The sequence below is a fragment of the Streptomyces sp. NPDC054866 genome, from assembly GCF_053610745.1.
In genome coordinates, this window is sequence record NZ_JBSGZA010000003.1 from 616,016 (window position 1) to 672,457 (window position 56,442).

Below are 56,442 nucleotides of genomic sequence, written 5' to 3' on the forward strand. Positions count from 1 at the left end.
CGCCGGTGCGGGCGAGCGCGGTGCGTGCCGCCTTGTCGTCGCCGAGGGGGATCTCGTACTGGCGCGTTTCGTTGTCGGCGGCCGCCGTGCTCCGTGAGGTGCGGTCGGCGGGGTCCGGTGAGGCGTTGGCGGTGATGGGTGCCGCCACGGCGAGGGCGAGAAGTACCGCTAGGGCAGCGGATCTTCTGCCGCGTATGCGAAGTCGCATGAAGTCTCCTGGAGGGGTGGGGGTGGTTCACTGCGACGCGTGCGGTGCGGTTGCGAGGTGCGAGATGCGGGTTGCGCGGGCCCATCGTGGGGGCCTGGCATGCTCCGGTCAACGCTGTCTTCGGCCAACCCCTTGTGCCACACGCCGCCATGCGGTTTCTTGATCGGCATGGCTGATACGACAGGCAGTGGCACGGCCACGGGAGATGCGGCTCCCCAGCCCCGCAAGTCCAGCTGGAAATACATCGGACCCGGCATCGTCGTCGCCGCGACCGGCGTCGGCGCGGGCGACCTGGTCGCCACGCTCATCGCGGGCAGCAACTTCGGCTACACCCTGCTCTGGGCCGCCGTCATCGGCTGCGTCGTCAAGATCTCGCTCGCCGAGGCCGCCGGACGCTGGCACCTGGCGACCGGACGCACCCTCTTCGACGGCTGGGCCAGCCTCGGCCGCTGGACGACGTGGTTCTTCGTCGTCTACGTCGTGATCTGGGGGTACGTCTACGGGGCCGCGGCCATGTCGTCGTCGGGACTGCCGCTCCAGGCGCTGTTCCCGGACGTCATGGAGCTCAAGTGGTGGGGGATCCTCACCGGCATCGTCGGCCTGGTCTTCGTCTGGTTCAACAAGTACGCCGTCTTCGAGAAGGTCATGACGGTGCTCGTCGGCATCATGTTCGTCGTCACCGTCTACCTCGCCATCCGCGTCACCCCGCACCTCGGCGACGCCTTCGCGGGCCTGCTGCCCGTCCTGCCCGACGAGAAGGACTCCATCCTCAACACGCTCGGCCTGATCGGCGGAGTCGGCGGCACCATCACCCTTGCCGCGTACGGCTACTGGGTCAACGCCAAGGGCTGGACGAACACCGGCTGGATGAAGGTGATGCGGCTCGACAACCGCGTCGCGTACATCACCACCGGCATCTTCGTCGTCGCCATGCTCTTCGTCGGCGCCGAGCTGCTGCACTCCGCGAACGTCGCCATCGCCAGCGGCGACAAGGGCCTCGTGCAGCTCTCGGGCATCCTGGAGAAGGAGTACGGAGACGCCACCGCCAAGCTCTTCCTGATCGGCTTCTTCGCCACGTCCTTCACCTCGCTGATCGGCGTCTGGCACGGCGTGAGCCTGATGTTCGCCGACTTCGTGGAGCGCTACCGCAAGCAGCGGGCGGGCGCCGACCAGAAGGCCCTCACCGGCGAGGAGGTGGCGTCCGGAGCCCGCGAGAAGTCGGTGCCGTTCCGCGCCTACCTGCTGTGGCTGACCTTCCCGCCGATGATCCTGCTCTTCCAGGGGCAGCCGTTCCGCCTCATCATCCTCTACGGCGTGCTCGGCGCGGCCTTCATGCCGTTCCTCGCCCTCACCCTGGTCTGGCTCCTCAACTCATCGCGCACGCCCAGTGAATGGCGCAACGGCTGGCTCAGCAACGGCATGCTGGCGATCGCCGGCCTGCTGTTCCTGGTCCTGTGCGTCAAGCAGATCACGGACCAGGACTGGAGCAGCTTCTTCTAGCGCGTACGAGGACGAAGAGGACGGCAGCGCCGCCGGGGGAGCGGCGGCGCTGCGGTTCTGTGTGGGGCGGTTACGGCAGACCGTGGACGTGCGGTCCGACCGCCTTGGACCAGGAACTGCCGTCGGCGGCGTCCCAGTTGGTCGACCAGGTCATCGCGCCCCGGATGTCGGGGTAGGTCTTGGACGGCTTGAAGGAACCGCAGCTGGTGCCCTTCGCCAGGCAGTCCAGGGCCTGGTTCACGACGGACGGCGAGACGTAACCGCCCCCGGCAGCCTTCGCGGATGCCGGGACGCCTATGCCGACCTGCGACGGGGCGAGGCCGCCCTCCAGCTGGATGCAGGCGAGCGAGGTGAGGAAGTCGACCGATCCCTGGCTGTAGACCTTGCCGTCACAGCCCAGCATCGAACCGCTGTTGTAGTACTGCATGTTGACGACCGTGAGGATGTCCTTCACCGCGAGCGCCGTCTTGAAGTACTCGTTCGACGTCGACTGCATGTCGATCGTCTGCGGCGCCATGGTCAGGACGAACCCGGAACCGGCCTTCCCGGAAAGGGACTTCAGGGCCTGCGACATGTACGTCGAGTTGAGCCCGTTCTCCAGGTCGATGTCGACGCCGTCGAAGCCGTACTCCTGCATGAGCTTGTACGCGGAGTCGGCGAAGGCGGTCGCCGACGCGCCGTCGTTGACGGTCACGGCTCCCTTCTCGCCGCCGACCGAGAGGATCACGGACTTCCCGGCCGCCTGCTTGGCCTTGATGTCGGCCTTGAACTGGTCGACGGTGTACCCGCCGAGCCCGGCCGAGTCGAGGTTGAAGGCCAGCTCGCCCGGCGTGGAGGTCGCGTCCGCGAACGAGACCGCGATGATGTCGTACTCGTCCTGTACGTCGCTCAGCTTCTGGACCGTGGCGCCGTTGTTGAAGTTCTGCCAGTAGCCGGTCACCGCGTGCTTCGGTACGGCGCGGGCGTCGTCGGCGTCGGCGTTGTCGGCGCCGCCGGTGAGCAGGCCGGTGAGCGCGAGGGCGAGTGCCGTTGTCAGACCGATGACGGACCCTGCCTTCCTGCGTGTCCTGCCGCGTGCGTGGTCCACTTCTGCCTCCGGTGGGGGGAGTTGGGGCGTTCGGAGAGCTCTCGCCGGGCTGGGGTGGGGGGGATGGTGGGGGGCTGCCCGGCGCCTTGCTTGGTCGTACACAAGCTGGTCCAGACCAATCAGGTTGTCAATACCTCTGGCGCCACCTGGACCCCACGAGTCCGGCCAACCTCTGCGTGAACAGTGGGAAGTTGGGTGTTGAGGTGACGCTGACCTCTATAAGGTGCTGAGGCAGAAGTGCACGAAGACCGGGGGGTGTGCGTATGCCGACCGCCATAGCCGTCACCGGCCCTGACCTGGTGCTGCCACCGCCCGACCGGCACACCCCGTCGGCGGCCGTCCTGCAGAGCGCCGTCCAGTCACCGCGGACGTACTCCCTGGACCAAGCGCTCACCGAGATGCACACGCTCATCGAGCACCACGGCTATGTGATCGTCCTGTGCCCCGCGTCGGCGCCGCCCGCCCTCGTCCAGCGCATGCACGCGATCCGCTCCGTCCTGGAGAGCGACCGCATCGCCATCCTCCGCCCCGACCTGCCGCCGCTGGGCCTCGCGGTCCTCGCGCTCCAGCTCCGCCAGCTCTCCATCTGCGACTTCAGCCCCGGCGTCCTCGCGTCGGCGGCCCGCCTCCTCTCCCACTACATCTACGCGGGCGCGCTGCTCGGCTCGGTGGCGAAGCTGGACCGGGTCCCGGTCACGCTGCAGTCCCACGCCAAGTCATGGGTGCCGGGCGCCCAGTTCGCCGTCCTGGCGACCCCGCGCCCCGAGCTGATCAAGGTGACGGGGGACGCGACGCTCCCCGGCCCCGGCTTCGGCACGAAGATGCTGTACGCCACCGGGCAGCTGGGGTCCGGCTGGGTCACCGAGACGCTCGCCCCTGCCTGGCGGACTCAGGGGGTTTCGGAGACGCGGCTTCCGGGGGAGTCCGCGCGGTGGTGGGCGACGGGCAAGCTCGTCGAGTTCGCCGCGGCGATCCCCGACATCTCCGTGCTCTACCAACTGGTGTCGTCCGTCCGCCGTGACGACTGCCACTGGTGCGGCCTCGAACTCATCGGCGACCGCTGCGGCTTCTGCGCGGCGCCGTTGCTGCCGCCGCCGGAACGTGCGGCGCCGGCAGCCGCCTCCGTATCCGCCTCCGTCTCTGTCTCCGCCGTACGGGCGCTGCCGCGAGGCGCGACGTAAGAGCCGCAGGTCCCTCATGTGCACGAGCCCGAACTGAACGCGCGCCACCCCGCTCACTGTCCGTAGCCGCCCGCACTCGATCGAGGTAGTCCGGTTCATGAACTCACGCCAGCGCCGCGGCGTCATCCTGCTGGTCCTTTCGGTCCTGGCCGCGTTCGGCGCGTTCGCGGGCGTCCTCTCGGTGATCCGGGACGTGAACTCGAAGGTGGGGCCTGAGGTGGCCGCGTACAAGCTGAAGGGGGACATCGCCCCCTACAAGGAGCTGAGCGCGGACCAGTTCGAGAAGGTCGAGATGCCGGAGCGGTGGCTCTCGAAGAACGCGGTCACCGATCTGCGCCAGGTCCGCGGCAAGATCGCGGTGACCGAGCTGCGCAAGGGCTCGCTGCTCCAGACGGACATGATCGTCGACCGTCCCGAACTCGATCCCGGCCAGCAGGAGATCGCCATCATGATCGACGCGGCGACGGGCGTCGCGGGCAAGATCACGCCGGGGGCGACGGTCAACATCTACGCCACGTTCAAGGCCGAGACCGACAACGCCAAGGACCAGTCGAAGGTGATCGTCGAGTCCGCGAAGGTGATCGACGTAGGCAAGCTGACGGCACTGGACCCGGACGAGGACGACCGCGGCAGCAGCCGCAGCCGTCGTACGGCGACGGAAGCGGTGCCGATCACGTTCGCCCTGGACACGGCGGACGCGCAGCGCGTGGCGTACGCGGAGTCGTTCGCCACGCATGTACGGCTCGCCCTGGTCGGCCAGGGCGAGGAGAGCGCGATTCCGCGGGGCGACCGGACGTACACACTCGACGAGGACAAGTAGGGGGCCCCGCGCATGAGGCGACGCACGTCCGTACCCCCGCGCTGCGGCTCCGCCGGGCCACCCCACCCAAGGCCACCGCTGCGCGGCGGATCTTTCCCTCCCACCCACCCGATTACCCCGCGGGGCAATCGGGTGGGTGGGAGGGAAAAGCCTGTTCGCCGGCACCAACTGCCGAGTGAGAGCAGGCGGAACGTGCACCCCGCCGCAGGCGAAAGGTACCCGCTGCCGAGTGAGAGCAGGCGGGACGTGCAGCCCGCCGCAGGCGGAAAGGGCCAACTGCCGAGTGCCGACAGCCAGGACGTCCAGCCCGCCGCAGGCGCCCCGCACTGCCCACCGCCAGGAGGCAACCGCGTATGACGACCCGCATCCTCCCCGCCGTGGGAGACATGGACGCCGCCCGCGCACTCTCCACCCTCACAGGGCAACTGCCGGACGCCGAACCCGCCCTCCCCGTCGCGGACTCCACCGCCCTGCTCGACACCCTGGCCCGCCTCGCCGCGGAGTCCATCGACGAGCTCCCCGAAGTCGTCCTCATCCATGAGCGCATCGGCCCCGTCCCCGCCCTCGACCTGATCCGCGACCTCGTCCTCCGCTTCCCCGCGGTAGGCGTCGTCCTCATCACCGCCGACACCAGCCCCGCCCTCCTCACCGCCGCGATGGACTCCGGCGCCCGAGGCATCGTCGGCTTCCCTCTCGCGTACGACGCACTCGCCGAGCGGGTGCACGCGGCGGCCGCCTGGTCCGCGGGGATGCGCAGGCACCTGGGCAGCGCGGGCATAGAGCTCTACGCCGGGCCGGGAGAGACCCCGGGCGGCGGCCACGTCGTAGCGGTGAGCGGCGCCAAGGGAGGCGTGGGGACCACCCTCGCCACCGTCCAGCTCGCCCTCGCCGCACGGGCGTCCGGCCGCACCGTCGCCCTCCTCGACCTGGACCTCCAGGCCGGCGACGTCTCCTCGTACCTGGACGTCCAGTTCCGCCGCTCCATCGCCGACCTCGCGTCGATCACCGACATCACGCCCCGCGTCCTCCAGGACGCCGTCTACACCCACGAGACCGGCATCGGCCTCCTCCTCGCCCCCGGCGAGGGCGAGCGGGGTGAGGAGATCACCGACCGCGTCGCCCGCCAGACGCTCAGCGCCCTGCGCAGCCGCTACGACGTCGTACTCGTCGACTGCGGTACGTACGTCACCGGGGCGAGCGCCGCAGCGATCGAACTCGCCGACCAGGCCATCCTCCTGGTCACCCCGGACGTCGTCTCCGTACGCGCCGCCAAACGCATGGTTCGCCTGTGGGACCGCCTCCAGATCCGCAAGGCGGAGGAGACGCTCACGGTCGTCAACCGCCACGGCAAGGGCGCGGAGATCCAGCCCTCCCTGGTGGAACGGGTGACGGGGACACGCGTCGCCCGCACTACCGTCCCCGCGAACTTCAAGGAACTGCAGGGCGCGGTCGACGCGGGCCGCATGCAGGACCTGGACAGCAAGTCCACCGTGAAGCAGGCGCTGTGGGCGCTGGCGGGCGAGCTGGGCCTCGTGGACCTGGAGGCGGCGTCCGCCGGAGCCAAACGCCTGACCCTCCGCAAGCGGGTCGGCGGCGACCGCGGCGCGGTCACCCTGGAGTTCGCCGGGATGTTCCCGCTGCTGCTCGCCGTGATGGGCCTCCTGTGGCAGTGCGCGCTGTACGGCTACACGTTCTCCCTCGCCGGAAACGCGGCGGACGAGGCCGCGCGGGCGGCAACGGCCGCGTACGCCGTGGGAGAGGGCGGCGCGGCGGCGTGCGAGGCCGCCGCGAAGGAGCATCTGCCGTCGGCGTGGCAGGGCGCGGAGGTGGCCTGCACCGACGAGGGAGCGGTGTGGAAGGCCCACGTGGACGCGGACGTACCGCTGTTCTTCCCCGGGATCGACGCGGGGTGGAGCGTCAGCGGGGAGGCGGGCGCGGCGAAGGAGGGGGAGGACGGTGAAGGCTGACCCCGCAGCGCTGCGTACCGTCGATCACCGGCTCCGCCGAGTTCGTCCTCAAACGCCGGACGGGCTGGGCCCCCGGCGCCATCAGCAGTCTCAGCTGCATCTGCGAAAGAGAGTGCGCCTCAACGACGACCGAGGCGTATCCATGCTCGAATTCGCCGGCTTCCTCCCCATCCTGCTCCTCATAGGCCTGGCCGCCATCCAGCTCGGCCTCGTCGGCTACGCCGTCAACCAGGCAGGCTCAGGCGCCCGCGCCGCGGCCCGCGTCGCCTCCCAGGGCGAGGGCGGCGAGGCGGCGGGCCTGGCGGCGATGGACGGGAACCTCGACGCCCAGGTCGCCATCAGCGGCGGCGGCGACACGACGACAGCGGACGTCACCGTCCAAGTCCCCACCCTGCTCCCCTTCGTGGACGCCGGCTGGTCCGTCACGAAGTCGGCGACCATGCCCAACGACGATGACGAAGACGGGAGCTGAGAGAGAAAAGATGAGCCTCCGCGACCGCATGGCGACCCCGCACGACCACGGCAAGGGAAGCGACCCCAGCCGCGACGACAGCCTCGTGGCGGTCTACCGCGCCAAGCTCCTGGAAGAGATCGACCTCGCCGAGATGTCCTCCCTGACGACGGCCGACCGCCGCGTCCGCCTCGAACGCGTCATGGGCCACATCATCAGCCGCGAGGGTCCAGTCCTCTCGACCTCGGAGCGCTCCCAGCTCATCCGCCGCGTCGTGGACGAGGCCCTGGGACTCGGCGTACTCGAACCGCTCCTCGCCGACGCCTCCATCACGGAGATCATGGTCAACGGCCCCGACTCGATCTTCGTCGAGCGCGCCGGACGCGTCGAACAGCTCCCCCTCCGCTTCGCGTCGAACGACCAGCTCATGCAGACCATCGAACGCATCGTCTCCACGGTCAACCGCCGCGTCGACGAGTCGAACCCGATGGTCGACGCGCGCCTGCCCACCGGCGAGCGAGTGAACGTGATCATCCCCCCGCTGGCCCTGACCGGCGCGACCCTCACCATCCGCCGCTTCCCGCGCGCGTACACGCTGCACGAGCTCATCGGCCTCGGCTCGCTCGACGAGCACATGCTGCTCCTGCTCTCCGCCTTCGTACGGGCCCGCTTCAACATCATCGTCAGCGGCGGCACAGGCTCCGGAAAGACGACGCTCCTCAACGCACTCTCCGGCCTCCTCCCTGCCCATGAACGCATCATCACCATCGAGGACTCCGCCGAACTGCAACTCCAGCAGGACCACGTGATCCGCCTCGAATCCCGCCCCCCGAACGTCGAGGGCAAGGGCCAGATCACCATCCGCGACCTGGTCCGCAACAGCCTCCGTATGCGCCCCGACCGCATCATCGTCGGCGAGGTCCGAGGCGGCGAGACCCTCGACATGCTCCAGGCCATGTCGACGGGCCACGACGGCTCCCTCGCCACCGTCCACGCGAACACGGCGGAGGACGCCCTCATGCGCCTCCAGACCCTCGGCTCGATGTCCGAGGTCCAGATCCCGTTCGAGGCGCTGAAGGACCAGATCAACTCGGCGGTCGACGTGGTGGTCCAGCTCGCCCGGCACGCGGACGGCTCCCGCAAGGTCGCCGAGATCGTCCTTCTCGTCTCGCACGGCCGCGAACAGTTCCGCATCGCCCCGGCGACCCGCTTCGTGCCGAGCCAGCCGAGCATCGGCGGCCTGGACCGCCGCGTGCACGGCTACTTCGAGCACCTGCCGCTGCCGCGTTCCGTCGCCGAGCGGCTGTACGTCGCGGGAGAGCCGGTGCCGCCAGGTTTCGGCGTGGCCCAGGCCATCGACGTACTGAACACGAGAGAGGCCATCGGCTGATGGAGAACCAAGCCGCCCTCCTGGCTCTGGGCGCCACGATCCTGACGGGCACGCTCGCCGTCGCCGGAATCCACTCGTACGCGTCCGGCCGCGCCCAGCGACAGGCGCTGGTGGACCGCCTGTCGATCGGCCCCGGCACGGCCGACGCCGGAGGCCGTGGCCGCCGCTTCTCCGCCGTCGACCGCCGCCTGCGCCGCACCCGCCTCGGCCACTCCATCCACCTGCGCCTCTCGGCGACAGGGCTCGACCTCACGGCGGGCGAGTTCTTCGTCTACGTCGTGGCGGTCGTCGCCGCGCTCTGGCTGATGGCGGCGGCCACACTGGCCCCCTTCTTCGGCCCGATCGCGGGCATCGTGGCGGTCTGGAGCGCGGTGGTGTTCCTCAACTGGCAACGCCAGAAGCGAATTGAGGCGTTCATCAACCAACTCCCGGACGTGGCCCGCATCCTGGCGAACGCGACGGCGGCGGGCCTTGCCCTACGCACGTCACTGGCGATGGCGGCGGAGGAGCTGGAGGCCCCGGCAGGCGAGGAACTGTCGATGGTGGCAGACCAATTGACGCTGGGCCGCTCGATCGACGACACACTGGGCGAACTGGCGGAACGCCTCCCGTCACGCGAACTGATAGTCCTCGTGACGACCCTGATCCTCTCCAACAAGGCGGGCGGCTCGGTGGTGAACTCCCTCCGAAACCTCACCCAGACCCTGGAGGACCGCAAGGAGACCCGCAGGGAGGTCCGCACGATGCTCTCGGAGGTCCACGCGACGGCGTTCACCGTCCCGCTCCTGGGCCTGGGCTCCCTGATCCTGATCAACTCGTCCAATGAGGGAGCACTGGCAAGGGTGACGGGCTCGCCGATGGGCCAGACGCTGATCCTGATCGCGCTCGGCCTGTACGCGGTGGGCTTCTTCGTGATCAGACGCCTCGGCAAGATCGAAGTGTAGGGAGCGGTCGACGTGTTCGGTCTGGCGATGGCGGCCGTGATGGGCCTGGCGGTGGCGGGAGTGTGCCAGGGCATCCGCATGTACCGCGCGGAGGCGAAACTCCCCTCGGACCTGGCGATCGCTCTGGAGGTCGGCGCCACCCGCGTCTCGACGGCGGGCTCGGCGGTGGACCGCCTGGGCATGCGCTTCGCGCCGCTGGTCCTGCGCCTGATGGGCCAGAAACGGGTGGACGCCAAGCGCCGCAGGATCGACATGGCGGGCAACCCGGGAGGCTTGACGATCGACCGCTATGCGGCGCGCAGGGCGGTCTACGGCATCTTCGGCTCGGTGATGGCCCTGGTCTTCCTGACGAACGGCTCATCCCTCTTCGGCCTCTTGACCTTCGCCTTCGGAGTGACGGCGGCGGACGCGCTGATCTGGCAGGCGATACGGGAACGGCGCGAGGTCATCGACCGCACGCTGCCGGACTTCCTGGACGTCCTGGCGGTGGTGGTCTCGGCGGGCCTCGGCTTCCGTCAGGCGCTGGACCGCGTGGCGGAGCGCTACGAGGGCCCCTGGGCAGACGAACTCCGCATCACCCTCCGCCAGATGGACATGGGGGTGAGCCGCCGCCAGGCATTCGACGAACTACGCCGCAGGAACGCCTCAGAGCAGGTCTCCCAGTTCGTCTCGGCGCTCCAACAGGGCGAGGAACTGGGCTCCCCGATCGCGGACACGCTGATCCAACTGGCAACGGACATGCGCAGAACGGACGCCCAGAACTCCCGCCGCAGGGCGGCGAAGACGATCCCCAAGGCCACGATGGTGACGCTGGTCTTCATGCTTCCGGCCACGATGATTCTGATCGCGGCGGGGATGTTCCTGGGCTCGGGTTCGGACTTCGGCTCGATTCTGGGGAAGTGAGGGTGCCGTGACGGGTTCGGAGCGGGGCGGGACGGGCGCTGGTATCAAGCCACTGAGCGAAACGGCTTCGCGGCTGCAACGAAATATGGGACAGTCGCGAGGGGCGCGGGAAGGGCGCGGTGACCCCGGGGGCGGCCCCAGCCGGGTCCTGCCACCCCAACGAACCTTTGCAAAAGGTGAGTTCACGGGATTCGCGGGAGGGGAAGACGTGAAACACAACGAACCACCGACCAGCAGCTCAAGGACCTCCGCCACACGCCCCCGGGGTGCGTGATGACCTCGCCACCGGGGAAGGGAACTCGCCAACTTCCGCGCATCAAACGGTATTGGTTGCGGAGAGTGGCTGTTGGGTCACAAGATCTCGCGTACGTTGCCTATGACGACAGCGGCGTCGGAAGTGGTTGCGCCAGCAGTGCGGGTATCGGGTGGGAGAGAAGGGGCCGTCGTGCTGAAGGATCGCGTACTCAGAGTATGGACCGACTGGACGGTGACCGTGGCTTCCCGGGTTCGGGGGAAGGGGCGGGATGCGGGGGCTGGGTTTGTGGAGTATGCGGGGTTGATGATTCTTATTGCGGGGATCTTTACGTTGATCGACGGCCTTGGGCTGGACGGTCTGATCTCCGGGGCGATCTTGGACGCGGTCAACAACGTAATCGGTGGCTGACGTTCCGTAGCCTGCACGGTGACCGAGGGCAGACTCTTCCCATCTATATCTGGATGACGGGGATTCTGCTCTTTGTTGCGTTCGCGTTCTTCGCGTTCGCCCAAGCAGCATCCGCACGGAACGGCGCCCAGTCGGCGGCTGACGCAGCGGCGCTGGCAGCGGGGCAGCACGCCAGGGACGAACTCATCCAAGGGCTGGGGGACTCCATCGGCCAAGGTGATGACTGGCTCGATTGGCTCGATGGTGACAAGTTCACCGGTGACGGCGCGGAGGGTGCGGCTGATGCTCTTGCTGCCGACAATGATTCGACTGTCATCGGCTTCGGGCCGGACGAAGTAAACGGCTACCCGGGCTTTCGGGTCGAGATCGAGACCACGTATACAGTCGGGGATTCGATCATTCCTGGCACTGAGTCCATGCATGCCAAAGCAGAGGCCACCGCCATCATCAAGCCGCGATGTGATCTGTCTCCATCGGCCGACCCGGAAAAGGTCGTCCAATTCGACTGCGAGGGCGGGGGCTCTTTCGAGATCGATCCGGATGACTTCCAACTGGACGACCTACCGGACGCATCCGCCCTCTTCTCCGTCCACTTGGCCGACTGATGAATGATCGACGAAAGAAGGAAGCCGTAGCGATGAACATTCGGCGCACCATGAAGGCCCGCAGGGCAATGACCGCTGTAGCGATCACTACTGGGCTGGTCCTCACGGTGGCCGGTTGCGGCGGAGGTGGGGACGACGACAAGCCCAAGTCTGACAAGAGCTCGTCATCCTCGGGCGGCAAGAATAGCGAGGGAGGCGAAGAGGACAAGGAGACCGAGCAACCGGCTGCGGACCCTGTGCTCGCAGAGGTCAGGGGTGAGGAGGACCTGACCCTCAAGGTCACTTCTGCCAAGCGTGATGAGGGGGGCTTCCTCACAGTTGAGGGCACGGTCACCAATGGAGGCAGCAAAGCCTGGGTGGCAGCCAGTTGGCGTGGGGACGAGAGCGAACTGACCAAGAACGGCGGTTCAATCGCGGGGGCCAGCCTCGTGGACACCGAGGGGAAGAAGAAGTACCTCATCCTCCGGGACACGCAGGGCCGTTGCCTGTGTACGCGGTTCACTGGTGGTGTGCTCTCGGGCAAGACCGTCAACTGGTTCGCCCAGTTCCCGGCGCCTCCCGCAGAGACGACCAAGGTCGACTTCCAGGTAGGCGCCATGCCCCCCGCCTCCATCGAGATCTCCGAGGGCGAGTGACCCATGGGCCACCCACGATCCCGCACCCTCACCACGGCAACCGCCACCCTCACAGCCCTGGCCCTCCTGACCATGACCCCCGCCTACGCGGACGACGAAGACCCCAGCGCCCCCCCAGGCAGCAGCACCACATCCCCACCCCCCGAGGTCGACTCCAACAGCCCCGGCCTGAAGCTCGCCGACGGCGCGACCCTCGCCCCGGCGAAGGTCCTGGACATCAAGTCCGTGGTCGAAGACCTCGGCGGCGAGGAACGCCGCGAGGACACCAACACAGACGTGAAGTTCGCGCTGCAGGCAGAAGTCCTCTTCCCCAAGGACAGCAACAAGCTGAACCCCGAGGCGAACGCACGTATCAAGGCGATCGCGGAAGAGGCCAAGGCGCAGAAGGCGACGAACGTCAGGGTCTTCGGCTTCACGGACAACCTCGGCTCGTACAGCCACGGCAAGACCCTGTCCCGCAAGCGCGCGGAAGCGGTGCACGACAAGCTGGCGAGCTACCTGGGCCCCGAGGTCACGTACTCCGTACGCGGCTACAGCGAGGACTACCCCATCGCGGACAACACCTCCGAGCAGGGCCGCAAGAAGAACCGCCGAGTCGAGGTGACGTTCCCGAGGGGTTCGTCCGGGGAGGACACAGGGACGGCCCCGTCCGGCAGCCAGGACTGATCCGGCGGCTCAAGTGTGGCCCCCCGCCGGGGCTTCGGTGCACCGGCGGCGGTGTACGTACCGGGGCCGCCCGGTTGTCCTGAGGTTGGCGGTTCCGGGGCGGGAGTAAAGGGCGCTCCTGCGTCGCGTCGGCTTCGCCGATGACCCTTCGGGCCACCCTTGACACCCGTCCCTCCACCGCGCGAGGGAAGACGACCGGACGGCCCGAGGGGCGGGACTCTCGACCACTGCCGTGGGGCCGTCAGGCTTTCCTGCCGAGTGCGGACTGGTTCTTCCGGCGTGACGGTCACGGGGAGAAGGGCGGACGCCCGGTCCGCAGCCGGTCCGGGAATGGGCCCGGTCTCGTCAAGCGTCTACCGACCGGATCTTCCGGGGTGACCGCCAAGCATTGGTTGCTTCTCCAGGGGGCGGATACGAACACTCGGAGTCTTGTCCGCCAGGGCGAGCGCGGTACGGGCGGTCTGACCCGCCACGGCACGCAAGTGCGGTGCGCGGAGTACGGCGGAGGGTCTGAACCCGCAGGGACTCACAGCCAACGACGCCTGCGGTGGTTGCCGGGTGAGGGCTGGGTGAGGGCAGGGGGGTCCGGCACCTAATTCCGAGAAGGCGCATTACACAACGCACGCGCCCCCCTACTGCCAGAACACAACTTTGCGAAAGTAGGTGCGCCGCCGCGCGGCAGGCAGAAAAGTCCCGCCAACCCCACGGACTGCGCGTGGTGGCGTGGAACATTTCTGCAATCTGCCCCTCGCGGCCCTGTCCGTGACCGCCATCCCCGAAGATCCGGCCGATAGCCGCTTGACGAAACCGGCACAGGCACCTGCCCCCGGAGCGGCTGCGGACAGACGGCCGCCCTTCTCCTCCTGCCCGCCCTCCCGGAAGATCCGGTCGGCAGCCGCTTGACGAAACCGGCATCCGACCCGGAGCGGCTGCGGACGGGGCAGCCACCCTTCTCCCCGTGATGGCCGCCCCGGAAGATCCGGTCGGCAGCCGCTTGACGAGACCGGCATCCGACCCGGAGCGGGTGCGGACGGGGCAGCCGCCCTTCTCCTCGTGACGGTCACCCCGGAAGATCCGGTCGATAGCCGCTTGACGAAACCGGCACCTGACCCCGGAGCCGCTGCGGACCGGGCGCCCACCCTTCTCCCCCTGACAGTCACCCCGGAAGATCCGGCCGGTAGCCGCTTGACGAAATCGGCATCCGCCCCGGAGCGGCTGCGGACCGGGCGGCAAGGGTGACCCGTGACGGTCACGCCGGAAGATCCGGTCCGCACCCGACAGTCAGCCCCCGTGGCCCCACGGGAGTGGTCGAGAGTCTCGCCCCTCGGGCCGTCCGGTCGTCTTCCCTCGCGCGGTGGAGGGACGGGTGTCAAGGGTGGAGCGCAGCGGAATCGGCGTAGCCGACGCGACGCAGGAGCGCCCTTTACTCCCGTCCCGGAACCGCCAACCTCAGGACAACCGGGCGGCCCCGGTACGTACACCGCCGCCGGGTCACGGCACTTCCGGCCAGGCGCAAGGCGGACTACCGGGCCACCTGCTCGGCTGAGCCAGCCGAGCAGGTGGTCGACGGCCTACTACCAACTACTTGCCGCACTCCGCCAAGTACCGGTCAAAGGCATGGGCCTTGGCCTTCCCCGCGATGGCCTCCGTGTACGCGTCCGCGCGCAGGACCCCGGCCGCGAGGTGGGTGTCGTCCTCAAGGTTCTTCGTGTCCGCGCACGCCACCACCACGATCCAGTCGGCATGCGTCCCCGTGTCCTTCGCGGTGCCGTACGTCGCCTTGGTGCCGGTGACCGGCTTTGACAGGTCGTACGACACCATCGACGAAGCCGCCGGCAGCCCCCCTTCCACCTGCGCGACGGTCTGACCGACGAACGAGGTGACCGGCACCTGGCCGGGCGGCGAGTCCGGCTGATCGCCCCCGGCGCCGCACCCGCTCAGCAGCATCGCGGCTCCCGCGACGGCGATGGCCATGGCTCGGTTAGTCAGGACACTCACTTGACCTTGCAACTCACCTTCGCGGGAGCAGGGTTGAAGGCACGCTTCCACCCGCTCGTGCCGGCCTTGTAGTCGAGGGGCGTGGTGATGTGCTTCTCGATCTTGTACTTGTACCGGGTGCCGATCGGGTAAGCGACGAGCGAGTGCCCCTTCTTCACCGGCGAGCTGCAGGTCACGGCGACGGACTGGGTCTTGGCCTGGCTGATGTTGAGGCTGCCCGCGACGGCGCCCCGGCTGAGGCCGAACCCCGCGTCGATGGTGCGCGTGGCCGAAGCGGTCTTGTTGATCATGCAGGTCATGCCCTTGGTCTGGGCGGTGCAGCGGGCGATCTCGTCTTTCTGGTTCGTGTAGTTCGTCTGCTTCGACTTGTTGATGAGCTTGCTGTACTTGCCGACCGCGGCCCGGGTCGATATGTCAACCTTCGCGTTGGACGAGGCGCCGGCGCCTGCGGGCGCGGCGTTGGCGTGTCCGGCGGTGGTCATCAGCGTCGCGGACAGGGCGAGTACGGCTCCGGCGATACGAGTCGTCGAGCTCAGGCGCATGTGCGTTCCCCCATTTTTGATCTTGGTCGCCAAAGATCGTACGCGACTGCTCGCACGCTCTGACCTGCGCATTGTCGAGACCCCTGCCCCCAGACCCTCACCCGCGAACCACAACGCCCCATGGTGAGGCCAGCGAGGCCAGCGAGGTCGCGAGCCTGCGCCCCGGCTGGCCCTCCCTCGCGGGCCGTAGGCGCACACTTCCAGTCGACGCCCCAGCTCGACCGACGCCTGGCCGACTGGTTCTTCAGGGGCGAGTACTCGTACGGCGAAGGGGACGGCATGGGGCGGATGCGCACACTCGGGGCCGTGTTCGGCATCAGCGCGATAACGCTGCTCACCGCCTGCGGGAACGGAAAGCCCGACCCCTCCACAGACCTCAGATTCCTTCCCCCACGTCCACCGGCTGCCCGGAGGAGCCCGCGACGAGCCCGTCGGCCGCAGCGGTCACGGTGGTCATGACCCCGCAATGGAAGCGGACGTGGGGTTGGAGCAACCCCAGTTGCTCGCCGCGTCAGACAACAGGGGGGACCCGCCACGGGACGGAGCTCCGGTGCACGAGGACGGCGAGGGCTGGACGTGGCGCTGGCGCTTCCGGCCGCACGAGGAAATGCCCTGCGTGGACGAGGGCGAATGGAGCGTCGTGAGCTCCGGGTGGGGCTTGGCCTGCCGACAGGGAACGTGGCGTCGAGAGCGACTCGACAACCCGCATTCACACACCCCATCGCCGAGCGACGCAAGCGACGGTCCTGGCACCCGTCGCCCGTTGCCTGCCGTCTGTCGCCCTCGCGCAGCCAGCACATGCAACTCGCCGCCCCGCCGAGGTCCGCCACCCCACCCCACGAACAGCCAATACGCCGCCCAATGCACAAAAATTCCACCACCACCCCACCCTCTACCACCCCAGCATGGGACTTTCCTGCAATGGACCCCTCCGGGACCGGCCGCACCTCGCCTCCTGGCGGCCACCCAGAAGACCCGGTCGGTAGACGCTTGACGAGACTGGGGCCCGTCCCCGGAGCGGCTGCGGACCGGGCGGCAAGGGCGACCCGTGAGGGTCACGCCGGAAGATCCGGTCCGCACCCGACAGTCAGCCCCCTCGGCCCCACGGCAGTGGTCGAGAGTCCCGCCCCTTGGGCCGTCCGGTCGTCTTCCCTCGCGCGGTGGAGGGACGGGTGTCAAGGGTGGAGCGCAGCGGAATCGGCGTAGCCGACGCGACGGAGGAGCGCCCTTGACTCCCGTCCCGGAACCGCCAACCTCAGGACAACCGGGCGGCCCCGGCACGTACACCACCGCCGGTGGGAGAGGCTCCCGGGGGCTGGCGGTTCAAGCAAGGCCCGGCGGTTCAAGGGAACCGTACGGCCACGTCGTACAGCCCCGGATTCGCCGTGGCCGGAGTCTGCTTGGAGTCGCGCGCGGCATTCGCGCGGTTCGCGAACTGGGGGTCGGCAGTGGCCGCTTCCCAGGCCTCCTGGCTCTCCCAGTGGGCCACGTTCACGAGCTGGAAGCGTCCGTCGGGGGACTGGGCGCGATGCAGGCGGGTGTCGATGAAGCCGGGCTTCTTGCTCATGATCGCGGCCCGCTGCTCCCACTTCTCGGCGAAGGCGTCGACGTCCTCGGGGGCGATCTCGAAGACGTTGATGAAGGTGACGGACGAGGAGTCCGACGGGTCCGCCGAGGCCGACGCGTCCACTGGCGGCTGCGGCTGCGGCTGCGGATGCGGCTCCGGCCGCTGGCTCTCTGAGGTCATGATCGAACCCTATGGGTGTCCTAATTAAGCCCGGATAAGGGGCAGTTGAACCGGCGCCCGACCGGCCACCGACTGACGCGGCGCCCGCGCTTTAGCCCTCCCCCTCACTCCCTCCCTCCCCCTCCCTCACGTCTCCCCGAACGCTTGCGCCACCGCGAGGCTGTCCTCGTACACGTGGTGGCGCGTGACGAGGCCGTCCTCCACCGTGAGGTGCAGTGCGAACCGTGCCCGGTAGGGCCTTCCCGTCGGACGGGCGGTCTGGCGGATCTCACCGAGTACGACGGCGTGCTCACCGTCCACGAGGATGCGCTCGACCCGGGTCGCCGCCTCCCCGGGCACGTGATGCTCGGCGAGCTCGCGATAGTGGGCGGCGGCGTCGGCGCGTGTCGCGCGGTGGCGGATCCACGGGGTGGCGGCGCGGCCGTGCTCGGCCTCCGGCCAGTCCAGTTTCCAGTCCGCCCCATCGGCGTACCGCTCGGCGATGCGCTCGGGGTCGCCCTCCCCGATGCGGGCCAGCAGGTCCTCCACGACTGAGGAACCCCATGCCGCCCACACCCACGTCCCCACCCCCACCCACCACCCGCTCCTCTTCCTGCGACGTTGCCCTTGATCTTTCCGGGTGGACGGCAGCCGTGGCGATTACCTCTGGAGTAATGGGCGTGAGTCGCGTCGCCATGCGATGCGAAGATCGATCCATGAGCAGTTTCGACACACTTGTGGTGGAAGCGGAGTCGGCCCCGACCGAAGGCTGGGACTTCTCCTGGTTCGAAGGGCGGGCCACGGAGGAGCGGCCCTCCTGGCGGTACGCCCACGCCATGGGGGAGCGGCTCGGGCACGCCATCGCCTCCCTCGACATCCAGACCGGCGGCGGCGAAGTCCTCGCCGCCGCGCCCTCACTCCCGCCGCTCACCGTCGCCACGGAGGGGTGGCCACCCAACGTCGCCAAGGCCACCGCGCTGCTGCATCCGCGGGGCGCGGTGGTCGTGTCCTCGCCGGAGGACGCGCCGTTGCCGTTCGCGGCGGAGGCGTTCGACCTGGTCACCAGCCGGCATCCGGTGAAGCCGCATTTCGACGAGATCGCGCGCGTGCTCTGCCCCGGGGGAACGTACTTCGCCCAGCACGTGGGCCCCGCCAGTGCTTTCGAGGTCGTCGAGTACTTCCTCGGGCCCCAGCCCGATTCCGTACGGAACGCGCGTCATCCCCATGACGAGCGGGCCGAGGCGGAGGCGGCGGGCCTGGAGATCGTCGACCTGCGGGCCGAGCGGCTCCGGATGGAGTTCTACGACATCGGGGCCGTCGTGCACTTCCTGCGGAAGGTGGTGTGGATGGTTCCGGACTTCTCGGTGGAGCGGTACTGGTCGCGGCTGCGGGAGCTGCACGACCAGATCGAGGCGGAGGGGTCCTTCGTGGCCCACAGCACGCGACACCTCTTCGACGCCCGCAAACGCTGACCGCCCGGGGCGGACAACCTAGGCGCGCACGCCCTAAGGGCAACCTAGGCGCGCACGTCCCAAGGGCAACCTAGGCGTGCGCCCCCACCCTCACCTCACCCACCACCAACTCCGCCACCCCCTCCAGTACTTCCCCCACCCTCTCCACCTGCCCCGCAAGCTCCCTCTCCTGCCCGGCGCCCAGCGTCCCCAGCGGCTCCACCGTCACCGTGATCCGTCGCCCGGAGCGGCGCTGATGCCAGACCCCGGCCACGACACCGTCGACCAGCAGCACAGGGAAGTTGCCGGCCTGGCCCTTGGCCAGCGCTCGCTCGTAGGCCCGACCCGGGAAGAGCCGCTCGCGCGGGTGTGAGGCGATCACGTACGCGTCGAAGTACGGCAGCAGCCGCACCCCCCGCACCGGCTCCCCCGGAAACTCCGTGTCACCAGCGACCACCCACCCCGACGACGCAGACGAGCCCGATGACGCCGCCGACCCCTCCCCGTCCATTTCCAACCCCTCGATCTCCCCCTCCGACGCCAGCGCCGCGAAGACCCCGGCCGCCCAACCGTCCGGCGCCGCCGCCCACTTGGCGAACTGCTGCGGCGTCGCAGGCCCGTACGCGTACAAGAACCGTCGCACCAGACGCCCCGTCGCCACCTCGGCGGACAGCGGCGACTCCCCGGCCCTCGCCCCCGCACCCGGACCCGCCCCCGCGGTCGGCGGGCGCGTGTACGTCACCTTGCGGCCCCGGTTCGGCGCGAAGCACAGCACCCCGCGGTGGCCCGCCAGATGCATGACCGAGCGCCACCGCGGCCACATCCCCTGGAAGGCGGGCAGCACCAACTCCCCGGCCCAGGGGCCCGTTCGCGCCACGACCTCGTCGTTGAGCTCGTCGATGGTCAGCCGGACCCCGTCAAGCGCCTCGCCGATCGCGCTCACGATCTCCTCCGTCTGGGAAGGAGTCAGCCGGTCACCCGCCTTGAACGGGCTCGGTCCGCCCGGGATCGCGGACAACGCGCCTGTCCAGAGCGGGAGTTCCGCGGTCGGCAGGAAGTGGATCGTGCCGCGCGGCCCGTACGTCTTGACCAGACTCGGCTCCTCGCCCCACAACGCGTCGCGTACGTCCTGCCGGGTCGCCCCGTCCATCCGCAGCCCCACCGAAAGCTCGGCGGCGGACATCACCTGCGCCTGCGCCGCGAGCATCGCGTCGACCACCTCGCCGGGTCCTGCCTCGCCCGGCTTCGCCGGAGTCCGCAGGAACTGCCGCTCCATGCGACGGGCGTTGGCAGCACTCCACGTGACGGTTGAAGGGGCGCTCATCGGGGGTCTCCTTCGGTACTGTCCATCGGGTAAGTGGCTCTGCGGACACGAGGAGTGGACCATGCCGAACAGCGGCGCGGAGGGTAATTCGGGGAGCGCCACGGGAAGTGCCGTGGGGAGCGGCAAGGAGGGCAAGACGCTGTACGCCTGCGGCCTCGACGCCGCCGTGGACGTCGTCGGCGGCAAGTGGAAGCCGATGATCCTCTGGGCGCTGTTCGCGAGCACGACGCTGCGCTTCGGCGAGCTCCGGCGGAACATCACCGGTATCAGCGAGAAGGTGCTCATCCAGCAGCTGCGCGAGCTGGAGTCCGACGGCATCGTGCACCGCGAGGTGTACCGGGAGGTGCCGCCCAAGGTCGAGTACTCGCTCACCCCCCTCGGCCTGTCCCTGAACGAGGCCCTGATTCCGCTGGGCGTGTGGGGCGACGATCACATGCAGCAGCTCGTGGCCAACAGGGAATGCAAAAAGGACGGCAAAGCCGCCTGACGCGGGAAGCCGGTCTGATGCGGGAAACCGGTCGATGGTTGCGTGGCGCGGCGATCGTTAGCCAAGTGATGCCGGACGTCGGCCAAGTGAGCCCGAAACAGGTTCCGTTGATTCCGCATCGTTATCGCCACCGGCTCGATCTGAGCCCGCGGATCACGTAAGTTCAGACCAAGGCGAATTCGCGTGAGCAAAGCCACGTGTGCGGTGCCGCGCGGTGGAGGGGGCTGCGCGGCACCGCGCGCCTCCCTCTCGCAGTCTCCTCACCCCCGTCACCTCCCGCCGGACCCCACCTCGACCCGCACACCCCGGCGTACGCCCCACCGCTCCATCGCCCCGGCCTCCGCCTCCAGGACGTGCCGGGCCCGCAGCCGTGGCCGCCCGATCCGCCCGGGGCGCATCGTCCGCACCGACAGCACCCACAGCCCCCGGTCCAGGTACGCCACATCCACGGCGAACCGCATCCGCACCGTGTGCACGCTGCTCGCCGGAGTCAGCAGTAGCGCCCCCGTCACCCCGTCCCGGCCGAGCAGCCCGCGCCGCCGTGCGCCGGCGGAGTCCGCGATCTCCAGGGGGAGTGCCTGACCGCTCGGGAGGAGAAGCGTCGCCATGCGAGCCGAAGCTAGCGCCCCTCCCGCCCGCCGCGTCAAGCACCCGGCTGCCCACCCCGCCGCGTCAAGCGGGCGTCCCGGCCCCGTCCCTCCTATGGGTTACCGCCGCACGGGGCTGAAATCTGTCGCCGGGGGCCGAAATCCGGTGGGAGAACAGGGTCGCGGAGTTGTCGGGCGGTTTCGGAGAGTAGTTGTGGCACGCCGATGCGCGCAGCATCACTTACGAAGGGTTATGGTGGAAACCCCCCCTCGGGCCGGTCCATCTCCCCCCCATGGACCGGCCCGATTTTTTGTGCCCGGACGCGGCTCCAAGGCTCCAAGCACCCCAAGGGCTGACCCGACCCGTCCCGGACCCCGCCCCTGACCCTCCGGATATGGTCAGGGACATGTCGAACCAGTTCCCCCCACCGCCCCATGACCCGCAGGCCAACCCGCAGGCCAACCCACAGGCCAACCCGAACCCCCAGCAGGGTCTCCCCACTTACACCGGCCCGGCGCAGGACCCCGCGTACGGATACGGATACGGGTACGGCCCGGTCGCCCCGCTCACGATGCCCGGCGTAGTGCGCGCCGCGCAGATCGTCGTCTGGGTCCTCAGCGGACTCGTCCTGCTCGGCACGATCGCGATAGCGGCCTCGGGTGATGCGGAGACGGCCGGCGCGGCCTTCGGAGCGAACCTCTGCCTCCTGGTGGCCTGCGGCTTCGCCTTCGCGTTCAAGAACGCGGGCAACGGTGTGCGCGTGACCTGCATCGTGCTGATGAGCGTGCAGATAGCCCTCGGGCTCGGCGGCCTCGCCTCCGGCAACCCGGGCGGCCTCCTCGGCCTGCTCGGCTCGATCGCCACGGTCGTCCTGCTCTCGCAGGGTGCCGCGGGCGCCTGGTTCAAGCGCCCGCGCACCCCCGCCCCGGGCCAGGGCTACCCCGGCTGAGGCGTCCCGCCGGGTCCCGTCGGATCCCGCCAGGCCCCGCCACCTCCCGCCCGAACTACCCCCGCCCGGCCCAGATATTGGTGCCGGGCGTGGACACCGCGTACGTGTCGATCTCGCTGAGCTCCTCGTCCGTGAGCTTCGGACCGGACAGCGCCGCGACGTTCTCCTCCAGCTGCTTCACGCTGGAGGCGCCGATGAGCGCGGAGGTCATCCGCTCGTCGCGCAGGACCCAGTTGAGGGCCAGTTGTGCGAGCGACTGGTCGCGGCGGGCCGCGATGTCGTTCAGGCCGTTGAGGCGGCGTACGACCTCGTCGCTCAGGAGGTCGGGGTCTAGCGACTTGCCCTGCGTGGCGCGCGAACCCTCGGGGATGCCCTTCAGGTACTTGTTCGTGAGCAGGCCCTGCGCGAGCGGCACGAACGAGATGCAGCCCATGCCCGCGTCCTCGAGGGTGTCGAGCAGGCCGTCGTCCTCGGTCCAGCGGTTGATCATCGAGTACGAGGGCTGGTGGATGAGCGCGGGAACGCCCATCTCCCGCAGCAGCCGCGCCGCTTCGGCGGTCTGCTCGCTGTTGTAGGAGGAGACGCCCACGTACAGCGCCTTGCCCTGCTGCACGGCGGACGCGAGCGCGCCCATCGTCTCTTCGAGCGGGGTCTCCGGGTCGAAGCGGTGCGAGTAGAAGATGTCGACGTAGTCCACGCCCATCCGCTTCAGCGACGCGTCGAGGGACGACAGCAGGTACTTGCGCGAACCCCACTCGCCGTACGGCCCGGGGTGCATGAGGTAGCCCGCCTTGGTCGAAATGACCAATTCATCGCGGTACGGGGCGAAGTCCTGCGCGAACAGCTTGCCGAAGTTGAGCTCGGCCGAACCGGCCGGCGGGCCGTAGTTGTTCGCCAGGTCGAAGTGCGTGACGCCCAGGTCGAAGGCGCGACGCAGGATCGCGCGCTGGCTCTCCAGGGATTTGTCGTCACCGAAGTTGTGCCACAGGCCCAGGGAGACGGCGGGCAGCTTCAGGCCGCTGCGGCCCGTGCGCCGGTACTCCATGCTGCCGTAACGGTCCGTTGCCGCTCGGTACAGAGACGTGTCGTTCATGGGTACGAAGCTACTTCAGCGTGGGATCTTCCGGGGTCGGCCTCGTGTCGCCCGAGGAGGGGAGGCCCGCCTCACCCCAGGGCGGAACCCCGCCCTCACAGCGGTAGGCTTTCGCCTTCGGGGACTGCCATCTGCATGGAGGGGCTGACAGAAGTGAACCTGCGCGACCTGGTGTACGGACTTTACGCACGCCGGGTGGAAGGCCGCCTCGACCACGATCAGGTGCCCAAGCACATCGGGGTCATCCTCGACGGCAACAGGCGCTGGGCGAAGGCGTCCGGCGGGACCACCGAACAGGGCCACCAGGCGGGTGCGTACAAGATCGAGGAGTTCCTCGGCTGGTGCGCCGAGACGGACGTCGAGGTCGTCACCCTCTGGATGCTGTCGACGGACAACTTCGACCGCCCGGAGCGGGAGCTCATCCCGCTCCTCGGCATCATCGAGGACACCGTCCGCAGCCTCGCCGGCGACGGCCGCTGGCGCGTGCACCACGTGGGCACGATGGACCTGCTGCCCTCCCGCACCCAGGCCGTCCTGAAGGAGGCCGAGCAGGCCACCCACGGCAACAAGGGAATACTGGTCAACGTGGCCGTGGGATATGGCGGCCGGCAGGAGATCGCCGACGCGGTCCGCTCGCTGCTCCTTGACCACGCGGAGAAGGGCACGAGCCTGGAGGACGTCGCCGAGACCGTCGACGTCGACCTGATCTCCAAGCACCTCTACACGCGCGGCCAGCCCGACCCCGACCTGGTGATCCGAACGAGTGGCGAGCAGCGCCTGTCCGGCTTCATGCTCTGGCAGTCGGCCCACTCCGAGTACTACTTCTGTGAAGTCTTCTGGCCGGCCTTCCGCAAGGTCGACTTCCTGCGTGCGCTGCGTGACTACGCGGCCAGGCACCGGCGCTACGGCGGCTGACGCCCCAAGAGGCACGCGAGGCGCTCATGTCGGTGAGGCGTGAGTAACCCAGAGTTCACGGACGCGCCGTCATATGCCATGGCATGGCAGCGCATGTTCGAGGGAATAAGCCTTCCAGGTCGACATCCGATTCACGGATGTCGTATCTCAGCGGGCGGCATGGGGCCGTCCGCCCGGGAGGCCCTTTGCACCAGGACGACCGTGCGGTGAGTACGGGCGAAGTGGAGGGCCGGAGCTCGGCCCGCGCACTGCGGCACGAGACCGGTCCGGATTTCTCCCGGCATCCTTCCCGTCGCTCCCCGACCTCATCCGAGGGGGTACGTCCTTCCGTGGTGACCAGCACAAAGCGCCGCATGTCCGACAGGCGCACCTATGTTCTCGACACCAGCGTTCTGCTCGCAGACCCGAACTCCATGTACCGCTTCGACGAGCACGAAGTCGTGCTGCCCGTCGTCGTGGTCACGGAGCTCGAGGCGAAGCGGCACCACCCCGAGCTCGGCTACTTCGCCCGGCAGGCCCTGCGCCTCCTGGACGACTGCCGGGTCCGGCACGGTCGCCTGGACGCGCCGATCCCGATCGGCGACCTGGGCGGCACGCTGCGCGTCGAGCTCAACCACTCCGATCCCGGCGTGCTTCCGGCCGGCTACCGGTTGGGGGACAACGACTCACGGATTCTCGCCGTCGCGCGCAACCTCCAGGCAGAGGGATACGACGTCACCGTCGTGTCGAAGGATCTGCCTCTGAGGATCAAGGCGTCCTCGGTCGGCCTCCTCGCGGAGGAGTACCGCGCCGAGCTCGCCATCACGGACTCCGGCTGGACCGGAATGTCCGAACTGACCCTCTCCGGCGAACAGGTGGACCTCCTCTTCGAAGAGGACACCCTGTATGTGCCCGAGGCGGCCGACCTGCCCGTCCACACGGGCCTCACCATCCAGTCGGAGAAGGGCAAGGCGCTCGGCCGTGTCACGGCCGAGGGCAATGTCCGTCTCGTACGCGGCGATCGTGAGGCCTTCGGCATCAAGGGGAGGAGTGCGGAGCAGCGCATCGCGCTGGATCTGCTGCTCGATCCGGACATCGGCATCCTGTCGATGGGCGGCCGCGCGGGCACCGGCAAGTCGGCTCTCGCGCTCTGTGCGGGACTTGAGGCGGTCCTGGAGCGCCGCCAGCACCAGAAGGTGATGGTCTTCCGGCCGCTGTACGCGGTGGGTGGGCAGGAGCTCGGCTATCTGCCCGGCACCGAGGCCGAGAAGATGGGCCCTTGGGCCCAGGCGGTCTTCGACACGCTCGGTTCGGTGGCGGGCAAGGCGGTCATCGAGGAGGTGACGGCGCGCGGCATGCTCGAAGTGCTCCCGCTCACTCATATCCGCGGGCGCTCGCTGCACGACGCGTTCGTGATCGTCGACGAGGCCCAATCCCTGGAGAGGAACGTTCTTTTGACCGTTCTGTCCAGGATCGGGGCGAACTCCCGAGTCGTCCTCACTCACGACGTCGCCCAGCGCGACAACCTCCGAGTGGGGCGGTACGACGGGGTAGTTGCCGTGGTCGAGAAGCTGAAGGGCCATCCGCTCTTCGCTCACGTCACGCTCACCCGCTCCGAGCGTTCGCCGATCGCGGCGCTCGTGACCGAAATGCTGGAGGACGGAGCGATCTGATCCAGTTCACCCTGGTTACGGGGTAGTTGGCGCCGCCCGGCGAAGCGAAGGAGCTTAGTCGGGCGGCGTCTTGGCGTTCGCCCTTTTCCGAAAAACTCCTGGGGCAAACGAGGTGTGAGCTTTCACACGCAACGGAGAATTGCCTTGCGGCGTCCGGCTGGGGCAGAGTCTGGGTCCTGTCAGGCCCCGCATGCGACACACCTGTACCCCCAGCGGTACGGCAAACCGGAAACACCAGAACTTCATAGTGGCCGTCGCATGCCGCCCGAGCACCACGCGGCACTCCCGTCACGGGAGTTGCCCACCGGGTCCGTGCCTCCCGTGACCGATACAAAGCGGAGGCCAGCGCCAGGGGCACGATTGCGTCCGCGAGGTCACCTATGCGGGCGATGCTGGAAGGAAACCGTGTGAGCCGGATTTCGGTCCGGGGATTCGCCGTGGCATCCGCCACCGCGGTCACCACCGTCGGCGCTGTTGTTGGTGTCGCCTCGGGCAGCACCCCGGGCGCCTCGAACGACAACGACTTCGAGGCGACAGCAAGCGAAGCGACCCTCCTCGCAGACATCCCCGCGGGCCAGCAGGCCCAGGTGCAGACCGCGTCCCTGACGCAGCAGGCCGACGCACAGGCCATGGCTGCGGACACGGCCGCGAAGAAGTCCGCGGCGGAGGCGGCCCGCAAGCAGGCCGCCGAGTCGGCGATCGCGAAGCAGAAGGCCGCGGAGAAGGCTGAGGCCGCCGAGAAGGCGGAGAAGGCCGCGGCCAAGAAGGAGCGCGAGCAGGCCGAGACCAAGGCCAGCCGTTCCTCCGCGCGCGACGCGTCGGACTTCGCCCCGCAGTCCTCGTACTCCGTCTCGCAGGTCCAGGCGATGGCACGGCAGATGGTCCCCGGTGACCAGTTCCAGTGCTTCAGCAACATCGTCAACCACGAGTCCACCTGGAACTACAAGGCCAGCAACCCCTCTTCGGGTGCGTACGGCCTCGTCCAGGCGCTGCCCGGCTCCAAGATGTCCTCGGCCGGTGCCGACTGGCAGACGAACCCCGCCACGCAGATCAAGTGGGGTCTCGGCTACATGAACGACCGGTACGGAAGCCCGTGCGGAGCCTGGGACTTCTGGCAGGCGAACAACTGGTACTGAGCCGCTTATCGCTCAACCTTCTGAGGCCCCTCACCGTCCTTCGGTGGGGGGTCTTTGCCGTGTACGGTCAGTCCGACAACTTCCAGGGGGGAGTGGTGGGGAAAGACGGGGGAAGAGGACGGATCATGTCGCGAGTGCCAGGGTGGATCGGCAGGCTCGGTGCCGGGCTGTCGCAGATGGGCGAGCGGATGGGGCGCGACGACCCTGACTCCGGCCCGGAGGACGGCGGCAGGGCGTCACGGCGGTCGGCCGCCGACGACGCTGCCGCCGCCGAGGGCGACGCGGCGGCCGAAGCGGCAGCCGGAGAAGAGCCGGAGCAGGTCGTGCCGGCCCCGCCCGCCTACGCCCCGGACATAGCGGCACGGCCCGACCCCGTCGCGGCGGTGCCGTGGGGGATGCGGGTCGCGGCCGAGGCCGGCTGGCGTCTTCTCGTACTCGCGGGCACGCTCTGGGTGTTGATGAAGGTCATCAGCGCCGTGCAGCTCGTCGTCTTCGCCTTCGTCGCGGCGCTGCTCATCACCGCGATGCTCCAGCCGACGGTGGCCCGGCTCAGGCGGCTCGGACTGCCGAGGGGGCTCGCGACGGTCCTCACGGCCGTGCTCGGCTTCGTCATCATGGGGCTGGTCGGCTGGTTCGTGGTCTGGCAGGTCATGGACAACGCGGACACGCTCTCCAGCCAGGTCCAGGACGGCATCGACGATCTGCGCAACTGGCTGCTCACCAGCCCGTTCCACGTCACCGAGGACCAGATCAACGACATCGCCAAGAGCCTGCGCGAGGCGGTCGGCGCCAACACGGAGGAGCTGACTTCGGCGGGGCTCGAAGGTGTCACCGTGATCGTGGAGGCCATGACCGGCATCCTGCTCGCGATGTTCTCGACGCTGTTCCTGCTGTACGACGGCAAGCGCATCTGGCAGTGGGTCCTGAAGCTGGTCCCGGCGCCCGCGCGGCCCGGCATCGCGGGCGCGGGGCCGCGGGCCTGGCGCACGCTGACGGCCTATGTGCGCGGCACGGTGATAGTGGCCCTGATCGACGCGATCTTCATCGGGCTCGGGATCTACTTCCTCGGGGTGCCGATGGCGGTGCCGCTGGCCGTCTTCATCTTCCTGTTCGCGTTCATCCCGCTGGTGGGTGCGGTCATCTCGGGCGCGCTCGCCGTGGTGGTGGGTCTGGTGACGCAGGGGGTCTTCACCGGTGTGATGACCCTGATCGTGGTCCTGGCCGTGCAGCAGATCGAGGGCCACATCCTGCAGCCGTTCATCCTCGGCCGTGCCGTACGGGTGCATCCGCTGGCCGTTGTGCTGTCCGTCGCCGCGGGCGGGTTGGTCGCCGGGATCGGCGGGGCGGTGGTGGCCGTGCCGCTCGTCGCGGTCACGAACACGGTGGTGGGCTACTTGCGGGCGTACTCCCGGGAAGCGGCCCTGAAGCAGTCACCGCAGCCGCGGGGGGCGACGGCGGTGGATGTGGCTCCGGTTGATCCGCCCCACCGGACGGTCTGACATCGCAGAAGGGCCCCGCTCAGCAACTGCTGAGCGGGGCCGTTCTGTTCATGCCTGAGGCGACTACGCCAGAGACTCCTCCGAGTCCAGCGTGACGCCGACCGCCTGGATCACGGCGGCGATCTTGAAGGCTTCCTGGATCGTCTCGCGATCCACGCCCGCCTTCCGCAGCACCTGCTCGTGCGAGTCGAGGCACTGGCCGCAGCCGTTGATCGCGGAGACCGCGAGCGACCACAGCTCGAAGTCGACCTTCTCCACGCCCGGGTTACCGATGACGTTCATCCGCAGGCCGGCCCGCATGGTCCCGTACTCCGGGTCCGAGAGGAGGTGGCGCGTGCGGTAGAAGACGTTGTTCATCGCCATGACGGCCGCGGCCGACTTGGCGGCGGTGTACGCCTCGGGGGAGAGGTTCGCCTTCGCCTCGGGCTCCAGCTCGCGCAGCACCATCGGGGAGCGGGAGGCGATCGCGCAGGCGAGCACCGTGCCCCACAGCTGCTGCTGCGGCAGGTCCGAGTTGCCGATGACCGAGCCGAGGTTCAGCTTCAGGTCCTTGGCGTAGTCCGGTACGGCGGACTTCAGTTCGTCGAGTGCCATGTCAGTAGGCTCCGTTCACTCGCCCGAGAGCAGCGCGACCGGGTCAAGGGTCTCGTCGCCCTGGGTCCAGTTGCAGGGGCAGAGCTCGTCGGTCTGGAGCGCGTCGAGGACCCGGAGGACCTCCTTGGGGTTACGGCCCACGGAACCGGCGGTCACCATCGTGAACTGGATCTCGTTGTTCTGGTCGACGATGAAGACGGCGCGCTGCGCGAAGCCGTCCTCGCCCTCGATGCCGAGGTCACGCATGAGCTCGTGCTTCGAGTCGGCCAGCATCGGGAAGGGCAGGTCCGTCAGGTCCGGGTGGTCCTTGCGCCAGGCGTGGTGCACGAACTCGGAGTCACCGGAGAAGCCGAGGATCTGGGCGTCACGGTCAGCGAACTCGTCGTTCAGCTTGCCGAAGGCGGCGATCTCGGTCGGGCACACGAAGGTGAAGTCCTTGGGCCACGCGAAGACGATCTTCCACTTGCCCTCGTAGGTCTTGTGGTCGATCTGCTTGAACTCGGCGCCCTTCTCCAGGGAGACGCAGGCGGTCAGATCGAACTGGGGGAACTTGTCACCGACAGTGAGCACGGACTCTCCTTGCAGCATAGGAACCCTGGTAAGGGGCTCCAGGGGGTTGGACTGCTGTCGATCGTGGCACAGGGTGCATTGATTAGGGAAATAGCTACACTCTGTCTTGTTGATCGGAGGTGGCTATCAGTGCCAGCGATAAATAGGGGCAAGCAGCCCAGCCTGGCGCAGCTGCGCGCCTTCGCGGCCGTGGCCGAGCATCTGCACTTCAGGGACGCGGCGGTGGCAATAGGGATGAGTCAGCCCGCACTGTCCGGAGCCGTCTCGGCCCTGGAGGAGACACTCGGTGTCACGCTCCTTGAGCGTACGACCCGCAAGGTGCTGCTCTCGTCGGCCGGTGAGCGCCTCGCGGTGCGGGCCAGGGCCGTGCTCGACGAGGTCGGGGCGCTGATGGAGGAGGCCGACGCGGTGCGCGCGCCGTTCACCGGGGCGCTGCGGCTCGGCGTGATCCCGACCGTGGCGCCCTACCTGCTGCCCACGCTCATCGGGCTCGTCCACGAGAAGTACCCGGACCTGGACCTTCAGGTGCACGAGGAGCAGACGTCCTCGCTGATCGAAGGGCTCGGCGCCGGACGGCTCGACCTGCTGCTCCTCGCCGTGCCGCTCGGCGTGCCCGGCGTCACCGAACTTCCCCTGTTCGACGAGGACTTCGTGCTCGTCACACCGCTCGACCACTGGCTCGGCGGGCGCGAGGGAATCCCGCGCGACGCCCTGCGCGAGCTGAACCTGCTGCTGCTCGACGAAGGGCACTGCCTGCGGGACCAGGCCCTGGACATCTGCCGGGAGGCCGGACGCGCGGACGCCCCCGTGACGACGACCGCCGCCGGGCTCTCCACCCTCGTACAGCTGGTGGCGGGCGGGCTCGGTGTGACGCTCCTTCCGCGCACCGCGGTCCGCGTCGAGACCAGCCGCAGCAATCAGTTGCTCACCGGGTACTTCGCGGACCCGGCGCCGACCAGGCGCATCGCCCTCGCGATGCGTACGGGGGCCGCGCGCGCGGCGGAGTACGAGGCGCTGGCCGACGCCATGAGGGGGGCCGTGAAGCCGTTGCCGGTGCGGGTGTTGTGACCCCGCACCGGCAACGCCCCCTTCCACGCGGGGGAGTTACTCCGTGCGCAGGCCGTCCGGGCGCATCATGCGCCACAGCGGCGGCAGGCTGAGCAGCGTCACGACCGCGACGAGGATGGCGCCCGCGACCGTCAGGGGGGCGAACAGCCACCAGTCGGTGACCGACTTCTGGATCATGCGGACCATGACCCAGCCGAGGCCGAGGCCGCCCGCGACGGCCAGCGCGAGGCCGATCGCGACCGGGATCGCGGTCTGCCACAGGATCGACCACGCCATCGAGGCGCGGCGCGTGCCGAACGCGGTGAGCGCGGCGAGCAGGCGCTTGCGCTCCCGCAGTTGCTCCATCATCGAGACCAGCATGGACGCCGCGATCAGCACCATCGTCGCCATCGCGCCGATCTGAAGGCCGCTCTGGATGGTGGCGTACTGCTTGTCGCGCTCGACCGCGCGCAGCGTCATCACGTCGAGGAACGGGTCCACGTGGGCCGCGGTGTTGCGGATGTACTCCTCCGCGTCCTTGACGTCCGGGTCGACCTGGATCATCGCGGTCGTCGTGGCGTCGGTCATCTTGGCCACGTCGATCGCGCCGGGCGTCGCGTAGACGCCGTCGTGCAGCTCGCCGCCCGGGTCGGGGCGGGCCTTGACCGTGCGGGAGTCGGCGGGCAGCGTCCACAGGCTGTGCCGTTGGCCGGGCTCACCTTCGCGGCCGACGTGCAGGTCGAGCGGCTTGCCGGGGCGGGCCGACGCGTCGACCCATTTGTTCATCCTGGCGTTGCCGGTGTGCACGACGAAGGTGTCGCCGTCCTCGCACGAGCCGACCCGGGCCAGTTCGCGCAGGTTCGCGCAGGTGCCGACCGTCACCTCCGTGGTGGGCCTGATCTCGTCGGGGTTCTTCAGCTTGCCGGGCCGCACGGCGTACGTGGAGACGGTGCCGATGACGTTCTTGACGCCCTTGGTCGTGCGGAACTTGTCGATCATCCGCTGGGCGAGCTCGCCGTCGCCGACGTCGGCCTGGACGACCAGCTTGGCGCGGCCGGGGTCGTTCCCCGTCACCCGGTTGAAGTCGTCGTGCATCGCGACGAACAGCATCTGCAGGGCGACCGCGCCCGCCACGGCGACGGTGATGCCGCTGACCGCGCGCGCCGCCGTACCGCTGCTCAACTGGAGCCTGCGGGTGGCCAGTTGCCAGGGCACGGGGCCACCGCCGCGCAGCCGGGCCACGCTCGCCTCGACGAGCCAGGGCAGCAGCGCGGCCAGGCCCACCAGGGTGAGCGTCGCGCCCGCGCCGATGGCGAAGACCGGCGGGGCCATGTCGCCCCCGACGCGGCCCGCGGCGAGCAGGATCCCGAGGCCGACGAGCGGCATCACGATGCGCCACCACAGGCGGCGCTTGCGGGGCTTGGTGCTGCGCACGACGCCCAGCGGTTCGATGGAGACGGCCCGCAGCGAGATCAGCGTGACCAGGACGGCCGTGACGGGCACGGCGAGCAGGATCAGTACGGCGAGGCCGGGCAACGGCACCACGTCGGAGGGGAAGGCGCTGATCTTCCACCCGTCGAGGGTGCCGATCAGTTCGCGTACGCCCAGGAAGAACACGCCTCCCGCGGCAAGGCCGAGCAGCGCGCCGCACAGGGCCTCGCCCGCCGCGATCCGCCGCACGCTGTGCGCGTCCGCGCCGACCAGGCGCAGCGCGGCGAGACGCCGGTCGCGCCGGTCGCCGCCGAAGCGGACCGCCGTGCCGATGAAGATGATCACCGGGGTCAGCAGGACCACGCAGATCAGGACGACCAGGACGATGAGCATCGGGTCCATGGGTTCCGCGGGCTCTTTGTACCCGAAGGCGTCCACGCGGTGGCCGCCTTTGGCCGGGGTGAGCGCGTCGGAACCGGCGTAGTAGTAGAGCTCCTTGGGGTTGGTCAGGCCCGCGTCGCCGATGGTGCCCGTGATCTTGTAGTCGCCGTACCGCTCCTTCAGGAGGGAGCCGTCGGAGCTGTTCAGGAGGTCGCGCAGGGCGGGCGACACGAGCATCTCGCCGTCCGCCGGGATCTTCTTCAGGCCGGGCGGCAGGACCGGGTGGGCGCCCTCGGCGCGCAGCACGCGGCCGCTGACCGTGGTGTCGCGGAAGTCGGTGGGTACGTCGCGCTGGAGGACCGTGGAGTCGGAGCGCTTGATCTTCTTGGCCGAGAACTGGTCGTTGGCCGCGCGGGCCACCGAGCGGTCCTCGCGGTGCTGGAGCAGGTTGGGCACGGAGGCGGCGCCGAGCAGCAGGGCCACGCCGAGGCCGACGCCGACCGCCGTCAGGAGGGTGCGGGTCCAGCCCTCGCGGCCGCCGCCGACGGCGAAACGTATGCCCATCGCGAGGTCGCGGGCGAAGGCGCGGGGTCCCCCCTTGGACACGGTCGCGGTGGCGTCGGCGAGCGGTGGCCGGGGAGCGGTGGCGGCCTTCGTACGGGTGTCGAGGCTCATATCGCCCGCTCCATGTCCCGTGCCCTGCCGTCGCGTACGACGATCTCGCGGTCGGAGTAGGCCGCGACCCGCGTCTCGTGCGTGACCAGGACCACGGCGGCGTTCGTCGAGCGCGCGGCGTCGGTGAGCAGCTCCATGACGCGCTCGCCGTTGAGCGAGTCGAGCGCGCCGGTCGGCTCGTCGGCGAAGACCACGCGGGGGCTCGTGGCGAGCGCGCGGGCCACGGCGACGCGCTGGCCCTGGCCGCCGGAGACCTCGCCGGGCCGCTTGGCGGCGACGTCCTCGACCTCAAGGCGCTCCATCCAGGAGCGGGCGGTCGCCTCGGCCTCCTTGCGCTTGGCGCCGTTCAGCCGGAGGGGAAGCGCGACGTTCTCCACGCACGTCAGCTCGGGGACCAGCTGCCCGAACTGGAAGACGAAGCCGAACTCGCTGCGGCGCAGGGCGCTCAGCGTGGCGTCGGGCAGGCCCGTGAGCTCGCGGCCGTTGTAGGTGATGGAGCCCGAGTCGGGCTTGACGATCCCCGCGAGGCAGTGCAGGAGCGTGGACTTTCCGGAGCCGGACGGGCCCATGACGGCGACGACCTCGCCGGGGTGGATGGAGAACTCGGCGTCGTCGAGCGCGGTCGTCGGGCCGTACGTCTTGTGAAGACCGGAGGCGGTCAGGAGGGAACCGGCGGGGGTCATGCGGAGCGAACCTCCTGGGCGAGCTTGCCGAGGCGCGCGGCGGCGAGTTCCAGCCAGCGCAGATCGGCTTCGAGATGGAACAGCGCGTGGTCGCAGATCAGCTGGTCGGCGAGGTCGCCCTTGCGCTTGCGGTCGGTGAGTATGCGCATCAGACGCAGGTGCTCGGCCCGCTGGGCGTCGAGCATCTCCGAGGCGTCGCGCTCGGTGAGGAGCGCGAGGACGACCTTCGTGTAGAGGGTCGACTGGAGGTAGGGCTCGGGCTTCTCGGGGGTGGCGAGCCAGCGCTCGACATCGGTGATGCCGGCTTCGGTGATCGCGTACCGCTTGCGCTCGGGGCCGCCGCCCGCCTCTATGCCGTCGACCTCGACGAGGCCGTTCTTCAGGAGGCGGGACATGGTCGAGTAGACCTGCCCGTAGTGCAGTGGCTTGTCGTGACCGAACTTCTCGTCGAAGGTGCGCTTGAGGTCGTAGCCGTGGCGCGGGCCCGACTCAAGAAGGCCGAGGAGGGTGTGACCGATGGACATGCGGAGCACTCTACACGGTGTGTATACGTGGCATGTATACCTGTCACGGGGAGCTCACAGGTTCGAAAGCCGGGCAACCTTCTGAGGCCTGTGTTCGTCGGTTGTTAAGGGCAGGTGCTCTTTGTCACGTCCGGAAAAGACCGGATCGGCAGGAGTTTGTCCCAGGGTGCGGTGTTAGCTTCATGAGCTGATTCGACGTACGCACGAGGACTAGACGGAAGCGGAGCACACAGGACCATGGGCCGAGCCGAAGAGCGACAAGCGCGGCAGCGCGGCGCGCGCCGGGCATCGCGCGGGCGCCCCGCCGGTGGCGGCAAACCCAAGCGCACGGGCATACGCCGCTTCTTCACGCTGAAGAAGATCCTGGGGACGCTCTTCGGGCTCTGCCTGCTCGGCATGCTCTCCTTCGTCGTCCTCTACATGGTGGTCGACGTCCCCGAGGGCAACGCGGCGGCCCGGCTCCAGAGCAACGTCTACAAGTACAAGAACGGCGACGTCATCGCCAGGACCGGCGAGCTGAACCGCGAGGTCGTCGACCTGGAGAAGGTGCCCAAGGAAGTCCAGCGGACGTTCGTGGCCGCCGAGAACAAGTCCTTCTACAAGGACAAGGGCGTCGACTTCAAGGGCACGGCCCGCGGCCTGATCAACACCGTCACCGGCAAGGGCAAGCAGGGCGGCTCGACGATCACCCAGCAGTACGTCAAGAACTACTACTTGACGCAGGATCAGACGGTGACCCGCAAGGTCAAGGAACTGGTCATCTCGCTGAAGGTGGACCAGAACAAGAGCAAGGACTACATCCTCGCCGGGTACATCAACACCAGCTACTACGGCCGCGGCGCCTACGGCATCCAGGCCGCCGCCCAGGCGTACTACGGCATCGACGCCGAGGACCTGAACGTCTCGCAGGGCGCCTATCTCGCCGCACTCCTCCAGGCCCCGAACCAGTACGACTGGACCTCCGCCACGGACACCAGCAAGAAGCTGGTCGAGGCGCGCTGGAACTATGTGCTCGACAACATGGTCGAAGAGGGCTGGCTGTCCCAGAGCAAGCGCGACGGCCTGAAGTTCGACAAGCCGGACGAGCCCAAGGCCGCCCCCGGCCTGGAGGGCCAGAACGGCTATCTGGTGCGCCAGGCCAAGGCCGAGGTCATGAAGGCGGGCCACCTCAGCGAGAAGCAGTTCGACGCGGGCGGCTACACGATCACGCTCAACATCGACAAGAAGAAGCAGAAGCAGCTCGAGAAGGCCGTCGACAAGAAGCTGAACGACCAGCTCGACCCGGACAAGCGCAAGGCCGACGCCCGGGTGCAGGCGGGCGCCGCTTCCGTCGACCCCAAGACCGGCAAGGTCCTTGCGATGTACGGCGGCCGGGACTACGTCAAGCACTTCACGAACAACGCGACCCGGCGCGACTACCAGCCCGCCTCCACCTTCAAGCCGCTGATCCTGGCCGCCGCCCTGGAGAAGGGCGCCACGACGCAGTCCGGCCAGCCCATCACGGCGAACACGATCTACGACGGCACCAGCGAGCGCCCGGTCAAGGGCAGCGACGTCGCCTTCGCGCCGCCGAACGAGGACGACAAGAGCTACGGGCCGGTCACCGTCCAGAAGGCGATGAACAAGTCCATCAACTCCGTCTTCGCGCAGATGGGCGTGGACGTCGGCATGGACGACGTGCTGGAGACCGCCGGCAAGCTCGGCATGGATGTCGAGGATCTGCCCGCCGTGCCCGCCCAGACCCTGGGCACCATGGGCGCGAGCCCGCTGGAGATGGCGGGCGTCTACGCCACGCTCGACAACCACGGCAAGAAGGTCACCCCCGCGGTCGTGGCCTCCGTCGAGCACAAGGACCGCACGATCGAACTGCCGGACCCGATCGGCGAGGAGGTCGTCGATCGCGGCACAGCGGACTCGCTCACCTCGGTCCTGACCGGCGTGGTCGACGACGGAACGGGCCGCGCGGTGCGCCACCCGGTGCAGGACGTGGCGGGCAAGACCGGTACGTCCGACGACAACAAGTCGGCCTGGTTCGTCGGCTACACGCCCAAGCTGGTCACCTCCGTGGGCCTGTTCGGCGAGGGAGTCGCGGGCACCGCCGAGGAGAGCAAGCAGGTCTCCATGAAGGGCGCGGGCGGTCTGCCGCGCGTCGACGGCGGCAGCTTCCCGGCGCAGATCTGGGCGGCGTACACCTTCGACGCGATGGGCGCGCCCAGCAAGTTCGACCTGGACACGTCCATGGGCGCGGCCATCGCGCCGCCCCCGGAGCCGACGACGCAGGCCCCGAAGGAGCCGACGGACGAGCCGTCGGAGACGGAGAAGCCGACGACGAAGCCGCCGACGGACGAGCCGACGACGGAGAAGCCGACGGAGACTCCGACGACGGAGGAGCCCACGGACGAGCCCACCACGGAGGAGCCGACGGACGAGCCGGAGGAGCCGGACCCGACGGACTCCATCGAGATCCCGGAGAACCCGAACGGGCGGCCGGGCAGGGACTGACGGTCACACGACACGGCGAAGGCGCCCGGAAGCACATGCTTCCGGGCGCCTTCGCCGTGAACTGCCGGGCGATCAGCTGTGGTTCAGCTCGAACCACACCACCTTGCCGGTGCTCAGCCGCGTCGCACCCCACCGCCGGGCAAGGCGGTTGACCAGGTAGAGCCCCCGGCCACCCTCGTCCGTGGCCCGCGCCTGCCGCAACCTCGGCAGCTGCGGCACGTCGTCGCCGACCTCGCAGCGCAGGACGTCCGTACGCAGCAGGCGCAGGGTCACCGGGCGCGACGCGTACCGCACGGCGTTCGTCACGACCTCGCTGACCAGGAGCTCCAGGGAGTCGGTCAGCTCTTGCAGCCCCCAGCGCTCCAGGGCGCTGCGGGCCAGGCGCCGGGCGCGGGCGGGCGTGGCGTCCTCCGGCTCCAGGAACCAGTACGCGACGTCGCTCGGCGCGATGCCGTCGAAGCGGGCGGCGAGCAGCGCGATGTCGTCGTCCCGGTCGCCGGGGCCGAGCATGTCGAGCACGTCGTCGCAGAGGGCTTCGAGCGGCGGCGGGTGGTCCGGGCCCGTCAACTGGGCGGTGGCGGCGAGCCGTTCGCGCAGCTGCTCTATCCCGGTCCACACGTCACGCAGGCGGGACTCGACGAGGCCGTCCGTGTAGAGCAGCAGGGTGGCGCCCGCGGGCGCGTCCAGCTCGACGGCTTCGAAGTCGACGCCGCCCACGCCGATGGGGGCGCCCGGCGGGACCCGCAGGACTTCCGCGCGGCCGCCCAGGTGCAGCAGGACGGGCGGCGGGTGACCGGCGTTGGCGATGGTGATGCGGTGCGCGACCGGGTCGTAGACCGCGTAGAGGCAGGTCGCCATCCGGTCGGAGCCGAGCCGCTGGGCCTGCTCGTCCAGGTGGTGCAGGACCTCCTGGGGCGGCAGGTCTAGCCCGGCCAGGGTCTGGGCGGTCGTCCGCAGCTGGCCCATGATCGCCGCCGATGTCATGGAGTGCCCCATGACATCGCCCACGACGAGCGCGACCCGGCTGCCGGGCAGCGGGATCGCGTCGTACCAGTCGCCGCCGACCCGGGCCGTCTCGGCGGCCGGGAGATAGCGGGACGCCAGGCGCACGCCGGTCGGGCGCGGCAGGGTCTCGGGCAGCATCGTGCGCTGGAGCTCGTCGGCGATGTACGCCTCGCGGCCGTAGAGCACGGCCTTGTCGATGCCGAGGGCGCTGTGCGTGGCCAGTTGGGCCGCGACGAGCAGGTCGTCGCCCTCGAACGCGGGGCGGTCGGGGCGGCGCAGGAACACCGCGGCGCCGATCACCCGGCGCCTGCCCCGCAGCGGGGCGAGGATCGTCCGCTGCCCCGAGGGCACCGTCCGTCCCTCGCCGAGCAGTTCGGGCAGGGCGGCGCGGGCCGCGGGGGCGTCGGCGAAGACCGGGCGCACGCCGCGCAGGACTTCGGCGAGGGCGCCGCCGGGGCGCACCTCGCACAGCTCGGCGGTCGTCACGAGGTCGGTCTGCACCTGGAGGGCGGGCATCGTGCCGCCCTCGGTGTCGGGCTCCTCCGCCCCTTCCTCGATCGAGCGCAGCCGGTCGGTGCGGCGCAGGCGCAGGATGAGCGCTCCGCTCGGCCGCTCCTCGCCGACCGGCAGCGGGTCGCGCAGGTAGACCAGTATGGCGTCGGAGAACGTCGGCACCGTGGCCCGGCACAGGCCCATCACGATCTCGTCCAGGTCGATGCCGCGGGCGATGCGCCGGGTCGCGGCGCCCACGAAGCGCAGCCGGTCGCCGTCACGTCGCATCGCCGCGGGGCCGGAGCCCGGCGGTCTTGGCTGTCCCGTACGCCGCTCCTCGCCGCCGGGGGCGCCCGGTGGGACGCCGTCGGGATTGTCGTGCCCGCCGCCCTGCCCGCCGCCCTGGTCGGGGCGCGGCCGGTGCGGGTCGGGCTGCTGTCCGGAGGGCCCGGACGACTGGGAGTGCTCGTCGCTGGGGCTCGCGGTGGAGTCGCCCGTGCGGGCCTGGGGCTGTGCGGGTAAAGCGGCCGCGCCCGGGGTGTCCCGCGCCTTCGGGGCACGCACCAGTGCCCCGCGGGGATCCGCGGGGGCGGCGGGCCGGGCAGCTCGGGGCTGTCGGCCCTCGTCGGGGATGGAGTGCTCCGTCACGCGTTTCGAATCCGTCCGTCCGGGGCTGCGCCTTGGTGTCCGGTGGTGGCTACGTTGGTCAGCCGCGTCGGCAGTGCAAAAAGAGCTGGTGCTCGGGTGGTACATCGGTGCTCGCGGGGGCGTAGGAGTACGTGTCCTCATCGACGATGTCGAAGCCCGCGTCACGTACGACCTGCCGCAGTTCGTCCCGCAGGTAACCGGATACCCGGATTGTGTGCCCCAGGAACGGAATTCCCGCGTCATCCAGGTCGGCCTCGACCATGGACAGCGCGAGCAGACCACCGGGGCGCAGCATTCCGTGCAGCAGCCGCAGAGCGTACGGGATCTCGGCGCGCGGCAGCATCAGGAGCGCGAAGAATGCCGCGATCCCGTCGAACTGGCCCACGCCGTCAGGCCCTTCGGCCCGCAGCGCCGCCACGTCGAGCTGCCGGAACTCGGCGTTCGGCGCGGGCACGTTCTTCCTGGCGAGGCCGAGCATGCCGGAGGAGAGATCGATGCCGAGCAAGAAATGCCCGGCGTCGGCGAGCTGACGTGCGGTCGGAAGCCCGGTGCCGCATCCCACGTCGAGCACCCGCGAGCCGGGCGGCAGCGCTTCGGCGAGCCTGCGCCCGGCGGCCAGCTGGCCGTCCTTGTGCGGGAACGCGTCGTCGTAGTGCTGTCCGATGGCGTCGAAGGCCTCGGCCTGGCCCGTCCGGTCGGGAAGCACGCCGGATGGCCCGCCGTACCTGTCGAACCCGCTCGCCTCGCTCACGTTCTGCCGCCCTTCGATGACATCCTGTCAGGCAACGCGCAAGCTCAGGGAGTTGCTGCTGAGTTGCTGCTGTGCGCCCTTGCGGAGGACGATCCTACGTTTGAACCATGGGGGCGCATCAAGGGTCTCATGACGTCACATGTACGGGCGTGCGGTCCCAGTCATCCGGTAGAGCTGGAATCACCCAGTCCGGATCGGGGCGCCAGTGCGGCCAGTTGTCCGAAAAAGGCATCCCCCAGGAGCGGATCACGTCGATGGCGGCATGCCCGGCGGCCCGCACTTCCCGTGCCTTTCCCGCCTCCATGAGGCCGGCGCGCTGAGCCTGGGCGAACTCGTCCTCGTCGTGCCAGCGCCACGTCCGGTCGGGCCGCACGGAGATGTCCAGAAAGTGATCCTCGGAATCGAGCCCTCCGACCCAACGGACGCGCGGCTCTTCGAGGTTCACGTACCAGTTCTTGAACCGCCATCCCGGATCCCAGAACAGCCACACCGACCACGGCTCCGAGGGGCGCGCCAGCTTCAGTACGCCGGTACCGAACCAGCGGTCCCTGCGCAGGGCGCGGGGTTTGGTGTAGCGGGTGGCGAGCGGTTCTTGATGCACGGAGGTCCCGTCGGCCATGACGGGTTTCACGCATTCCGTGCCGGGAGCCATCCAGACGGCGAGCAGCTCTTCGGTGTCCCGCACCACCGTGACGGGACGGCAGATGTGAATGCTGTTCCCGGCGTTCTCCTTGTACCGCCACAGCACATGGGAGCCGGGGGCCCAGCGCGCTGCTTCGCTGCTCGTCGTTGGCGGCGTGGTGAGGTCTGTCATGCGGAGATATTAGTCGGCGCCCGGGCGACTCCCCGGAAATCGTCCGGGCGCACTTGAGCGGTCGTCAAGGGAACGGCCCCTACGGGTGCGTCATCCGCAGAACGTCCAGTGCCTCGTCCAGCTGCGTCAGGCTGAGCTCGCCCCGCTCGACGTATCCGCCTTCGAGCACGACTTCCCGGATGGTCTTCCGCTGGGCCAGCGACTTCTTGGCGACCTTCGCCGCCTCCTCGTATCCGATGTACTTGTTCAGCGGGGTGACGACAGAGGGCGACGACTCGGCGTACTCCCGGGCCCGTTCGGCGTTCGCGGTGATTCCGTCCACCGTCCTGTCGGCGAGCAGCCGCGAGACGTTGGCGAGGAGCCGCACGGACTCCAGGACGTTCTTGCCGATCACCGGCAGCATCACGTTCAACTCGAAGTTGCCGGCGGCCCCCGCGGTGGCGACCGTCGCGTCATTGCCGGTGACTTGCGCGGCGACCATGAGCACCGCCTCCGGGATGACCGGATTCACCTTTCCCGGCATGATCGAGGAACCGGGCTGCAGGTCAGGCAGGTTGATCTCGGCGAGGCCGGTCCGCGGGCCCGAAGCCATCCAGCGCAGATCGTTGGCGATCTTCGTCAGGCCGACGCCGATCGTCCGCAGCTGCCCACTGGTCTCGACGATGCCGTCCCGCGCGCCCTGCGCCTCGAAGTGGTCGCGTGCCTCGGTCAGCGGAAGCCCGGTGGTCCGTGCCACTTCGTGGATCACGGCCGCCGAGAAGCCGGGCGGGGTGTTGATGCCGGTGCCCACCGCCGTGCCGCCGAGCGGCAGTTCGGCGAGGCGCGGCAGCGAGGCGTTGAGCCGCTCGACGCCGTACCGCACCTGCGCCGCGTACCCGCCGAACTCCTGGCCGAGGGTGACGGGCGTCGCGTCCATCAGGTGCGTGCGCCCGGACTTCACCACGTCGGCGAACTCCGCCGACTTCCGCTCCAGGGCGGTCGCCAGGTGCTCCAGCGCCGGGATCAGGTCCTGCGTGACGGCGCCCGTGGCCGCGATGTGGATCGAGGAGGGGAAGACGTCGTTCGACGACTGGGACGCGTTCACGTGGTCGTTCGGGTGGACGTCCTTGCCCAGGCGCTCGGTGGCGAGCGTCGCGAGGACTTCGTTCGTGTTCATGTTGGACGACGTGCCGGAGCCGGTCTGGAAGACGTCCACGGGGAAGTGCTCGTCCCAGCGCCCTTCGACCACCTCGCCCGCCGCGTCGGCGATGGCCTCCGCGACGTCCTTGTCGAGCACCCCGAGGTCCGCGTTGACCTTCGCGGCGGCCGCCTTGATCCGGGCGAGCGCGGCGATGTGCGCGCGCTCCAGGCGCTGCCCGGACACGGGGAAGTTCTCCACCGCCCGCTGCGTCTGCGCCCGCCACTTGGCGTGCGCGGGGACCCGCACCTCGCCCATGGAGTCGTGCTCGATCCGGTACTCACCGCTGTCGCTCGCGCTGGCGTCGCTGGTCATGCCTCGAACCTACCTCTCCGTCAAACCTCGCTGAAAAGTTGAGCACTTGTCTTGTTCTAGGTATTCCCAAGGCTCTTACTGACCAGTAAAAACCGTGGGTAACACCAAACCGGGGAGGCGCAATGAAGCGCATCAGACGCGGCGGCCGGAGCGGGCCGCGATGTACGTTCGCGGCCGCCGTGGCGATGGCGGCGGTGCTCGGCACGGCAGCCGCCGTGCCGGCCCAGGCCGCCGAGGACGGGAACAGGGCGGCGGCGAACGGGGCGGCGGCGAACAGGGAGGTGGCGTCCACGCCCCTGCCGCCCGAACTGGAGAAGATCCGGGCGGCCGAGGCCACCAAGCTCTACGGCGACCCGGCAGAGCGCCCGCTCGCCGACCGCAAGACCGGGCTGATCTCGCTCGGCGACAGTGAGATCTCCGGGGAGGGCGTCGGAACGTACGAACCCGGCACCGACGGCCCCGACAACTGGTGCCACCGCTCCCCGGACGCCGCCATCCACCGCACCGGCATCCCCGCGGACGTGACGTACAACGTCGCCTGCTCGGGGGCGCAGACCGTCAACATCAAGATCGGCGGCCAGAAGCAGTACGCCGACGAACTGGTGCAGAGCGACAGTCTCGCCATCAAGGCGCGCAACACCAAGATCAAGACGATTCTGCTCGTCATCGGCGCCAACGACGACCTTCAGTTCGCCCCGGTGATGACGGACTGCGTGACGCGCTTTCTGCTCAGCCAGGGCGCCTGCGCGGGCAAGTACAACGACGGCTGGCAGGCGCGCGTCGACGCGCTCGTGCCCAAGGTCGAGCAGTCCATCCGCGACCTGAAGACCGTCATGAAGGACGCGGGATACGCGGGCGACGACTACAAGTTGGTCGCCATGGGCTACCCGAGCCCGATCGGCCCCGACTTCCGGGACAACCCCAAGTTCCCCGGCAAGCTGGCCTGCGGCGGCCTCGGCTACGACTCCGACACCGAGTGGGGCCGCAACTACGCCGTACCGACCTTCGAGACCGGCATGCGCAAGGCGGCGAAGAACGCGGGCGCGACCTACCTCGACAACTCCCGCCTCTTCCACGGCCATGAGGTCTGCATGGAGGACACCTGGGCGCGCGGTCTCTACGTGGACCTCTCCAACCCCTTCCCGCCGGACTCCAATTCGGTCCGTCAGTCCTTCCACCCCAACGCCCGCGGTCACGAGGCCTTCGCCTCCTGCCTGACGCAGCTCTACAACTCCGGCTGGAGCGAGGGCGGTTGCGCGGACCCGGCGAGCACGGGCAGCCCGAAGCTCTACCAGGGCGGATGGGACGACGCGTACAAGCCGCTCAAGAACGCGGGCACGGGGACGTGCGTGGACGTCGACGCCTCGAAGAGCCGTAACGGCACCAAGGTGCAGGGCTGGGACTGCACCGGCAACCGCAACCAGACCTGGTGGTACGACGGCGCCTCCGGCGGGCAGAAGTCGCTGCACACCGGCCTGACCCAGGACCGCTGCCTCGACGTACCGGGCACGGCGAGGGAAGGCACCGCCGTCACGCTGTGGAACTGCCACGGTGGCGCCAACCAGAAGTTCGTACGCGAGGCCGGGACGCTGCGGCCGGCCGCCGACGCCGGGCTCTGCCTGACCCTGGCGGGGGCCAAGGAGCCGCTGCGGCTCCAGAAGTGCACGGGGGCGGCGAACCAGCGGTTCGCCTGAGCGACGTACCTGAGCGACGTAGAGGGGCCCTCTCCGCGGAGAGGGCCCCTCTGTGCGCTACGCCAGGCCGGGCCCGCGCACCGGGATGGACGTGAACGTCGGCTCCGGAGCCGGGTTCTGGAAGAAGTCGTTGCCCTTGTCGTCGACGACGATGAAGGCAGGGAAGTCCTCGACCTCGATCTTCCAGACCGCTTCCATGCCGAGCTCCTCGTACTCGACGACCTCGACCTTCTTGATGCAGTCCTGGGCCAGACGCGCGGCCGGGCCGCCGATCGAGCCCAGGTAGAAGCCGCCGTGCGCGTCGCAGGCGTCGGTGACCTGTTTGGAGCGGTTGCCCTTGGCCAGCATGACCTTGGAGCCGCCCGCCGCCTGGAACTGCTCCACGTAGGAGTCCATGCGGCCGGCCGTCGTCGGGCCGAAGGAGCCGGAGGCGTAGCCCTCGGGAGTCTTGGCGGGGCCGGCGTAGTACACCGGGTGGTCCTTCAGGTACTGCGGCATCTCCTCGCCCGCGTCAAGGCGCTCCTTGATCTTGGCGTGCGCGATGTCGCGGGCCACGACCAGCGGGCCGGTGAGCGAGAGGCGGGTCTTCACCGGGTGCTTGGTCAGCTCGGCGAGGATGTCGTCCATGGGCTGGTTGAGGTCGATCTTCACGACGTCCGCGGACTCGTCCAGGTGGGAGTCCTCGGTGTCCGGCAGGAAGCGCGCCGGGTCCGTCTCAAGCTGCTCAAGGAAGACACCCTCGGCGGTGATCTTCGCGGTGGCCTGGCGGTCGGCCGAGCAGGAGACGGCGATCGCGACGGGCAGCGAGGCGCCGTGGCGCGGCAGGCGCACCACGCGGACGTCGTGGCAGAAGTACTTGCCGCCGAACTGCGCGCCGATGCCGATCTTCTGCGTCAGCTCGAAGACCTTCTCCTCAAGCTCCTTGTCGCGGAAGCCGTGCCCGGTCGGGGAGCCCTCGGCGGGCAGCTCGTCCAGGTAGTGCGCGGAGGCGTACTTCGCGGTCTTCAGGGCGAACTCGGCGCTGGTGCCGCCGACGACGATCGCCAGGTGGTACGGCGGGCAGGCGGCCGTGCCCAGCGAGCGGATCTTCTCCTCCAGGAACTTCATCATGGAGGCCTCGTTCAGGACGGCCTTCGTCTCCTGGTAGAGGAACGACTTGTTGGCCGAGCCGCCGCCCTTGGCCATGAAGAGGAACTTGTAGGCGCCGCCGTCGGTCGCGTACAGCTCGATCTGGGCCGGGAGGTTGGAGCCGGTGTTCTTCTCCTCCCACATGTTCAGGGGCGCCATCTGCGAGTAGCGCAGGTTCAGCTTCGTGTACGCGTCGAAGATGCCCTTCGAGAGCGCCTCCTCGTCCTCACCTTCGGTGAGGACGTTCTGTCCGCGCTTGCCCATGACGATGGCCGTGCCGGTGTCCTGGCACATGGGGAGCACGCCCGCGGCCGCGATGTTCGCGTTCTTCAGGAGGTCGAGCGCCACGAACTTGTCGTTGCCCGACGCCTCCGGGTCGTCGACGATGCGCCGCAGCTGGGCCAGGTGCGCGGGCCGCAGGTAGTGCTGGATGTCGTGGATCGCCTCGGCGGCGAGCGTGCGCAGCGCCTCCGGGTCGACCTTGAGGAACGTCCGCCCGTCGGCCTCGAAAGTGGAGACACCCTCTGAGGTCACCAGCCGGTACGGCGTGGTGTCCTCTCCCAGGGGGAGCAGTTCGGAGTACTCAAACTCTGGCATTACGGCCATTCCTCACTCGGCAGACAGCGGCGCGGCCTCCATTGGCGACGCGCCAACCAGCGTAGAACGCCACAGGACGGCCGGGTCTGTGAGGTAAGGCTCAGTAGAGCCCGCGCGAGGCCCGCGCGACGTCCGCCTGATGTCCGCGCGGGTTGTCCACAGGGGTAGTCGCGATCTATCGCGTTTGGGTACGCTGATGGTGTGGACCTAGAGAAGCGCCCCCAGCCCCCTCAGCAGACCCACCCGGAACCGACGCCCGCAGGCCTGCGCGCGTCGGACGCCGACCGGGACCGCACGGCGGACATCCTCCGTGACGCCCTCGCCGAGGGGCGGCTGACCGCCGAGGAGCACGGTGAGCGGATCGACGGGGTCTATCGGGCCAAGACCATGGGTGAACTGGAGCCGCTGGTCAGGGACTTGCCCGCGGCGCGCGGCGCGGCGTATCCGGCCGTGAGGCCCGAGCCCGCCCCCTCCCGGCCTTCGGACGGCGTGGTGCCCCCGGTCGCCGACGAGAACCTGGTCGCGGTCTTCAGCAGCTCCGTCCGCAAGGGCCGCTGGCGCGTGGCCCGCCGCACGCACGCGTACGCGATCTTCGGCAGCGTGGAGATAGATCTCAGTGAGGCGATCTTCGAGCAGCGGCAGGTCGTCATCAAGGCGATCTCCGTCTTCGGCAACGTCGAGATCCGCGTCCCGGAGAACGTCTCGCTGCGCGGCAACGGCACGGGCGTGCTCGGCAACTTCGAGGTGGACACGCTGGATTCGGCCGAGCGGGACGCTCCGGTCGTCTTCGTCGACGGTTTCGCGGTCCTGGGCAATATCGAGGCGAAGCCCAGGCGGGGCAAGCTCGTCCGGGACCTGCACAAGCAGCTGCGCAAGCATCTCGGCCACTGAAGGGCTTCCGGTCGGCCACCGAGGGGGCGTATCCGGCCACTGACGGCGCGAACTTCCGTACATCGGAACTCAGTGCATAGGCGCGTACACAGCGGGTAGAGCTTGCTGCATCGTCTCTCGCTCGCGAAGCCGTCGTCAGGAGTAGACCCGTGCTGCAGCCGTCGCATCAGTCCCTGCAGGTCGCCGCCGTTCCGGCCCAGCGGGAACCAGTGCGCGATCGGAACCAGGACTCCCCATGGCACACCGAGGCGGTGTGCCGACGAGACGAGGCCGGGCTGTTCTTCGCCCCGTCCAAGGAACCGACCGCCTCACGCCTGTCCCGGGAAGAAGCCGCGAAGCGCGTCTGCGGCGGCTGTCCCGTGATGGTCGAGTGCAGGGAACACGCCCTGCTCCAGCCCGAGCCGTACGGCGTCTGGGGCGGCCTCACGGCCGCGGAGCGCCGCGTGGTGCTCGCCAGGCGGCGCAGGCGCGAGGTGGAGCTCAAGAAGGCCGCGCACACGACCGCGGGACCGATCGCCGCCGCCGGGTAGGCCGGGCGGGCCGGATGGATCTTCCGTACGCCGGAGGGGGCGTCCCCCGCACGGGGCGCCCCCTCCGGTGTGCGCAACTCGCGCGCCCTGAAGCCTACTTGGCGCGGTCGAAGTCGATGGCGCTGTAGGCGCGCAGCTTCGCGAGCCGGTGGTCGGAGTCGATCTTGCGGATCGTGCCCGACTTGGAGCGCATGACCAGGGACGAGGTCGAGGCCGTCTCGGCGGCGTAGCGCACGCCCTGGAGCAGCTCGCCGTCCGTGATGCCGGTCGCGACGAAGAAGACGTTGTCCCCGCGGACCAGGTCGGTCGTCGACAGCGTGCGGTCCAGGTCGTGGCCCGCGTCGAGCGCGCGCTGGCGCTCCGCGTCGTCCTTGGGCCACAGCTTGCCCTGGATCACACCGCCCAGGCACTTGATCGCGCAGGCCGAGATGATGCCTTCGGGGGTGCCGCCGATGCCCATGAGCATGTCGACGCCGGTGCCCTCGCGCACGGCCATGATCGAACCGGCGACGTCGCCGTCCGAGATGAACTTGATGCGCGCGCCGGTCTCGCGGATCTCCTTGACGATGCCCTCGTGGCGGGGGCGGTCGAGGATCATGACCGTGACGTCCTCGGGCGCGCGGCCCTTGGCCTTGGCGACGCGGCGGATGTTCACGGACGCCGGGGCGTTGATGTCGACGTAGTCGGCGGCTTCCGGGCCCGTGACCAGCTTGTCCATGTAGAAGACCGCGGACGGGTCGAACATGGCGCCGCGGTCGGCGGCGGCGAGCACGGCGATGGCGTTCGGCATCCCCTTCGCGCAGAGGGTCGTGCCGTCGATCGGGTCGACGGCGATGTCGACCTCGGCGCCGGTGCTGTCACCGATGCGCTCTCCGTTGAAGAGCATCGGGGCCTCGTCCTTCTCGCCCTCACCGATGACGACGACGCCGTTCATCGAGACGGTGGAGACGAGGGTCCGCATGGCCCTGACGGCGGCGCCGTCGGCGCCGATCTTGTCGCCGCGGCCGACCCAGCGGCCCGCGGCCATGGCGGCGGCCTCGGTGACCCGGACGAGCTCCAGGGCGAGGTTGCGGTCGGGAGCCTCGGGAGAGACTTCGAGCTCGGAGGGGAGATGATGCTCGGTCATCGGAGCGCACCTTTCTGCTGATACGACGACGGCCGGATGAGGGTGTGCCACGACTCTATCCGTAGGCCGACAAAATGAGCAGAGGGCCCCACGCATGAGCGGATCGGACGCTTGAGGGCCACCGGGGGAAGGAGCGTCTTCGGGGCCTGAGACCATGGGGGGCGTGGCAGGCAGACAAGGCAAGCAGACCGTACGGAACATGCTGTGGTCGATGGCGGTGATCGCCCTCGTCGCCGGCGCGATCTACGTCTTCATCCCGCACGACGACTCCCAGAGCCCCGTCAAGCGCGTCGACTACAGCATCGAGCTGGTGACCGCGCGGCGCGCGGCTGCCTATCCGGTGGCCGCCCCCGAGGGCCTGGCCAAGGCGTGGAAGCCGACGTCGGTGCGGTTCGACGGCTCCAAGGGCGACAGCTGGCACCTGGGTTTCCTCGACCCGTCCGGTGAGTACGTCGTGGTCAAGCAGTCCACGGCCAAGCGGGTCAAGTTCATCGAAGAGGCCACGCAGCGGGCCGTGCGGACGAAGGCCACCGAGGAGATCGGCGGCCAGACGTGGCACCGGTACGAGGGGCAGACGTACGACGCCCTGGTGCGCGAGGACAAGGGCGCGACGACGGTGGTCGCGGGCACGGCGTCGTTCGGTCAGCTGTCGAAGATGGCGCAGGCGCTGAAGACGTCCTGATTTTGTTGAGGACGTCTTGATTTTGTTGAGTACGAGTGAGGGCCCCGGCGACATCGCCGGGGCCCTCACTCGTATGCGTACTAAGTGTCCGAGTCTCAGACGGTCTCGATGACCTGGTCGATCTCCAGGCGCGGGGAGCGCGGGAACCAGGCGTTCTCGGCCGGCTTGCCGATGTTGACGACCATCAGCGGGGTGTGGTCGCCGTCCAGGAACTCCTTCTGGACGCCGGCGGCGTCGAAGCCGGTCATCGGGCCCGCGGCCAGGCCCGCGGCGCGCACGCCGATGATGAAGTAGGCGGCCTGAAGCGCGGCGTTGAGGTGCGCGGCACCTTCGCGGGCCGGGCGCTCCGAGAAGAAGACGTCCTTGGCCTGCGGGAAGTGCGGGAACAGCGCCGGCAGCTCCTCGTGGAACTCGTTGTCCGCGGAGAGGATCGCGACGAGCGGGGCGGACGCGGTCTTCGGCTGGTTGCCCTCGGCCATGTGCTTGACCAGGCGCTCGCGGGCCTCGGGGGAGCGGACCAGGGTGATGCGCAGCGACGACAGGTTGAAGGCGGTCGGGCCGAACTTGACCAGGTCGTAGATCGCCCGCACCTGCTCGTCGGTGACCGGCTCATCGGTGAAGGAGTTCGCGGTGCGGGCCTCGCGGAAGAGCAGGTCCTGTGCGGCGGGGTCAAGGACGAGAGACATGGATCAACCTTCTCGGTGCGTGCGTTGCGTGCGTGGATCAGCTTGCTTCATCGACCGTACGACGTTGCGGTTTAAGTTTCAACCAAATCGGCCGCTTGGTGATCCGCTTCACAACGCACCAGGTCAGAGGTGAGGCGGGCGTCGGCGCCTGCGGTGTCAGTCGGCGGTGGTGTCCTCGCCCGCGTCACCGTCGCCGTCGCCGTCAGGACCCGCCAGGGCCGCGTCGAGGCGGGCGCGGGCGCCGTCCAGCCAGCGGCGGCAGATCTTCGCCAGCTCCTCGCCGCGCTCCCACAGGGCGAGCGACTCCTCGAGCGTGGTGCCGCCGGTCTCCAGGCGGCGTACGACCTCGATGAGCTCGTCCCGTGCCTGCTCGTAGCCGAGTGCGTCCGCGGGGCTCGTGGCCTCGTCCGTCTTGCTGGTCATGTGCCCCACCCTAAATGTCGGTTCGTGCGGTCTCTGTGGCTCGTACGGTCGTCTCTGCGGCTCGTACGGTGAACTCGCCCTCGGCGACCCGGGCCCGCAACTCCTCGTCGGCAGTCACCTCTTCCGGGGCCCGCACCACAGCGCCGTCCGCCTTCTGGAGCACCGCGTACCCCCGCTGGAGCGTCGCGGCGGGGGAGAGGCCCACCACGCGCGCGTGGGTGTGCGTCAGCTCCGACTCGGCGCGGTCGAGGAGATGCCCGAGGGTGCGGCGGCTGCGGTCGACGAGCGCCGAGACCTGCTCCTCGCGCTCCTCGATCATGCGGTGCGGATTCTCCATCGAGGGGCGGGCAAGGGCGTGCGCGAGGCCGCGGTCCTCCCGGTCGAGGTAGGCGTCCAGGCAGCGCCGGGCGCGGTCCCGCAGCCACCGCACGCGCTCGTACTCCTCGCCGACGTCCGGCACGACCTTCTTGGCGGCGTCGGTGGGGGTGGAGGCGCGCAGGTCGGCGACGTAATCGAGCAGGGGGTTGTCCGGCTCGTGCCCGATCGCGGAGACGACGGGCGTACGGCAGGAGGCGACGGCCCGCACGAGCCGCTCGTCCGAGAACGGCAGCAGATCCTCCACGCTGCCGCCACCGCGGGCCACGATGATCACGTCCACGGCGTCGAGCGCGTCCAGGTCCTTCACGGCCTGCACGACCTGCGGTACGGCGTGCACGCCCTGAACGGGGACGTTGCGCACCTCGAAGCGGACGGCGGGCCAGCGGTGCCGGGCGTTCTCCAGGACGTCCCGCTCCGCGGCGGAGGCGCGGCCGGTGACGAGCCCGATGAGCTGCGGCAGGAAGGGCAGCGCCTTCTTCCGGTCGGCGGCGAAAAGCCCCTCCCCGGCGAGGCTCTTCTTCAACTGCTCGATCCGCGCGAGGAGTTCCCCCACACCGACGGGCTTTATCTCGACGGCCCGCAGGGACAGCTGCCCCCGGGGCGCGTACCACTCGGGCTTGGCGTGGACGACGACTCGGGCGCCCTCGGAGACGACGTCCGCCACGGCGTCGAACACCTGGCGGTAGCAGGTGACGCTGACGGAGATGTCGTGCGAGGGGTCGCGCAACGTCATGAATACGACACCGGCGCCGGGCCTGCGGGACAGCTGGGTGATCTGCCCCTCGACCCACACGGCACCGAGCCGGTCGATCCACCCGCCGATGAGCCGCGACACCTCGCCGACGGGCAGCGGGGCATCAGCAGACGTGTTCAAAGCCATGCGCCGAGCGTATCGGCAGGCTCTGACACGACCATTGCTCCTACGTGGAGGATGGGCCGCGGAGTTTCGGGTGGGCGGGCGGGAAACATCCGCCGCGAAGCGGCGGTCTAGGACTCTCCGCGTCGAGCCCGCTGGGCAAAGAGCACGACGAGCCCCACGGCCAACCAGATCGCCCCCACCACCTGCGCGGACCCGGCGGCCTCAACAATCACGGCAATGGTGATCGCCGCCCCCAGCACGGGGACCAAGAGGTGCCGCCACCAACTGACAGGCCCCCCACGCCGCTGAACGGCGAACCACCCCACCACGCTCGCGTGCAGCAACACGAACGCCGTCAACGCCCCGACATTCACCACCGAGACCAGGTGATCCATCCCGTCGTCACGCCGAGCCGCCCACACCGCCGCGACCAGCGTGATCACAGCCGCACACAGCAGCGCCAGCCGAGGCGTTCCCGAATCCGTCTTCGACAGAGCCCCCGGCAGCCGCCGGTCACGCGCCATGGCGAACAGCAGCCGCCCCGCCGCGGCCTGCCCGGCCAGCGCGGCGAACGCCGCACCGATCGCCTTGCTGACGGCCACCAGGTCGTGCAGCCAGTCCCCGACGGCCGAGTCGACAGCATCGTAGAAAGCGGACCCCTGCTTGCCAGGCTCGGCGGCGAGCTGCGCCGACGACACCGGCTCGAGAAGAGCGACCAGATACGTCTGGGCGATGAACAGCACACCGGCGAGCGCCAGACAGAACAGCACCGCCCGCGCCACCTTCGCCGAGCCCCCCGTCACCTCCTCCGCGAACGAGGCGATCGCGTCGAAGCCCAGATACGAGAGCACCGCCACCGACACCGCCCCCACCACGGCCCCCAGCGCGAACGCCCCCTGCGAGCCGTCCCCGCTCAGGGGGGAGAGCCAGTCCCGCTCCGCCCCGTCCTGCGCCAGGACGACGATCGCCGACACCACGAAGACAAGGAGGACCACGATCTCCATGGCGAGCACCAAGAAGCCGACCCGCGCGGCCGCCCGTACGCCCCACAGGTTCAGCGCGGTCGTCACCAGGACCGCGATCGCCGTCCACACCCACCGGGAGACGGAGGGCACGAGCGCCTCCATCGCGATCCCGGAGAAGAGATAGGCGACGGCCGGGATGAGGAGATAGTCGAGCATCGCCATCCACCCGGCGATGAACCCGGGGCCGTTGCCGAGCCCCACGCGCGCGTAGGCGAAGACCGAACCCGCCTGGGGGACCACCCGCACCATCTGCGCGTAGCTGAACGCGGTGAACGCCATCGCGATCGTGGCGATGATGTAGACGAGCGCCACGGCGCCGTGCGACTTCGCGTCGAGCGTCCCGAAGACTCCGACCGGTGCCATCGGGGCGATGAACAGCAACCCGTAGACGACGAGATCACGGAAACCGAGACTGCGCCGCAGCCCGTCGCCCTCGGCAACGGGGGCGCCATGGGAGCCGGCCGTCGGGTCTGGGGTACCCGGGTCTGAGTTACCGGAGTTACCGGACATCGTGCCTCCGTAAGTGAACGCAGGCCCCCAGTCTCCCCAAGAAGCCGATCTTTGACGCGCTGGGCTCGGCCTTACGATGGGGGGCATGACTGCTTCGACTCCTGCCCGCCGAGTCCTGCTCGCCGCCCCCCGCGGCTACTGCGCGGGTGTGGACCGTGCCGTGATCGCCGTCGAGAAGGCCCTTGAGCAGTACGGGGCCCCGATCTATGTCCGCCACGAGATCGTTCACAACAAGTACGTGGTCCAGACCCTGGAGAAGAAGGGGGCCATCTTCGTCGACCAGACGGCGGAGGTCCCCGAGGGCTCCATCGTCATGTTCTCCGCCCACGGAGTGGCGCCGACGGTCCACGCGGAAGCCGCCGAGCGGAAACTGGCGACGATCGACGCGACGTGCCCCCTGGTCACGAAGGTCCACAAGGAAGCCGTCCGGTTCGCCAAGGACGACTTCGACATCCTCCTGATCGGCCACGAGGGCCACGAGGAAGTCATCGGTACGTCCGGCGAGGCGCCCGACCACATCACGCTGGTCGACGGCCCGGACGACGTCGCGAACGTCGAGGTCCGCGACCCGGACAAGGTCGTCTGGCTCTCCCAGACCACGCTTTCGGTCGACGAGACCATGGAGACGGTCGACGCCCTGAAGACGAAGTTCCCGGGCCTGATCTCCCCTCCCAGCGACGACATCTGCTACGCCACGCAGAACCGCCAGGTCGCGGTGAAGAAGCTGGCGGAGGACGCCGAGCTGGTCATCGTGGTCGGCTCCAAGAACTCCTCGAACTCGATCCGCATGGTCGAGGTCGCCCTGGACGCGGGCGCGGCCGCGTCGCACCTCGTCGACAACGCCGACGAGATCGACGAGGCCTGGCTGGAGGGCGTGACCACGGTCGGCCTCACCTCCGGTGCCTCCGTCCCGGACGTCCTGGTGGACGGCGTCATCGAGTGGCTGGCCGAGCGGGGTTACGGAGACGTGGAGACGGTGAAGACGGCCGACGAGTCGATCACCTTCTCGCTGCCGAAGGAGCTCCGCCGCGACCTGCGCGCCGAGGCCGCGGAGCTGTCGCAGAAGTGACGCGAGGGTCAGAGGGTGGCCGTACGGTGGGTCTCATGCAGATCTTCGGTGTGGACATCGGCGGATCAGGGATCAAGGGCGCGCCCGTTGACCTGGACCGTGGAGACCTGGCACAAGAGCGGCACAAAGTACTGACCCCGCACCCGGCCACGCCCGACGGCGTGGCCGACAAGGTGCGCGAGGTCGTCGAGCACTTCGGCTGGACGGGCCCGGTCGGCGCCACGTTCCCGGGCGTGATCACCGACGGCACGGCGCGCACGGCGGCCAACGTGGACAAGAGCTGGATCAGCACGGACATCCAGAGCCTGGTCTCGGACCGGCTCGGCGGCGTCCCCGTCACCGTCCTGAACGACGCGGACGCGGCGGGCGTGGCCGAGATGCACTTCGGGGCGGGCCGCGGCCGTACGGGCACGGTCATCCTGCTGACCCTCGGCACAGGCATCGGCAGCGCCCTCTTCACCGGCGGCCGCCTCGTCCCGAACACCGAGCTCGGCCACCTGGAGCTGCACGGACACGACGCGGAGAAGCGCGCCTCGTCCAAGGCCAAGGAGGACGAGGACCTCAGCTGGGAGCACTGGGCGCACCGCGTCCAGAAGTATCTGGCGCACGTGGAGATGCTGTTCTCGCCCGAGCTGTTCATCATCGGCGGCGGAGTGAGCCGCAAGTCCCACAAGTTCCTGCCGCTGATCGAGGGCATCAGGGCCGAGGTGGTCCCCGCGGAGCTGCAGAACAACGCGGGCATCGTGGGCGCGGCGATGGCGGCGGCGGAAAAGGACTAGCTCCCCCCGGCAGGGGCTCCGATCGCCTCGGTGGCCTACGCGGTCGGCATGCGCTTCTTCGCTGCTCCCCGCGGCCCTGATCCTGGCCCTGGTCCTGCCCCGGGCCCGGGGGCGGAGGAGGCGGCCCGGGCCCGGCGCCGCTGCCCCATGAGCTTGATCCGGCGCACGGTCACGATGAGACCGGCGACGAGGGTCCCGCCGTACAGCCAGCCCGCGTGCAGCGCGAGCGAGGTGATCAGCCCCATGAAATGCCCGCTGAAGCCGCCTCCGTTGCCGCCCGAGATGGGTACGAGCCCGATGGCGAAGGCGATCGGCACGGCCACGGGCGCGGTCACCAGGTCGGCGGGCCGCACCCAGAACGCGGTCAGCGCGCTCACGGGCAGGAAGAGCACGCCGTACGCGACGACCGAACTGCCGAAGAGCAGCCACAGCAGACTGGCGAGCAGGAACATCACCGCGGCGCAGAAGAGCCCGCTGCCGAGCCCCGTGAGACGCGGGTTCGGCATCCCGCGCAGTCTGCGGTAGAGCGGCAGCGCGCGCAGTCTGCGTACGAAGGGCGGGAGGGGGCGGCGGGGAGGGGGCGCGGCGCGGTAGACCGCCGCGGGCGCGGCGGACCTGTTGCCCTGCGGGGGCAGGGGCGCGGTGCGTCGCGGCCGGGCCGGAGGCTGAGGGGGACGCGTCCTGTGTTGCTCCACCGGTCCAACCTAGGGCGAGCCATACCGATAATCCTGCCTGGGACACGCCCTTTGGCCGACCTTGGCCATGCGTTCGATAGCAGAGCGATACGCCGACGAGGGCGGGGCCCGCACGCCGTAGACTGGGGGATCGCCCTACGGTCGCTCCGGCCCTCCGGGCCGTCCACCCACAGCCTCCACGTACGGGAAGTCGCAACGTGTCGCTCACGATCGGAATCGTCGGTCTGCCCAATGTCGGCAAGTCGACCCTGTTCAACGCCCTGACCAAGAACGACGTCCTTGCGGCCAACTACCCGTTCGCGACGATCGAGCCGAACGTCGGCGTGGTGGGCGTCCCGGACCCCCGCCTCACGAAACTGGCGGAAATCTTCAGCTCGCAGAAGATCCTCCCGGCGACGGTCGACTTCGTCGACATCGCGGGCATCGTGCGCGGCGCGAGCGAGGGCGAGGGCCTGGGCAACAAGTTCCTCGCGAACATCCGCGAGTCGGACGCGATCTGCCAGGTGATCCGCGCCTTCAAGGACGAGAACGTCGTACACGTGGACGGCAAGGTCTCGCCCAAGGACGACATCGAGACGATCAACACCGAGCTGATCCTCGCCGACCTCCAGACCATCGAGAAGGTCCTGCCGCGCCTCCAGAAGGAATCGCGCATCAAGAAGGACATCGCTCCGAAGGTGAAGGCGGTGGAGGAGGCCCAGGCGATCCTGGAGAAGGGCGACACGCTGTTCTCGCAGGGCATCGTCCAGGGCTCGGGCCGGGAGGAACTCCTCCACGACCTGCACCTCCTCACGACGAAGCCCTTCCTCTACGTCTTCAATGTGGACGAGGACGAGCTGACGGACGACGAGTTCAAGGCCGAGCAGAGCGCCCTGGTCGCCCCCGCGGAGGCGATCTTCCTCAACGCCAAGCTGGAGTCGGACCTCGCGGAGCTGGACGAGGAGGAGGCCCTTGAGCTCCTCCAGTCGGTAGGCCAGGAGGAGCCGGGCCTCGCCACCCTGGCCCACGTGGGCTTCCGCACCCTGGGCCTCCAGACGTACCTCACCGCAGGCCCCAAGGAGTCCCGAGCCTGGACGATCCCCCAGGGCGCCACGGCCCCCGAGGCCGCGGGCGTGATCCACACGGACTTCCAGAAGGGCTTCATCAAGGCCGAGGTCATCTCGTTCGAGGACCTGGTCGAGACCGGCTCGGTGGCGGAGGCCCGCGCGAAGGGCAAGGCGCGCATGGAGGGCAAGGAGTATGTGATGCAGGACGGGGATGTGGTGGAGTTCCGCTTCAACGTGTAGGCCACGCATCACCGTGGATCCGGCGTTCTAGCAAACGGCCAGGTCAGATGGGGTCGTCCCGATTTCGGGGCGGCCCCGTTCGCGTACCCGTTCG

53 protein-coding genes (1 of these 53 running past the window's edge) are annotated in these 56,442 nt (G+C 69.4%); 28 read left to right on the forward strand and 25 right to left on the reverse strand.

All coding sequences use genetic code 11. The annotated features are described in order from the left end of the window. A protein-coding gene (locus tag ACWGI2_RS18255; RefSeq protein ID WP_453696278.1) for a M14 family metallopeptidase crosses the window boundary here: on the reverse strand, positions 1-208 show its beginning. The gene continues 1,133 nt to the left of window position 1, outside the view; only the first 208 of its 1,341 coding nucleotides appear in the window; the start codon lies at positions 206-208; the stop codon falls past the left edge of the window. A gap of 168 nt (positions 209-376) precedes the next feature. Between ACWGI2_RS18255 and ACWGI2_RS18260 the strand changes: the two genes are divergently transcribed. Beyond that, a complete protein-coding gene (locus tag ACWGI2_RS18260) occupies positions 377-1,708 on the forward strand; it encodes an Nramp family divalent metal transporter (protein WP_453696280.1) in 1,332 nt (443 codons plus the stop codon). 70 nt (positions 1,709-1,778) lie between these two features. Here ACWGI2_RS18260 and ACWGI2_RS18265 read toward each other — a convergent pair whose 3' ends face one another. Next, on the reverse strand, positions 1,779-2,795 hold the full coding sequence (locus ACWGI2_RS18265; RefSeq protein ID WP_453696282.1) for a chitinase: 1,017 nt from the start codon (positions 2,793-2,795) through the stop codon (positions 1,779-1,781). A 263-nt stretch (positions 2,796-3,058) separates the two neighbouring features. On the opposite strand from ACWGI2_RS18265, the gene ACWGI2_RS18270 reads away from it, so the two are divergent. From ACWGI2_RS18270 to ACWGI2_RS18320, 11 genes are all read left to right on the forward strand, one after another. Further along, positions 3,059-3,976, forward strand: coding sequence for a hypothetical protein (locus tag ACWGI2_RS18270; RefSeq protein ID WP_453696284.1), 918 nt, complete (start codon positions 3,059-3,061; stop codon positions 3,974-3,976). Positions 3,977-4,073: 97 nt separating this feature from the next. After that, a complete protein-coding gene (gene cpaB, locus ACWGI2_RS18275; protein ID WP_453696285.1) occupies positions 4,074-4,796 on the forward strand; it encodes a Flp pilus assembly protein CpaB in 723 nt (240 codons plus the stop codon). A gap of 353 nt (positions 4,797-5,149) precedes the next feature. Continuing rightward, positions 5,150-6,763, forward strand: a complete 1,614-nt coding sequence (locus tag ACWGI2_RS18280) for an AAA family ATPase (protein WP_453696287.1) — start codon at positions 5,150-5,152, stop codon at positions 6,761-6,763. A 142-nt stretch (positions 6,764-6,905) separates the two neighbouring features. Continuing rightward, positions 6,906-7,235 (forward strand): TadE/TadG family type IV pilus assembly protein, encoded by a 330-nt coding sequence (locus ACWGI2_RS18285; protein ID WP_453397193.1) that lies wholly within the window; start codon positions 6,906-6,908, stop codon positions 7,233-7,235. 10 nt (positions 7,236-7,245) lie between these two features. Continuing rightward, on the forward strand, positions 7,246-8,604 hold the full coding sequence (locus ACWGI2_RS18290; protein WP_453696288.1) for a CpaF family protein: 1,359 nt from the start codon (positions 7,246-7,248) through the stop codon (positions 8,602-8,604). Continuing rightward, a complete protein-coding gene (locus tag ACWGI2_RS18295) occupies positions 8,604-9,548 on the forward strand; it encodes a type II secretion system F family protein (RefSeq protein WP_453397191.1) in 945 nt (314 codons plus the stop codon). Before ACWGI2_RS18290 ends, ACWGI2_RS18295 begins: the two co-directional genes overlap by 1 nt. Before the next feature lie 27 nt (positions 9,549-9,575). Further along, positions 9,576-10,451 carry a DUF5936 domain-containing protein gene (locus ACWGI2_RS18300; RefSeq protein ID WP_453696762.1) on the forward strand — a complete coding sequence of 292 codons (876 nt, stop codon included), beginning with the start codon at positions 9,576-9,578 and terminating at the stop codon, positions 10,449-10,451. Between the two features lie 445 nt (positions 10,452-10,896). After that, entirely contained in the window at positions 10,897-11,115 is a 219-nt protein-coding gene (locus ACWGI2_RS18305; protein ID WP_453696793.1) for a hypothetical protein, read from the forward strand. An 11-nt stretch (positions 11,116-11,126) separates the two neighbouring features. Continuing rightward, a complete protein-coding gene (locus ACWGI2_RS18310; RefSeq protein WP_453696763.1) occupies positions 11,127-11,720 on the forward strand; it encodes a pilus assembly protein TadG-related protein in 594 nt (197 codons plus the stop codon). A gap of 32 nt (positions 11,721-11,752) precedes the next feature. Beyond that, positions 11,753-12,355: a hypothetical protein gene (locus ACWGI2_RS18315; protein ID WP_453696290.1), complete on the forward strand. Its 603-nt coding sequence runs from the start codon at positions 11,753-11,755 to the stop codon at positions 12,353-12,355. 72 nt (positions 12,356-12,427) lie between these two features. After that, the gene (locus tag ACWGI2_RS18320) at positions 12,428-13,021 is read left to right on the forward strand and encodes an OmpA family protein (RefSeq protein ID WP_453696765.1); all 594 of its coding nucleotides are present in this window, start codon (positions 12,428-12,430) and stop codon (positions 13,019-13,021) included. Between the two features lie 1,581 nt (positions 13,022-14,602). Here ACWGI2_RS18320 and ACWGI2_RS18325 read toward each other — a convergent pair. From ACWGI2_RS18325 to ACWGI2_RS18340, 4 genes are all read right to left on the reverse strand, one after another. Next, positions 14,603-15,019, reverse strand: a complete 417-nt coding sequence (locus ACWGI2_RS18325) for a hypothetical protein (protein WP_453696292.1) — start codon at positions 15,017-15,019, stop codon at positions 14,603-14,605. Then, complete coding sequence (locus ACWGI2_RS18330; RefSeq protein ID WP_453696293.1) at positions 15,016-15,561, reverse strand: hypothetical protein; 546 nt, start codon at positions 15,559-15,561, stop codon at positions 15,016-15,018. The genes ACWGI2_RS18325 and ACWGI2_RS18330 overlap by 4 nt, the downstream gene beginning before the upstream one ends. Before the next feature lie 1,342 nt (positions 15,562-16,903). After that, complete coding sequence (locus ACWGI2_RS18335) at positions 16,904-17,308, reverse strand: antibiotic biosynthesis monooxygenase family protein (protein ID WP_453696294.1); 405 nt, start codon at positions 17,306-17,308, stop codon at positions 16,904-16,906. A gap of 126 nt (positions 17,309-17,434) precedes the next feature. Further along, positions 17,435-17,881 (reverse strand): nuclear transport factor 2 family protein, encoded by a 447-nt coding sequence (locus ACWGI2_RS18340; protein WP_453696296.1) that lies wholly within the window; start codon positions 17,879-17,881, stop codon positions 17,435-17,437. 122 nt (positions 17,882-18,003) lie between these two features. On the opposite strand from ACWGI2_RS18340, the gene ACWGI2_RS18345 reads away from it, so the two are divergent. Further along, positions 18,004-18,759: a class I SAM-dependent methyltransferase gene (locus ACWGI2_RS18345; protein WP_453696298.1), complete on the forward strand. Its 756-nt coding sequence runs from the start codon at positions 18,004-18,006 to the stop codon at positions 18,757-18,759. Between the two features lie 70 nt (positions 18,760-18,829). On the opposite strand, the gene ACWGI2_RS18350 is transcribed toward ACWGI2_RS18345, so the two are convergent. Continuing rightward, a complete protein-coding gene (locus tag ACWGI2_RS18350; protein ID WP_453696299.1) occupies positions 18,830-20,062 on the reverse strand; it encodes a winged helix DNA-binding domain-containing protein in 1,233 nt (410 codons plus the stop codon). A 61-nt stretch (positions 20,063-20,123) separates the two neighbouring features. Between ACWGI2_RS18350 and ACWGI2_RS18355 the strand changes: the two genes are divergently transcribed. Continuing rightward, complete coding sequence (locus ACWGI2_RS18355) at positions 20,124-20,549, forward strand: winged helix-turn-helix transcriptional regulator (protein WP_453696301.1); 426 nt, start codon at positions 20,124-20,126, stop codon at positions 20,547-20,549. A 269-nt stretch (positions 20,550-20,818) separates the two neighbouring features. Here ACWGI2_RS18355 and ACWGI2_RS18360 read toward each other — a convergent pair whose 3' ends face one another. Beyond that, positions 20,819-21,157 (reverse strand): DUF192 domain-containing protein, encoded by a 339-nt coding sequence (locus ACWGI2_RS18360; protein ID WP_453696302.1) that lies wholly within the window; start codon positions 21,155-21,157, stop codon positions 20,819-20,821. A 386-nt stretch (positions 21,158-21,543) separates the two neighbouring features. On the opposite strand from ACWGI2_RS18360, the gene ACWGI2_RS18365 reads away from it, so the two are divergent. Further along, positions 21,544-22,086, forward strand: a complete 543-nt coding sequence (locus tag ACWGI2_RS18365; protein ID WP_453696304.1) for a hypothetical protein — start codon at positions 21,544-21,546, stop codon at positions 22,084-22,086. Between the two features lie 55 nt (positions 22,087-22,141). Here the strand turns inward: ACWGI2_RS18365 and mgrA are convergent, their stop codons facing one another. Further along, a complete protein-coding gene (mgrA, locus tag ACWGI2_RS18370) occupies positions 22,142-23,179 on the reverse strand; it encodes an L-glyceraldehyde 3-phosphate reductase (protein ID WP_453696306.1) in 1,038 nt (345 codons plus the stop codon). A 153-nt stretch (positions 23,180-23,332) separates the two neighbouring features. Between mgrA and ACWGI2_RS18375 the strand changes: the two genes are divergently transcribed. The 4 genes from ACWGI2_RS18375 (at position 23,333) to ACWGI2_RS18390 (ending at position 28,381) form a co-directional block, all read left to right on the forward strand. Then, complete coding sequence (locus tag ACWGI2_RS18375) at positions 23,333-24,094, forward strand: isoprenyl transferase (protein WP_453397637.1); 762 nt, start codon at positions 23,333-23,335, stop codon at positions 24,092-24,094. 329 nt (positions 24,095-24,423) lie between these two features. Beyond that, positions 24,424-25,746, forward strand: a complete 1,323-nt coding sequence (locus ACWGI2_RS18380; protein ID WP_160506934.1) for a PhoH family protein — start codon at positions 24,424-24,426, stop codon at positions 25,744-25,746. Positions 25,747-26,153: 407 nt separating this feature from the next. Continuing rightward, complete coding sequence (locus ACWGI2_RS18385) at positions 26,154-26,882, forward strand: aggregation-promoting factor C-terminal-like domain-containing protein (RefSeq protein ID WP_453397177.1); 729 nt, start codon at positions 26,154-26,156, stop codon at positions 26,880-26,882. 125 nt (positions 26,883-27,007) lie between these two features. Further along, entirely contained in the window at positions 27,008-28,381 is a 1,374-nt protein-coding gene (locus ACWGI2_RS18390; RefSeq protein WP_453696308.1) for an AI-2E family transporter, read from the forward strand. Positions 28,382-28,444: 63 nt separating this feature from the next. Here ACWGI2_RS18390 and ACWGI2_RS18395 read toward each other — a convergent pair whose 3' ends face one another. Together ACWGI2_RS18395 and ACWGI2_RS18400 are read right to left on the reverse strand one after the other, a co-directional pair. Beyond that, a complete protein-coding gene (locus tag ACWGI2_RS18395; protein ID WP_453696309.1) occupies positions 28,445-28,975 on the reverse strand; it encodes an alkyl hydroperoxide reductase in 531 nt (176 codons plus the stop codon). Between the two features lie 15 nt (positions 28,976-28,990). Further along, complete coding sequence (locus ACWGI2_RS18400) at positions 28,991-29,545, reverse strand: peroxiredoxin (RefSeq protein ID WP_361832984.1); 555 nt, start codon at positions 29,543-29,545, stop codon at positions 28,991-28,993. Positions 29,546-29,674: 129 nt separating this feature from the next. Between ACWGI2_RS18400 and ACWGI2_RS18405 the strand changes: the two genes are divergently transcribed. After that, positions 29,675-30,613, forward strand: a complete 939-nt coding sequence (locus ACWGI2_RS18405; protein WP_453397175.1) for a LysR substrate-binding domain-containing protein — start codon at positions 29,675-29,677, stop codon at positions 30,611-30,613. Positions 30,614-30,649: 36 nt separating this feature from the next. On the opposite strand, the gene ACWGI2_RS18410 is transcribed toward ACWGI2_RS18405, so the two are convergent. From ACWGI2_RS18410 to ACWGI2_RS18420, 3 genes are read right to left on the reverse strand one after another with little or no spacing between them, the layout of a single operon-like run. Next, positions 30,650-33,079 (reverse strand): FtsX-like permease family protein, encoded by a 2,430-nt coding sequence (locus tag ACWGI2_RS18410; protein ID WP_453696311.1) that lies wholly within the window; start codon positions 33,077-33,079, stop codon positions 30,650-30,652. Continuing rightward, positions 33,076-33,762, reverse strand: a complete 687-nt coding sequence (locus ACWGI2_RS18415) for an ABC transporter ATP-binding protein (protein WP_453696313.1) — start codon at positions 33,760-33,762, stop codon at positions 33,076-33,078. Before ACWGI2_RS18415 ends, ACWGI2_RS18410 begins: the two co-directional genes overlap by 4 nt. Next, on the reverse strand, positions 33,759-34,286 hold the full coding sequence (locus ACWGI2_RS18420; RefSeq protein ID WP_160506940.1) for a PadR family transcriptional regulator: 528 nt from the start codon (positions 34,284-34,286) through the stop codon (positions 33,759-33,761). Before ACWGI2_RS18420 ends, ACWGI2_RS18415 begins: the two co-directional genes overlap by 4 nt. Before the next feature lie 237 nt (positions 34,287-34,523). Here ACWGI2_RS18420 and ACWGI2_RS18425 point away from each other — a divergent pair, with 237 nt between their 5' ends. After that, the gene (locus tag ACWGI2_RS18425) at positions 34,524-36,788 is read left to right on the forward strand and encodes a transglycosylase domain-containing protein (RefSeq protein ID WP_453397172.1); all 2,265 of its coding nucleotides are present in this window, start codon (positions 34,524-34,526) and stop codon (positions 36,786-36,788) included. 72 nt (positions 36,789-36,860) lie between these two features. On the opposite strand, the gene ACWGI2_RS18430 is transcribed toward ACWGI2_RS18425, so the two are convergent. From ACWGI2_RS18430 to ACWGI2_RS18445, 4 genes are all read right to left on the reverse strand, one after another. Beyond that, the gene (locus ACWGI2_RS18430) at positions 36,861-38,933 is read right to left on the reverse strand and encodes a SpoIIE family protein phosphatase (protein ID WP_453696315.1); all 2,073 of its coding nucleotides are present in this window, start codon (positions 38,931-38,933) and stop codon (positions 36,861-36,863) included. A gap of 58 nt (positions 38,934-38,991) precedes the next feature. Next, positions 38,992-39,684, reverse strand: a complete 693-nt coding sequence (locus tag ACWGI2_RS18435) for a class I SAM-dependent methyltransferase (RefSeq protein WP_453696317.1) — start codon at positions 39,682-39,684, stop codon at positions 38,992-38,994. 127 nt (positions 39,685-39,811) lie between these two features. Beyond that, the gene (fomD, locus tag ACWGI2_RS18440) at positions 39,812-40,498 is read right to left on the reverse strand and encodes a cytidylyl-2-hydroxypropylphosphonate hydrolase (RefSeq protein ID WP_453696319.1); all 687 of its coding nucleotides are present in this window, start codon (positions 40,496-40,498) and stop codon (positions 39,812-39,814) included. Positions 40,499-40,577: 79 nt separating this feature from the next. Next, the gene (locus tag ACWGI2_RS18445) at positions 40,578-41,990 is read right to left on the reverse strand and encodes a class II fumarate hydratase (protein WP_453696320.1); all 1,413 of its coding nucleotides are present in this window, start codon (positions 41,988-41,990) and stop codon (positions 40,578-40,580) included. A gap of 122 nt (positions 41,991-42,112) precedes the next feature. Between ACWGI2_RS18445 and ACWGI2_RS18450 the strand changes: the two genes are divergently transcribed. After that, entirely contained in the window at positions 42,113-43,684 is a 1,572-nt protein-coding gene (locus tag ACWGI2_RS18450; protein ID WP_453696322.1) for a ricin-type beta-trefoil lectin domain protein, read from the forward strand. 57 nt (positions 43,685-43,741) lie between these two features. Here ACWGI2_RS18450 and ACWGI2_RS18455 read toward each other — a convergent pair whose 3' ends face one another. Then, positions 43,742-45,409 (reverse strand): fumarate hydratase, encoded by a 1,668-nt coding sequence (locus ACWGI2_RS18455; protein WP_453696324.1) that lies wholly within the window; start codon positions 45,407-45,409, stop codon positions 43,742-43,744. 201 nt (positions 45,410-45,610) lie between these two features. Between ACWGI2_RS18455 and ACWGI2_RS18460 the strand changes: the two genes are divergently transcribed. After that, positions 45,611-46,300 carry a DUF1707 SHOCT-like domain-containing protein gene (locus ACWGI2_RS18460; protein WP_453696326.1) on the forward strand — a complete coding sequence of 230 codons (690 nt, stop codon included), beginning with the start codon at positions 45,611-45,613 and terminating at the stop codon, positions 46,298-46,300. Between the two features lie 149 nt (positions 46,301-46,449). Then, positions 46,450-46,830 carry a WhiB family transcriptional regulator gene (locus ACWGI2_RS18465; protein WP_160506948.1) on the forward strand — a complete coding sequence of 127 codons (381 nt, stop codon included), beginning with the start codon at positions 46,450-46,452 and terminating at the stop codon, positions 46,828-46,830. 94 nt (positions 46,831-46,924) lie between these two features. Here the strand turns inward: ACWGI2_RS18465 and glpX are convergent, their stop codons facing one another. Further along, positions 46,925-47,956: a class II fructose-bisphosphatase gene (glpX, locus tag ACWGI2_RS18470; RefSeq protein ID WP_160506949.1), complete on the reverse strand. Its 1,032-nt coding sequence runs from the start codon at positions 47,954-47,956 to the stop codon at positions 46,925-46,927. A 163-nt stretch (positions 47,957-48,119) separates the two neighbouring features. Here glpX and ACWGI2_RS18475 point away from each other — a divergent pair, with 163 nt between their 5' ends. Further along, positions 48,120-48,638 carry a DUF4245 domain-containing protein gene (locus ACWGI2_RS18475; RefSeq protein ID WP_453397164.1) on the forward strand — a complete coding sequence of 173 codons (519 nt, stop codon included), beginning with the start codon at positions 48,120-48,122 and terminating at the stop codon, positions 48,636-48,638. 95 nt (positions 48,639-48,733) lie between these two features. Here the strand turns inward: ACWGI2_RS18475 and ACWGI2_RS18480 are convergent, their stop codons facing one another. The 4 genes from ACWGI2_RS18480 to ACWGI2_RS18495 form a co-directional block, all read right to left on the reverse strand. Then, a complete protein-coding gene (locus ACWGI2_RS18480; protein WP_453397163.1) occupies positions 48,734-49,324 on the reverse strand; it encodes a malonic semialdehyde reductase in 591 nt (196 codons plus the stop codon). A 156-nt stretch (positions 49,325-49,480) separates the two neighbouring features. Next, positions 49,481-49,747, reverse strand: a complete 267-nt coding sequence (locus ACWGI2_RS18485) for an exodeoxyribonuclease VII small subunit (protein ID WP_453397162.1) — start codon at positions 49,745-49,747, stop codon at positions 49,481-49,483. A gap of 10 nt (positions 49,748-49,757) precedes the next feature. Beyond that, entirely contained in the window at positions 49,758-51,005 is a 1,248-nt protein-coding gene (gene xseA / locus ACWGI2_RS18490; protein WP_453696328.1) for an exodeoxyribonuclease VII large subunit, read from the reverse strand. Positions 51,006-51,112: 107 nt separating this feature from the next. Continuing rightward, a complete protein-coding gene (locus tag ACWGI2_RS18495; protein ID WP_453397160.1) occupies positions 51,113-52,519 on the reverse strand; it encodes an APC family permease in 1,407 nt (468 codons plus the stop codon). 76 nt (positions 52,520-52,595) lie between these two features. Here ACWGI2_RS18495 and ACWGI2_RS18500 point away from each other — a divergent pair, with 76 nt between their 5' ends. Together ACWGI2_RS18500 and ppgK are read left to right on the forward strand one after the other, a co-directional pair. Then, positions 52,596-53,588, forward strand: coding sequence for a 4-hydroxy-3-methylbut-2-enyl diphosphate reductase (locus ACWGI2_RS18500; protein WP_453696329.1), 993 nt, complete (start codon positions 52,596-52,598; stop codon positions 53,586-53,588). 35 nt (positions 53,589-53,623) lie between these two features. After that, on the forward strand, positions 53,624-54,367 hold the full coding sequence (gene ppgK, locus ACWGI2_RS18505; RefSeq protein ID WP_453696330.1) for a polyphosphate--glucose phosphotransferase: 744 nt from the start codon (positions 53,624-53,626) through the stop codon (positions 54,365-54,367). A 35-nt stretch (positions 54,368-54,402) separates the two neighbouring features. On the opposite strand, the gene ACWGI2_RS18510 is transcribed toward ppgK, so the two are convergent. After that, the gene (locus ACWGI2_RS18510) at positions 54,403-55,062 is read right to left on the reverse strand and encodes a DUF6542 domain-containing protein (RefSeq protein ID WP_453696332.1); all 660 of its coding nucleotides are present in this window, start codon (positions 55,060-55,062) and stop codon (positions 54,403-54,405) included. Between the two features lie 197 nt (positions 55,063-55,259). Here ACWGI2_RS18510 and ychF point away from each other — a divergent pair, with 197 nt between their 5' ends. Continuing rightward, positions 55,260-56,348, forward strand: a complete 1,089-nt coding sequence (ychF, locus tag ACWGI2_RS18515) for a redox-regulated ATPase YchF (RefSeq protein ID WP_160506957.1) — start codon at positions 55,260-55,262, stop codon at positions 56,346-56,348. The last annotated feature ends 94 nt before the right edge of the window (positions 56,349-56,442 follow it).

Coding starts and splice junctions, on each gene's coding strand:
- ppgK (WP_453696330.1), top strand. CDS start 53,624: ATGCAGATCTTCGGTGTGGACATCGGCGGATCAGGGATCAAGGGCGCG.
- ACWGI2_RS18335 (WP_453696294.1), bottom strand. CDS start 17,308: ATGACCTCAGAGAGCCAGCGGCCGGAGCCGCATCCGCAGCCGCAGCCG.
- ACWGI2_RS18500 (WP_453696329.1), top strand. CDS start 52,596: ATGGGGGGCATGACTGCTTCGACTCCTGCCCGCCGAGTCCTGCTCGCC.
- ACWGI2_RS18290 (WP_453696288.1), top strand. CDS start 7,246: ATGAGCCTCCGCGACCGCATGGCGACCCCGCACGACCACGGCAAGGGA.
- ACWGI2_RS18450 (WP_453696322.1), top strand. CDS start 42,113: ATGAAGCGCATCAGACGCGGCGGCCGGAGCGGGCCGCGATGTACGTTC.
- ACWGI2_RS18295 (WP_453397191.1), top strand. CDS start 8,604: ATGGAGAACCAAGCCGCCCTCCTGGCTCTGGGCGCCACGATCCTGACG.
- glpX (WP_160506949.1), bottom strand. CDS start 47,956: ATGACCGAGCATCATCTCCCCTCCGAGCTCGAAGTCTCTCCCGAGGCT.
- ACWGI2_RS18300 (WP_453696762.1), top strand. CDS start 9,576: ATGGCGGCCGTGATGGGCCTGGCGGTGGCGGGAGTGTGCCAGGGCATC.
- fomD (WP_453696319.1), bottom strand. CDS start 40,498: ATGACAGACCTCACCACGCCGCCAACGACGAGCAGCGAAGCAGCGCGC.
- ACWGI2_RS18270 (WP_453696284.1), top strand. CDS start 3,059: ATGCCGACCGCCATAGCCGTCACCGGCCCTGACCTGGTGCTGCCACCG.
- ACWGI2_RS18360 (WP_453696302.1), bottom strand. CDS start 21,157: ATGGCGACGCTTCTCCTCCCGAGCGGTCAGGCACTCCCCCTGGAGATC.
- ACWGI2_RS18445 (WP_453696320.1), bottom strand. CDS start 41,990: ATGACCAGCGACGCCAGCGCGAGCGACAGCGGTGAGTACCGGATCGAG.
- ACWGI2_RS18355 (WP_453696301.1), top strand. CDS start 20,124: ATGCCGAACAGCGGCGCGGAGGGTAATTCGGGGAGCGCCACGGGAAGT.
- ACWGI2_RS18330 (WP_453696293.1), bottom strand. CDS start 15,561: ATGCGCCTGAGCTCGACGACTCGTATCGCCGGAGCCGTACTCGCCCTG.
- ACWGI2_RS18390 (WP_453696308.1), top strand. CDS start 27,008: ATGTCGCGAGTGCCAGGGTGGATCGGCAGGCTCGGTGCCGGGCTGTCG.
- ACWGI2_RS18480 (WP_453397163.1), bottom strand. CDS start 49,324: ATGTCTCTCGTCCTTGACCCCGCCGCACAGGACCTGCTCTTCCGCGAG.
- ACWGI2_RS18415 (WP_453696313.1), bottom strand. CDS start 33,762: ATGACCCCCGCCGGTTCCCTCCTGACCGCCTCCGGTCTTCACAAGACG.
- ACWGI2_RS18425 (WP_453397172.1), top strand. CDS start 34,524: ATGGGCCGAGCCGAAGAGCGACAAGCGCGGCAGCGCGGCGCGCGCCGG.
- ACWGI2_RS18395 (WP_453696309.1), bottom strand. CDS start 28,975: ATGGCACTCGACGAACTGAAGTCCGCCGTACCGGACTACGCCAAGGAC.
- ACWGI2_RS18285 (WP_453397193.1), top strand. CDS start 6,906: ATGCTCGAATTCGCCGGCTTCCTCCCCATCCTGCTCCTCATAGGCCTG.
- ACWGI2_RS18455 (WP_453696324.1), bottom strand. CDS start 45,409: ATGCCAGAGTTTGAGTACTCCGAACTGCTCCCCCTGGGAGAGGACACC.
- ACWGI2_RS18365 (WP_453696304.1), top strand. CDS start 21,544: ATGTCGAACCAGTTCCCCCCACCGCCCCATGACCCGCAGGCCAACCCG.
- ACWGI2_RS18345 (WP_453696298.1), top strand. CDS start 18,004: ATGAGCAGTTTCGACACACTTGTGGTGGAAGCGGAGTCGGCCCCGACC.
- ACWGI2_RS18485 (WP_453397162.1), bottom strand. CDS start 49,747: ATGACCAGCAAGACGGACGAGGCCACGAGCCCCGCGGACGCACTCGGC.
- cpaB (WP_453696285.1), top strand. CDS start 4,074: ATGAACTCACGCCAGCGCCGCGGCGTCATCCTGCTGGTCCTTTCGGTC.
- ACWGI2_RS18350 (WP_453696299.1), bottom strand. CDS start 20,062: ATGAGCGCCCCTTCAACCGTCACGTGGAGTGCTGCCAACGCCCGTCGC.
- ACWGI2_RS18315 (WP_453696290.1), top strand. CDS start 11,753: ATGAACATTCGGCGCACCATGAAGGCCCGCAGGGCAATGACCGCTGTA.
- ACWGI2_RS18320 (WP_453696765.1), top strand. CDS start 12,428: ATGACCCCCGCCTACGCGGACGACGAAGACCCCAGCGCCCCCCCAGGC.
- ACWGI2_RS18420 (WP_160506940.1), bottom strand. CDS start 34,286: ATGTCCATCGGTCACACCCTCCTCGGCCTTCTTGAGTCGGGCCCGCGC.
- mgrA (WP_453696306.1), bottom strand. CDS start 23,179: ATGAACGACACGTCTCTGTACCGAGCGGCAACGGACCGTTACGGCAGC.
- ACWGI2_RS18260 (WP_453696280.1), top strand. CDS start 377: ATGGCTGATACGACAGGCAGTGGCACGGCCACGGGAGATGCGGCTCCC.
- ACWGI2_RS18495 (WP_453397160.1), bottom strand. CDS start 52,519: ATGTCCGGTAACTCCGGTAACTCAGACCCGGGTACCCCAGACCCGACG.
- ACWGI2_RS18280 (WP_453696287.1), top strand. CDS start 5,150: ATGACGACCCGCATCCTCCCCGCCGTGGGAGACATGGACGCCGCCCGC.
- ACWGI2_RS18410 (WP_453696311.1), bottom strand. CDS start 33,079: ATGAGCCTCGACACCCGTACGAAGGCCGCCACCGCTCCCCGGCCACCG.
- xseA (WP_453696328.1), bottom strand. CDS start 51,005: ATGGCTTTGAACACGTCTGCTGATGCCCCGCTGCCCGTCGGCGAGGTG.